Here is a 57,671-nt window from a genome sequence, read left to right as displayed (position 1 = left end):
GCTGGGAGGTCGTTCTCAATGATAAGCAAGAAGCTTAATCTGCAGAACGCCATCATCACACTGGTCGTCGGTTGGCTAGCGCTGTTTGTGCTTGTGCCCAACCTAATGATTATTGGTACCAGTTTTCTGACTCGTGATGAAGCGAATCTAATTGAACTCACTTTCACGTTCGACAACTACATTCGTCTGATGGATCCGCTCTATGCGAAGGTGCTTTGGCATTCTTTCTATATGGCAATCATTGCAACTCTCTTGTGTTTGGTGATTGGTTATCCTTTTGCCTATATCGTTGCGAAGATGCCTGAGAAATGGCGCCCTATCATGCTGTTTTTGGTCATAGTGCCTTTTTGGACCAACTCACTGATCCGAACCTATGGTCTTAAGATTGTGCTTGGGACACAAGGTGTGTTGAACAAATCACTCATGGCAATGGAAATCATCGATAAGCCTATTCGTTTGATGTACACAGAGACGGCGGTGATGATCGGCCTAGTCTATATCCTATTGCCATTTATGATTTTGCCGCTCTACTCTGCTATTGAGAAGCTCGATAATACCTACATTGAAGCGGCGAAGGATCTTGGAGCAAACAAGTTTCAGACCATCACCAAAGTCATTCTGCCGCTCACCATGCCAGGTATCATCGGCGGATGTTTACTAGTGCTTCTTCCTGCGTTAGGCATGTTCTACATTGCGGATCTACTCGGTGGGGCGAAAAACCTGCTTATTGGTAACGTGATTAAAAGTCAGGTGCTCAATGCCCGAGACTGGCCGTTTGGTGCTGCGACAAGTATCGCGCTCACTCTTGCCATGGCGATCATGCTCTATGCCTACTATCGAGCAGGTAAGTTATTGAACAAGAAAGTGGAGCTAGACTGATGGGACGTACAGTTAGATTTAGCTTTATGGCGTTGGTGTATGCGTTCTTGTATCTACCCATCATTGTATTAATCGTTAACTCGTTTAATGCCAATAAATTCGGCATGAAATGGGGAGGCTTTACCACCAAGTGGTACGAAACATTAGTGAACAATGACAGCTTAATGCAAGCCGCTTGGCACTCACTGAATGTCGCTATTTTTTCAGCGACAGCAGCAACTGTGATCGGTAGCCTAACGGCCGTTGCCCTATTCCGTTATACGTTTAAAGGAAAAGGTGCCGTCAATGGCATGTTATTCGTTGTGATGATGTCACCAGACATTGTTATGGCGATCTCTCTGCTCGCGCTGTTCTTGGTATTGGGTGCGCAACTGGGCTTTTTCACCCTGTTGATTGCACATATCACCTTCTGTTTACCTTTTGTTGTGGTTACGGTTTATAGCCGCTTAAATGGCTTTGATGTGAAAATGCTTGAAGCCGCCAAAGACCTTGGTGCTAGCGAATGGGTTATTCTCAAACAAATCATTCTGCCACTGGCGAAACCTGCCGTGGCCGCTGGTTGGTTGCTAAGTTTTACGCTTTCTCTGGACGATGTCATCATCAGCTCGTTCGTGACCGGGCCAACCTATGAGATATTGCCACTCAAGATCTACTCAATGGTTAAAGTGGGGATCTCTCCTGAGGTGAATGCGCTGGCCACAGTCATGCTGATTGTTTCACTCATCTTAGTCGTGATTTCTCAGTTACTGGCGAGAGAAAAAGTGAAATAGATTTGAATCTTCTTTCATGAAACAGAATGGCTTGATGCCATTCTGTTTTTCTATCGACCGCCGCTTATGCTCACGCGATGACTCAAGAGCATTCGGCAACGTTTGGTTTGGAGCTAACGTCAATGAAAAAATGGGCTACTTTTTTAGCTGGTAGTGCATGCGCGCTTTCACTGTTCTCTGGTTCAGTGCTCGCTGATGAAAACAAAGAATTGGTATTTATGAACTGGGGGCCATACATCAATAGCAGCCTTCTGGAACAATTTACCAAGGAAACCGGTATTAAGGTTATCTACTCGACTTATGAGTCAAATGAAACCTTGTATGCCAAGCTAAAGACACACAATCAAGGTTACGATTTGGTTGTACCTTCGACGTATTTCGTCGCCAAAATGCGCGATGAAGGTATGCTGCAAAAAATCGATAAATCTAAGCTAAGCAACTTCAATAATCTGGATAAAAACTATCTAGATAAACCTTATGACCCTAACAATGACTACTCTATCCCTCACGTTGTTGCGATTACTGGTCTAGCGGTCAACGCCGATATGTATGACCCGAACGATTTTCAGAGTTGGGCAGATTTATGGAATCCGGAGCTTGAAGGTCAGGTCATGATGATGGATGACACACGTGAAGTGTTCCATATTGCGCTACGCAAATTGGGTTATTCGGGCAATTCAACTGATGCGAAACAAATTGACGAAGCTTACACTGAGCTGCAAAAATTAATGCCTAACGTATTGGTGTTTAACTCTGATAATCCAGGGGCGCCTTATATGTCAGGTGAAGTCGGCGTAGGCATGCTGTGGAATGGCAGTGCGGCGGCAGCTCAAAGTGAAGGCATGAACCTTAAACTGGTATTCCCCAAAGAGGGAGGCATTGGTTGGGTGGATAACTTTGCAATTTCATCGGGTGCAGTAAACGTAGACGCAGCACATAAGATGATCGACTTCCTCCTAAGACCTGAAATAGCGGAGCAAATCTCTCGTGACACTGGGTACTTAACCGCCGTTGAAGCATCAAACGCAAAGTTTAAAGATGTTGCTCCACTCTTCCCTTCTCAAGAAGATCTAGACCGTGTCGAGTGGCAAGATGCCGTTGGTGATCTGACGGTGAAATATGAAGATTACTTCATGAAGCTGAAAGCGGGTCAATAAACATTCATTTTCTGCGAAATAGGCAGCATTCGCTGCCTATTTTCGTTATTGGCTGATATAATTCTTCCCCGTATGGTTTGTCGTCACGATAAACGTCCTTACTCACGGCTTTATCTCCAAACATCGTCAGGGCTGACGGTTAAATGATTCAGCAAAAACAAAACGGAAAAAGAATGAAAAGTAAATTCTATGCAAGCGCACTTTGCGCAGCGACTCTGATCGCTTCGCCTGCAATGGCTGCTGATCAAGAACTCTACTTCTACAACTGGTCTGAATACATTCCAAATGAAGTTCTTGAAGACTTTACAAAAGAAACTGGAATCAAGGTTATTTACTCTACCTACGAGTCAAATGAAAGCATGTACGCCAAGCTTAAGACTCAAGGATCGGGTTACGATTTAGTAGTACCGTCTACTTACTTCGTTTCTAAGATGCGTAAAGAAGGCATGTTGCAAGAAATCGACAAGAAAAAACTGTCGCACTTCGCTGATCTTGATGCCAACTTTCTGAACAAGCCTTTCGACCCGAACAACAATTATTCTATCCCTTATATCTGGGGTGCGACTGGTATTGGTATTAACTCCGACATGCTGGACAAGTCTTCCATCACCAAATGGGATGACTTCTGGGACAGCAAATGGGAAGGCCAGTTGATGCTAATGGATGACTCACGTGAAGTTTTCCATATCGCATTGACTAAACTGGGTTACTCACCCAATACAACCAACCCAGACGAAATTAAAGCAGCCTACGAAGAACTGAAGAAGCTGATGCCAAATGTATTGGTGTTCAACTCAGACTTCCCTGCAAACCCTTACTTAGCGGGTGAAGTATCTCTAGGCATGCTTTGGAACGGCTCTGCTTACATGGCACGTCAGGAAGGTGCATCGATCGACATTATCTGGCCAGAAAAAGGCACCGTCTTCTGGATGGATAGCTTAGCGATTCCTGCACAAGCAAAGAATGTAGATGCCGCTCATAAAATGATAGATTTCCTGCTGCGTCCAGAAAATGCAGCGAAAATCGCCCTCGAAATAGGCTACCCAACTCCTGTTGCGACAGCACATAAGCTGTTACCTAAAGAATTTGCAAATGATCCAAGCATCTTCCCGCCTCAAGAAGTGATGGACAGTGGAACCTGGCAAGACGAGGTTGGTGAAGCTAGCGTTCTTTACGACGAGTACTTCCAGAAGCTAAAAGTAGACAACTAAAACGTAAACTTGTTTTCAGTTATATACTTAATAAAGCGGCTCTGGCCGCTTTATTTGTTTTCTCACCGACCGAGGACGCTATGATTGTAAAGTACAAAAGATTCCTATCTGGCTTCTGCGTGCTGTCTGGGCTTGCGATACTGGTTACAACGATCAGCTATCAAACGAACCCTGAATCTTATAGCGATCTTCTATTTGAAGCGAATACGCTATTCGTTCTGCTTTTCATCTACTTTGTTTCGCGCGAATTATACCATAGCAACACCTTTATCAAACTGGGGCTGATACTCCTTATTGTCAATCAAGGCTACGATATCATCACGGAAATCCCTACTTTTGACCAATGGGCAGACAACAATGAATTCACTCATATCTTGATAGAAGATGGTGGAGTCCAGATTGCGTACCTGCTGATTGCTTTTGGTGTGACACAACTATTCCGCCAAATGAGAGAGCATGCGTATACCGATGATTTAACCGGGCTTTTTAACCGAAAGAAACTGTTCTCAATCGCTCGCAAGCAATTCGATTTAATCTACATCGATTTGGATGGATTGAAGCAAATTAATGACACCCATGGGCACGCCAGCGGTGATTTAACTATCATCCGTTTCGCACAAGCGGTCAATGCATCGGTAAATCCAACAGATCAAGCATTTCGCATCGGCGGGGATGAATTTGTGATTGTGGTCGGCCCGGGAGAAGGTGAAGCCTTTATCGATAGAATCAAACAAGATCTGATAGCAGAGCAAATCTTATTTAGCTATGGTATTGAGTCCTCTACCCCTGAAACCTTAAAAGAGAACCTGATAAAAACGGACAAAGCGATGTACGAAATGAAACACTCTCAGCGTAAAACTATTCAGAACGACTGAGTTACGCATGCCGAGCGTCCGGCCGTTGCAGCGAGAGTATTTCCTCAACCAATTTAGGTACTTCAAGACTGGCTTTACCATAGCGTTTCTCTTCAAATTCACTTTCAACCGCACTTGGCTCCAGGTTGATTTCAAGTGTATGCGCACCATGCATCTTGGCATCATGTACAAATCCTGCGGCAGGATAGACAACCCCTGAAGTACCAATTGAGATAAACAAATCGGCCTTTTCTAACGATTCGTAGATTTCACCCATTCGTAGAGGCATTTCTCCAAACCAAACGATGTGAGGCCGCATCTGGGAAGGGATCTGACAACAGTGGCATAGATCACCGGTTTTAATGTCTCCTTTCGCTTCGACTACCTGATTGGATTCGCTACATCGCGCTTTCAGTAGCTCTCCATGCATATGAATCACATTCACACTTCCACCACGCTCATGAAGGTTATCAATATTCTGGGTAATGATGGTGACTGTACCGTCGAGTTCTTTTTCAAGACGCCCCAAAGCTAAATGTGCGGGATTAGGATCGATCCCCTTTTCCTGAAGTTTCAACCGGCGCTGATTGTAAAAGCTCTGTACAAGGTCTGGATTACGATCAAACCCTTCAGGAGTAGCTACATCTTCAATGCGGTGATTTTCCCATAATCCGTCCTGAGCTCTAAAAGTCTGAATCCCTGACTCAGCCGAGATACCCGCGCCGGTAAGTATAACGATATTTCGATACGGAAATTTCATACGACATTCCTTTCTCTTATCTTTGTTGCTAGCTTAGCACTTAGCGCTTAGCATCAGAAGCGGTTGGAATTAGACCATGGTCGCACGCTTTCAAGTTCTACTGTATTTATGTGAAGTGAAACAGCAAAGCGAACCGAGAGCCAATTTGAACTGTGTTATTTGGTTTTCAATCGCCCTGAATACATCGTCTTTGATGCAAAAGGTGATATGAAATAACATTTATAGCCAGCTAACTTGAAAAACACCTCTTCAATGCTATTAGTTTTATATTCGCATTAACAATATTGTCATAATGTACATAATTCAAGCGAATATTTAACGTCATCAGGCTAAACGGAGGTGTCCATGAACGGCTCACCCAAATCAGAGCGATTTGCTTTTTCTTTTTCCATACGAGCTAAGTTAATCCTCATCAATTTGACTTTGCTGGTTAGCGTCGGCTTGTACGCCTACTATGAACAAGTCAGCTTTAATAGCTTCGAGTCCTTAGAACAGGCCGCCATGGATAATTTACAAAGCTCTGTTGACCTGCTTATGTTACGCCGTCACGAAAAAGACTTTATTGCGCGTAAAGAGATGAAATACCCGCAACATTTCGACGCAACGTTTGAAGAGCTATCCGCACGTTTAACGGCTCTCAACAGAATTTTAAAATCGCACAATCTTGATATGGAAGAGCGTACTTCCACTATTGTGTCGACTCTCAATCAATATCAAGTTCAGTTCCACCAATTGGTAAACCAAGTGAACACAATTGAGGGGATGAATGTCACATCCAATTTAATTACACAATTGGAGCGCTCAAGAAAAGCATTGAAAGTCGCCACAGCTGAAAAAGACAGTTTTGTTCTTGAAGTTGAACTGCTTGAGCTAATGGAAGCCGATTATCAATATCTCGCGAGCACCAATAAAGAAACCAGTGTGACCTTTCTAGCCGCGCTTGACAAATTCTCTGCCAGTGAGCATGTACCTCAGGGGCTTGAGCCTGTGTTTACTGAATACCGCCACAGTGCAGAAAGCATAGTCGAAGCCTACGAAGTACTAGGGTTGACCTCTAGAGAAGGGCTGCGCGGCGCACTAAGAGCTAACGTGCATACTACAGAGAAAGCCATCAATGGACTTCAAACGGAGATCAGCCAAGTCATTTCTCAAAAATCCTCGCAGATAAAAACTCAACTTTTCTTAATCGGAAGTGCGATAGTTGTTTTACTCTCTAGTATGTTGCTTCTAATAGGAAGAAGCATCCTAAGCCGCATTCAAGCCATCAATCTTCTTATGGAAAACATTGCCAGCGGGGATGGTGATCTTACGGTGCGTATGAATGCCAAAGGTGATGATGAATTAGCCCAGCTTGCCAACTCTTTTGATCGATTTATTTCTCAACTGCACGGCCATGTAAAAGAGTTGGCCGGTGTGATGTCTGTATTGAGTGAAAGTTCATGCAGTTCGGAACATGCCGCAGTAAAAAGCATGAACAACGCGGAGCAGCAAAAGGTACAGTCAGAGTCAGTGGCAACAGCCGTCAACCAATTAGTCATGACCAGCAATGAAATAACCGCCAATATTGAATCCGCAGCACAGAATGCAGAAAGTATGAAACATCAAGCTGATGGCGCGCTCAAAGTTACCCACTCTACTAGCGACAGTATTGAGGCTCTATCAACGAATATTGAAGATTCTCAAACCTTAATTGAAAATCTAGATGAACAAAGCAAAGAAATTCATCAGGTGATCGCAACGATTCAAGGGATTGCAGAACAAACCAACCTCCTTGCGTTGAATGCGGCAATAGAAGCCGCTCGCGCGGGTGAAAATGGCCGTGGCTTTGCAGTTGTTGCCGATGAAGTCAGACAACTTTCGCTAATGACAAATAATTCCACCCACCAAATAGAAACGACGATTCAGGGCCTGACATCTGGTATACAACAGACAGTGACGAAAATGTCTTCAAGTTTAGAACAAGCACGTCACACCAAGACCAGCACTAAGGAAGTGGTCAGCGCAATTGACGCTATGACACTGCGGATCAGCGAAATGTCCGACATGAATACACAAATCGCGACGGCTTCAGAAGAACAGTCCATGGTATCAGCGGAAATCGATCGCAACATTACCGAGATTGCACATTTGGCAGGTGATACCCACCAAGTAGTAGCGGGTTCTGTTCGTTGCAGCGAACAAGTCTCTGGTGTTAGCCATAAGCTGGAGCAAATTGTCGCTAACTTTAAGTACTAGTTGATTGTTCTCTATGGTCGCATCACTAGCGAATAAATGTGATACGACCTTTTGATATATACGGTGAGTGAACGACAAAAACCCTTGGGTTCAATTGGCTAGGAAGCGAATGTCGCATCGGTGCTGCACTACGCTCAGTTGCTCTGGTTCCAAAAATTCGGTTTGATCCTGCAAGGTATTGGACGTTTAATCTTAGCTACCTGTCAACCTGCGCAATATCTTGAGCTAATTGCGAAGCGAGCTCTTGGTCCAGCTTAGTTGTGGTTATCCGCAGCCCCATCGCTTTGCCGTCAATATCAAATTGGCCGCCTGGTCTCACCAGCCAACCACGTTTTGATAGCTCATACGCGCGCGCTTGAGGGTCACCATTGACGGGAACCCATAAGTTAACACCTTCAACAGGACCAGCAATTGATATTCCATGAACTTCAAGCGCTTCAATCAACCATTGGTTCCTTTGTCTACAGTCTTCACTCATCAATTGTAGCCGTTGCCCAACACTTTTTGACGTTAGTGCGCAGATAACGAGCGATTGAAGGATACGGCTGACCCAGTTCATGCCTACAGTCAATCGACTGTGAAGACGTTCTGTTGTCACTGGGTCAGCAGCGACAAAAGCAAGCCTTAGATCTGGGCCTAACCCTTTTGATACTGAGCGAAACACAGCCCAAAATACACCGTTGTCCGGCACCAAACTGTAATAGGGTTGCTGAGCAAGTAAGGCATAGTGATCATCAATTAACACCAGCACATTCGGAAACCGTTGTAGCACTCGGCGAATAGCTGCAGCTCTTTCTTCACTATAACAACACCCGGTAGGGTTATGGGCTCTCGGAGTAAACAATACGGCCCTAGCCCCTTTTTTTTAGCTTGGATTCAAGCTCATCGACGATCATGCCATGAGCGTCGATTTTAACACCTACTGGACGCATTCCAGCCAACTTGATAGCAGTCGAAGAACCCAGATAGCAGGGGTCTTCGACAACCACTTGATCACCGGGTAATAAATGGGCTGACATCAAGCGTTCCAATGAATCGACCGCCCCACTGGTGATCGATAAACCCATGTTGTCCGGGCACACGTCTATGAACCACTCTCGACCAAACGTCTCAATATCAGGCAAAATAGGCGCTTCACCATAGACAAACTGTCTCAGTTGCGCTTTTCCGGCTAATTGTTCAAGGTTGGGGAACCATTCCTTAAGGAGATTGCCGTCAGCAAGATCCATTAACTTCGTTTCTGTTATCCCGTCTTGCTGCTGTTGTGATTGCCTCGCTTTAACGCGCGTACCTAAACGGCCTTTAGTCTCTGCTAACCCTGATTTTACCAAGCGTTGATAGACACCAGCGACGGTATTTCTATTGACGCCGACATCTGCTGCAAGCTCCCTTACTGGAGGCAGCGAATCTCCCTCTTTTAACTCTCCTGACGCAATCAAAGACCGAACAGACTCAAATAATTCCTGCCCGGTTTGCCCATTTATCTTGACTTTCATGTTTGTCCTATGACAATGTTTATATTGAACTATGACAATTAGTTTTTATGGCTATGACTAAGATAACACTTGTGAGTGTTTATTTCATTATTGACGTCAAGTCCACCACCAATCAATTATCCAAAGGAATAAACTAATGATTTTTCAAGGAATAAGTGCCTTCCCTATTACCCCTATCTCAAACGAACAAGTCGATACCGAGGCGTACTATAAGATTCTTGGCCGCTTAGTTGACGCCAAGGTAGATTCTATATGTGCACTCGGATCGACTGGCTTATATCCATACTTAAACGCAAAAGAAAAACATGCGGCGATCTCAACAGCAGTCGAAATGGCAGGAAGTACTCCTGTCTTAGCGGGTATTGGAGCGCTGAGATTAAGAGATGTGCTCGCGAATGCTCAACAAGCAGAACAACTTGGTGTCAAAGGGCTTTTTGCTCGCGCCGCTTTCCTATCAACGTCTCTTTGATGAGGAAGTCTATGAGCTGTATCGGTGTGTGTCTGACAATGTTTCTGTGCCGATTTGTGTCTATGACAACCCTAGCGCGACTCACTTTACCTTTAGCGATCAGCTCCATGCCGAGATCGCCAAGCTTAAAATGGTGCAGTCAATAAAGTTCCCCGGAGCTCAGTTTAAAAACCAGGGGCAAGATAGAGTTCAGACCCTAAAAGAACTCGTACCTGAGAAGGTAACTATTGGTGTCAGTGGTGACGCTTTTGCTTCTATGGGCATACAAAGCGGATGTGATGTGTGGTATTCAGTCCTCGCTGGTCTGTTCCCTCGTACAGCTAAACACCTATTTGAGCAAGCAAAACAGAGTGACCCAGAACAAGCGAAACAACTGTCTTTGAAATATGAAAAGTTGTGGCAATTGTTCTCAGATAATCTTGGTGGTATGCGTGTAATGGTAAGTGCTGCTGAGCTTCTGGGCTATGCCGAATCTCCATGTTTACCTGCGCCTCTCACTGGATTAGACAGCGAATCCAAGCTCCAGCTGAAAAACCTTATCTCAGAACTAGACCTAGCTTAATGATGACCTTGGGAAATAGATATGGACAATGTTAGTACCTCGAATCGGAGTCATCAGGAGCATAGACGTTTATTGCTGTTGTACTTTAGTCTTGCTTGCTTTGCGAGAACAGCAACAGGTGCTGCCATTGTCGGCATATTGATCCTCTCATCTGAAAAAGGGATACCTAGCCATCAGATGGGGATACTTGCCGCTTGTCTGAGCGCCCCACATTTACTTGGCCCCATATGGGGACGTTGGTTGGATATTGCGACCGACTCGAGAAGACTGATCATCGTAGCCGCTTTTATCTATAGTGCTTTCATGGCCATAACGACATTCTGGTTCCAACATTTAACATTGCCTGTTCTGATATTATTTCTTATTGCTTGTGGCAGTTCTGCACCCTATTTGATGGGCGGGATCAGTGGGCTGCTGAACACTTTACTCAGTGCCAGCGATTCGATGAGAAGAAAAGCGCATGCTTGGGATGTCTGCAGCTACGCTGTAGGAGGAACTTTGGGTCCTATGCTAGTTGCAGGATTGACGGAAATCAGTGATACACAGTCAGCGATGATAACAATTGCTTTTTTTCCATTAATCAGTGCCCTGTTAATACTGAAGCTACCAAAGAGTGAACCGAATAACCTTAGCCCTGCTGCTGTGCCAAGCGTTGCTATGGTCGCACGGCAAATAATCACCAATGGGCCGCTAACTCGTACCATGTACCTAACCGTAGCGACCTCATTTTCACTTGCTGCACTGCCGGTCTGCGCAATTTCTCTCGTTGAAGATTGGGGACAAGATCAAAACAGCTCCGCTACCCTCATTTCTCTGTTCGGCATCGGCAATTTACTAGGCTCTGTTTGTTTAATTCGCTTTCCCATTCTCAAAGAACCACAACAACTTATGACGCTATCAGCCTTAGGAGTATCAGGTGGGCTATTTCTCGCTTCATTAGCTACTGTCTATGAGTTCGGTCTTAGCGCTTACTTCATATGCGGTGTCGCCAATGCACTTTTCTTTGCTGCAAGCCTGACAGCTAGGGTTGACTATTCACCGAGGGAAAGTTCTTCTCAAGTGTTCATGTGGATTGCAGCTCTAAAAATTGCGGCTGTTTCCGTCGGTAGTACTTTTTGCGGGCTTTATGGCTGATGAATCTCCTTATCGGTCAATATTGGCCAGCTTTTTTCATCTCATTGGGTTCGCGATTATGAGTGACATTCATAGGCGATTTATAAAACTTAAGCAGTAACTCATGTTACTTAGCAACGACAGTAGCGGATAAACACTCACCCTATCCTATTGAATTTATTAAAAATAATAGATTATCAAGTATAAATAAGATTAAATTAATAACCCCCTAAAAATTTATATATCAAATTACTCATCCAGAAATCAGCGGCTGTCGCAATTCAGCCCTGATACAAGAATATTTAAGAGATGACGTAATGGAAAACAAAAAAAAAGAAGTGGCTAACGCATCAAAAACTGGCTTGTTTAGCCTCTTGCTGTTGCTCAACTTGTTTTTAGTTGGTTGCCAAGGTGACGAGCATGAAGAGTCGAAGTCCGAACAAACTCAAGGATCAGCAACACTCAGATTACAACCTGCTCTGATCAATACCCCAGACAATCAGGGGTTTATCGACTTGAATACCTATATTTCTAGCGACTCAGCACTCTCTTATACTCTCGATGTAGTCGCTTTATCCGATTTATCACAAGTTTGCACTGTCAATAGTACCAACGACCATGGCTTCTATTTCGTTAAACAGCAAGATGTGTGCATTTATAAATACACAGTGACAGCCCAGAGTGGCAATGGCGAGATCATTCAAAAGCAAAATCAAGCTCGAGTACTGACCAGTACGTTAGAGGTGGTAGATTTGGCTCCTCTTAGTCGTGAGCTTGTCCGAGGCCAAAAAATAGAGGTAACCCTGCCCATGGAATCAGGGTTCACGTTGGACAGCATTGTCTCGGTACAAGGCGATATTCAAGCCACAACCCTGAACAATAGCAAAATCAACATTGATGCCTCTGCTGTCAATCAATCAGGTCTCGCCGTTATTGATTATAAGGTTAGAGCTACAGAAACTAGCGCTCTCTCGAATCAATTCAACCAAACCGTTAATACACCCGCAATTAGATTGGGACAAATCTATGTCACCGTACAAGATCCCGGCTATGTCAGTGTTAATGCAGGGAGCGGACACTTACCTAATGATGGCAAGAGGAAAGAGTATTTCTTAGATGAAGAGATCACTGTTGACGTCTCTTCGTTTGTGCAAGCTGGGACCTTTGATTATCAATTGTTTGAAGTGAAAAGCTCAACCGCCAATGTTGAGGTTGTGTCCGGAGAAAACCAAAACAAATCCTTCCGTTTTTCCGCATCAAGGCCAGGTCGTCACCATGTCTTTTACATGGTTTACGACAATACCACCTCAGGAGAGAGTGCTGGGGGATATTCAGGGAATATGCTGACTTTTGATGTCGCAATGCCCAGAGATTGGGAAAAGATCGTTTTGGACAATCATAGGATATACACCGCACCAGAAACATACGCTGAAGCGGAAGGCTATAACTTTTCGCTTTTTGGTCTATCCATCGGTAAATATTATGACACTTCGGTAGAAAAGGACATGCTCACCATGTCACTTCAAGATGCCTCCAAATACTGTGATTTTTTTGGTAGGGCACCTCGTCTAATCCACTTGCAAGAATTATTAAAAGGCAACTTAAATTTAGTAGAAAAAGCTGGTTGGCCAACCGACAAACCATACATTTATCTAGATATTAAAGACTTTAATTATTATGCGTTAGATATGAAAACAGGTCTAAAAACGGATGAAGTGAATGAAGTCTACTCCTCATGCGCACAAACCTTGCTGTTTGATTACGTAGGGTCAAGCGATGCGGTCGCCGATGGCAAAGATCAAGTGGTGTTGACCTTCAAAGTGGAGGAAACATATCCATTTGGACAAGAAAGACTGGCCAAGGGGGTACCTTTAACGGCCAGAGTAAAAAATGGCAACGCTCAATTTTATGGTGGGGAACTCGGCAAAACCAAGTATTCCAATCACAAGGGCGAGCTCTCTTTCTACTTCACCAGTCAGACGCCCGGTGAAAGTACCATCTCATTCGTTAATAGCAACCTAGGCGGGTGGCCGAAAGATATCGTGATCCGTTTCTCAGCACCTTAAAAAGAACAGTTTCGTTCGATGTGATGAAACATCAACTAGGGAGGAAAGTACACACCACACTGTCAACAAGCCAATGTTCATTAAGTCAACAACAAATATTCACTTTACAAGGAATGATTCATGAAAACTCAATTCAATAAGTCTTTAACGACAGTCAGTGCTATGGGAGTACTGTTGTCAATGTTTATCGCACCGAGTGCGACGGCTAATATTGCCGCCACATATCTGCAGTGGTCAGCCACCATTCCAAAAGCTTCTATAGACAGCACTTACGAGATCAAAAGTGCTGACGGTTACCCTGCTCTCACCAGCGGTTCACTTATGCTCAAATCACTGGGCAACGGGAGCTATGAAGTGGAAGGTTCCACAGAGCTTGCATTTAATGTGGTTAATAAAACCAACCAAGATGTCTCCAGCAGTTTTGATATCAAACTGGCGTTTATGCAGACGATCTTGGCAGGTGTGATGATTGGGGGCGCAGGCCCAGACATGAAACTGGTTCGCGTTTCCGATGGTGCAGAAATCACCTCTACCCCCGTAACGCACACCAGTGACTTGGTGCGAATGAGAATTGAGCCCGGCGCGAACAATACGTTTAGCGCTTCATCAGGCGAGTTGTTCAGCGTTCGTACCTATGTTGAAGTCAGCAATATAGTGTGAACCATGAAAGCCGTCATTTTTATGTTTACCGCTGCTTTGAGCACAGGTGTTCTATCTGCACCAACAATGGTTCAGTTTTCCCCCTATGTTAATGTGTTTAAAACCACGCTAAGCAGCGAGTTATCGCTTGTTATTCGACACAAAAATGTGCACTTGAAATACGATTTTCAGAATGAGACCTTCGAGTCTTTACGCACACTGATCACCATTACCGCACCACTTACTTCAAGCTATGACTTGTATCAGTTGGAGTTGTCTGTGTCGGATAATCATTGTTACAACCAAGCGGTGGATAAAAAGATAAATGTGACGGCGTCACTTGATGACGTACCTATTCCCCTTGGTTCGTCATCAAGGTTTTCCTTCAACACCACTAACAATCAAGAGAAGTGGCGCCCCCATAAACTGACATTAGCGTTTTCTAAAATTGCAAGAACCGACGTTGAATGGGAATGCCGAGGTTTTATTGGATTCACAGCGGAGTTAGTCGTATGAAGTCCAATCCGTTGGCCATAATACTCTTTTGCTGGTCGCTAATGGGGGCACCCTTTTGTATCGCTAACGAAGTTTACCCCTCAGGTTTTAGCGACTTTTTTATCGAGCGCAAAAAAAATGTAGCGGTCTCACTAGGGGATATTCGTCAAGCTCAAACCATTTCAGCTCTGGCAAGCTACGAGCAGATCAGAGTAGAGAAGGACGACGAAGGATATCGACAACTGCGTCAATTTCTAACCCGATATGACGTGAAAAGCCGCATTGTAGACGATATCTTGACCGACTTGACACAAGGTGTCGGAATTGACTCCGAGTGTCAAGGTCGCCTTGCGACTTGTACACTAGAAATGGCAGATCATGCCAAGTACGTATTTGATTATGACACATCGGTACTGCGAATCGTTCTTCCTATCGGCGCTTTGGATCGCACCATCTCTGAGCACGATTTTGCATCACCCTTTAGTGAAAATTATGGCCTCATTCACTGGATGAATCTTTACGCCAGTAGTGATTTCGAGGATCACCAATATGTGACACTTTCGAACTCACTGATTGGCGGTTTACCTCTGGGTTACATCAACATCGACACGCAATACAGCGAACAATACGATTTTGAACTCTATCAGGCGCTGTATACCGCGGAACTGGAAGGAAACCATCGACTTCAGGTGGGTAAAAACCGGTACAGTGTCAATTTTAACGCGACCGACTATTTAAGTAACCACGCTGAGTTAAGTGGGTTGTCAGTCTATCTAGCTTCCAGCCGAAATTTGTATAAAAGCAGCGTCAGTGACTATCAGCGTATCGACTTTTTTGCCCCGCAAGCTGGGCAACTTGAGGTTTATCGAGGCGAGCAATTGCTGTTTAACAAAATCATCAACCAAGGCGCACAGCACATCAGTTACGCCGAACTCCCGAAAGGTACCTATCAACTAACGCTCACCCTTAAGGTCTCTGGCAATGAGATCTTGAAAGAAACAAGACAGGTTGTAAATAACAATACCTATTTCATTAACCCAGGAGAGTGGGACTATGCTGTAGGGCTAGGACGCTGGGATGAGGAGTCAACCCTGTCAAACCGTGACTACTATCGGGCTCTTATGACCTACCGCTTGGACGATAGGTGGTTTTTGAGTAGTGGTCTGACAGGCACTTCAAGCGAGCAATATTATCAGGCTGGTGCACAATACTACTGGGGAGACCAAGGTACACTCGATTATGCTTTAGGCGCTTTTTCACAGGGTGGTAATTTCCAGTATGGGCGTTTCTCTCTCTCGCCGCTGTTTATTGACTACCAGCAATTGGATTTGCCATCTGGTGCAAGCGAATTGAGCCAAGCCTTGTACGGTTCTTACTCATACCGTGACATTGGGCTTGGCGTGTCTGGCGCATTCTTGGGGGGCAATGGTTACCTTCGAATTGGTTGGTATGAAAGTGAAAGGGAAGCCAGTCGCGTCAGTGTCGACACTCAGCAACAGTTGATCTATGGCGGTTGGTCACGCTCTGCATTTGGTGGTGTCTTTGATATTTCTGCGCAGTATTCGGCACAACCCGGCTTTGACGATAACTATTCCATTATGATCTCTTGGTCGATGCCTTTGGACGATCGTTACTCGGTATCTTCGACCATACAAGTCAACGACGACGGGGATATTCAAAACCAAAACCAACTCCGATTATCTCAAAGTGGCGACAATTGGTCGAGTTACGGAGCATTTGGGGTCACTAACAATGACACTGATCAAATGAGTATTGATCTCACCGGCTCTGCATCAGGCAAGAGTCGCTGGGCAAAAGGAAGCAGCTACTTTTACCTCAATGACAAAGGAGACAAAACCCTGTCCTTAGGGATGTCGGGGACTCAGGCATGGGGCCAACAAGGGGTAATGTTTTCGCCTGAAAAAGGCCAAGCCTTTCTGCACGTGGCTAAATCGGTCACAGAGGTTGAGACTGAACCCATGCCTCTTAAGTCATACATCAGCTATTCAGATCGCTTAGCTAAGCGCTTTTCGTTGGTTGACCAACAGGTAATTCCATTAACCGATTACCAGACAATACAACTCAAAGTGGATGACTCTGGATTCCCCATAGTGTTGGATGAAAGCGAGTTTGAGACATTCGTTTATCCAGGTTCGGTGCTCTACTTTTCTCCTAGCGTTACCTACTTGGACAGCTCACTACTGATTCTCGACAACTTAGAAGGCAAAGCGATATTGGATGCCCAATGTCTAGGTAGTGGTTGCATCAATATTGAGCCCGTAGCCAGTGATGGTGTATTTCGGGTAAGCCACCTAAAAGGCCAGCCTTTCAACGTAGTTTCTAAACAGGGACTCTGTGTATTCGACAAGGCGCCAAACGATCATGCAGCGAAAGGGTATTGCTTGCCGGGGTTAGAATGGCTTGGTAAGAAGGAAACCGTCACCCCCAAAACACGCTGGACAACTTAACCCTCCTTAATAGCCGCATTGGAGAATGGCTGTTCGTCGGCAAGTTCTCTAGACAACAAGGGCTGGCGTTACTCAATCGGTTAAAACATCAACCTGATGTATTTGAGTACAAGATGGTTGGAGCATCGCTCTATCTATACGTTAAAAACCCTCAACAGCTAAGCCAAGCTCAAAAAGAGACCTTAGCAGAATACCCGCTCTTTGTTCTAGACAAAGAGTATTCATTGGATCTGAGCACATTGAACTCAGGGTTACCATATCAAGAAAAAGAGAAAAGAGATGAAAATAGTTAAGCATCTATGGCTCATCTGCAGTGTCATGTTGAGTTTTCAGGCATTCAGTATGCAAATCAATTCTATGTTTTTGGTTGCTGAAAAAGACGGTAGTGGGATCTATACCATCAAGAATACTAGTGAATATCGCATATTCGTGAATACGTCGATTTCCGCTCTAGACATCATTGATGGAGAGATTAAGTACACTTCTTACACCCGAGATAACCTCAGTGACTGGCGCATTAACTTAAGACCTACGCGGGCGATCATTGATCCAGGATTTGAAAAAGATTTTCGCGTCACTCGGCAGTGTCAAGAACCTTGTCAATCGACTCAAGATGAAGTGTTTAAGATCTCTTTTACTCCCGCGCCCTATTTTGAAGACAATGAGCAACAGACAAAAAATATTCAGATGGTGATAGGATTTGGCTCCATCTACCTTATTCCTGGCAAACCCGACGGGGTTGACTTTGGCGTCAAATATGATGGAAGACGCCTTGAGATGAACAACAGACACAGCACCTTTGTCAACACAACCGTCTCCGCTTGCCCAACCAAGGAGATCACACCAGCGTGCTCACAGAAATTCCAAGTTCTCGCGGGCCGAAAAATTGGAGTCAATCTGGCTGATTTTCTGGCCAATAAACCGCTGGAGATTACGGTCACCACCGTCAACGGCAAACATACTAATACCTATTCACTATCACCAGGAGAGACGATTCAATGAGCAAGTTAGCCGGATTATTGCTCATGCTACTTGTGAGCCTGCCCATCGCGGCACAAGTGCAAGTCAAGGGGCGTCTCAAAGGGGATCAATTCCAATGGTTCAGTGCCGTCGAGGTGACACAACACGGTGGTAGTTTGAAACCCGGCCATGCTAACCTCGCGCCAGCGATCGCCTCAACACTAGAGTGGAAACCCGGCTCTATAACGCAAGCCCCGAAGACCTTGCAACTGACGAGCACAAGCAATAGTGCAATAATACCAATATCTGTTGTCGGGATTGAGTATCAGGTCACTACACAAGCTCCGACACGACAAGATCAGATCACAGGCTCGTGCAGTAAAGATTGGTTCGATGGTCAAGTGATCCGGTTATGGGGAGAGAACTGTCATGCATCAACAGTATTCAAAATGAGTCAAAGCATAAACCCATTTTCATCGGTTCGACCCTTGTTTACCCTTGATGTGGAAAGCATAAAAAGTGCATTGGCTGGTAAACCCAGCGGTGAGTATAAAGGGTTATTGACCTACCACTACAATTTTCAATGGCTTAACCGCTCTGATGTTTGGGTTTTAACCAATGATACTCAAAACGTTATGTTCGTAGTTGACCATCAGGCACCAGAGATCAATAAAATAACGGTGTCCAATCACGATCAACTGCAAACCCGCTACGATATAGTAAATGGATCACCAAACCTTTCAGGAGAAACTCGTTATCAAGTGCTGGTAGAAGGACAGATATTGACAAACTTGCAGTTAAAACTACAGACGCGAGGGCGCCAATATCAACTCGAGGGGCCAAATAACAGCGCCATTCCTTACTCCATCGCCTGCCCTGAATGCAAGGTAACTGAATTAGTCAAAGATGGTCAACTGCTTCAATCCGAAACGCGTATCGCAGGTAGCCAAGCAACCACACAGATCCCTTTCACTATCCGAGTGTTCTTTGATAATACCGACTTGAAGAAATTAGAACGAGGACGATACAGCGATGTCTTTTCGTTGTTAGTTTCTCCTGAGCTTTAATAATCAAGCTCTGACAGCAATGTAACCTTAATATGGTGCACTTCCCTAGTAGTTGCTGTAGAGGGGATTAAAACGAAATTTGGTACTGATATTGTGTTGGATAATAACGATAGCAATTACCTAGATACACTGGCCCTGTTGCCAGAAATGGACAACAATTTTCGGACATGACTTTAAGTGGTTGAACTGTTTCGATTATTCCTGTACTTGGTTGCCATTATTGATTGGTATATATCTTGTCGGTTATTTAACAATATAGATACGAGTTTTTGTATTGAAGCTCTTGAGCAGGCACTTAAGCTGATATCTTCAACTCAGATCAAGGCAGCCATTTTAACTGCACAGGGTTCACACAAAAACGCACTGCCTATGGCGTATGGAGCAACACGGATGGAAGAGGTCGCTGGATCGATAACGTTTTTATCGAACGATGCTGGAGAAGTGTGAAATATGAGGAGGTTTAATTGAAAGCATACACGACACATCGTGAAGCTGAGTTTTAAATCGGCAGCTACATAGTGTTTTATAATGAAGAGCTTAAACATCAAGGGCTCAACGACATAACTCCTGATGAAGCCGACTTCGGCAGAAAGATACGCAGCGTGAGTTGGTTCAGCCGCTTTAAGACATTAGCTTATGTGTCCATCCATTGGGGTCCACTTCTCTAGCCAGACCCCAGCAAAAATTTTTAGCATGTATAATAATTACACCAAATGCTTTTGCACATGGCGTATTCTAAATTTTAAAAAGTCATATATATCGCCTATTTTGCCATGATTTTGTATGGCCCCACCTGTCGCGATAAGAGACATTTCATTAAGAACTCTTTCAATCCTTTTGTAGTTAAATAACTTTATTCTACTTCTTAAGAAATCACGAGCACAATCATCATTAATACAAGCGTAATTGGAGTAAAACGACTTGGCATTCCTTTTCCCTAACGTTGTATTAGCACCAGCTCCTGTGATTCCTCTTATTTTGTGACCAGCCCTCAGTAGCAAACCGTTTGCTTTGCCTGGGGAAAAACGCAACGAGTTAGCCATTATTTTCAAACTTGAGATGTCACCTGAGTTTATATATTCAATGATATTATTCAATGGAAAGCTTGATTCAAAATGATTTTTTTTCTCTTCCCATTTAGACACAATATAGTCATGATCTATTTTACCAAAAACTGTTCTTCCATTTATGGTGCAAAGTCCAATATTTTTGATATGTAGATCATCCTCTACAAGTAAATAGGATAAAAGCACTATGGATAAAAGCCCCATTTCCTTAGGATACTCACATGAGTTAAGTATTTTTTTTACTTCTTTAAAATTAGGTAAAGCTTCTGAGCAAATTCCTATAATATTGTTGTCACCGTCAACCATACATAACGATTTTGATGCTCTATAGCCAATAATTTCTCGCCAAATCTCAGAGTACAGAACTTCCGCTAGTGCATTGGAACGTTCATGCTCAGAAATTTTTTTCCCAAAATAGAGTTTATGAGAGAGGTTATGCTTATACATCACGACAGCATGCGCTGAAGCACTAGCCGTTCCAGATGGCGTTAAATGCTCAACGGGTATAGTAAAGCTATTATCGCGGTTATCACTTGGCAGAAGAACCTTGTTGAGAGATTCAAGCTTATTGTTATATGAACTCTTATATGCATTGCTAACATGGCTCCGTAACGAAGATGAGCTTGATTCTTTACCGCCTCCACTTAGAAGTTTCCGATCATTACGGCAAGAACCGACTCTACTTAATTTATTAGCCAACTTTATTAAATCTGCATCGTTAATGGATTTCTTTATATATGAATCAATGAGTTTCGATAGTTCTTCAATTTCATCGCAAGCTAATATATAGGAACTTAAAATTGTAGCCCTTGATATTTTCTTTTTCCTTGAAATGACAGCCTTTCTTTTCTTGATTGTCATCATATAGTAATTAATAGATTTAATTAGATTTTGTTTGGTATAATTAAGTTTGGCTGACATAAATAACCCTTAAAAATAAACCATTTAAGTACGAAAATTAGCACTAGCCCCTTCAATAGTGACAATCAAATCAATATAGTCCAATGTGGCTTTTTTTCAAGTCGATAGTTCTTTATGTCTAGGCATCCGATACTGATGGTTGAAGAACGACTATCTCGTCAATAATTGAATCTAGATCTCATTTTTATTTTTAAGGCATTGTATCCATTGAACCGAGTTTGGCTCTTTGTTTATACACCCATTTATGTTCCAAGTAACAAGGACTATCACCTTTTCTGGATCCCCCACTCCTCAATCATCAAAGCAAGTTCTGTTCATCCATCTATACAGCGTACGACAAAGCATCATTTTGGCATTAAGTACACGAGTTATTACACTTTCATCAGAGCACGATTTTGCTCTATACAACGGTGATGTATCGAGAATAACTCACCGTATTAGGCTTAAGGCTCACTGGCATTGAGTGCTAGTGGACATCACTTGCAGTGCTGCAATGATTAAGAGAGAAAGTTTACGAGCAGTCGTTCTTCCATGGACTCGCTGTCAGCTCGTAAGTTCACCATGATGGTGCTTGCAAGTATAACAGTTGGCTGGAGAACATTATGAAAACACAACTTGGTACCTTGTTGTTACTGTTTAGTGCGCAAGGGTTCTCACACTCTATTCTACCTGCGATTGACACAGGAAACCTTAACCTCTCCACATTGAAAAAACACAATATTCCGACCTTAATGACAGATCAAGGCTTCGTTTACAGGCCTATAAAGCAACCTTTTTCCATCTCTGATTACTTCGAGAAGAGCTCAAAATGGCTAGTGCTAGAAGAGGAGCTCAATCATTGGAGCGGGGCAATGGGGGTAGATCCTCGAGTGATATTGGTAACGCTGGCAGCATCTCATGATATGCCACTCGCTGACATACTATCTGAGTCCGAGTTAGAACATGTTAGGAGCGAAATTAAACATGTTGCAAACCGTCTCTCTCAACTTTTCTATCACGCAAAGCAACAACCAGAAGCACTAGATAGTGCAGCGACCTTTGCCATTGTGTCATCACTCAAGGATATCCAACAATGGTCTCATTGGCAGACATTGTATTCACAGCGATTTGGAGCCCCGAAGGCAGAGGAAGAAACAAGCTTTGCTTCTCCTCCAGAAATGCAGTGGCCATGGAGGGCTGGATACAACTGGATACCCAATGGCCCACATTCACATACAGGCTCAGGCTATCCGCTCTCGTCAGTTGACCTTTCATATGACTGGCCACGATGGGGAGAACCAACTTATAGTGTCACCGCTGCGCATGAAGGCTACGTTTCCGTGTTTTCTCGTTGCCAACTGAGGGTAACGGCACCAAATGGATGGGCAACAAACTATTACCACATGGACGGGATACAGGTTCAAGATGGGGCTTGGGTGTCCAAAAACCAAAAAATCGGAACCTACGCTAATCAGCGAAACATTGCTTTATGTCAAGGGGGTTCTTCAACAGGGCCACACCTGCACTTTTCGTTGTTGTATAACGGACGTTTTGAGTCACTACAAAATGTTGCATTTGGGCCATACACAATAGACGTAGGCCGCTACAGCTACGATAGCCATTGCAACTACACGTGGATGCTAGATGCGAGAACCAATTCAAAACAATGCTTTTGGTATCGGGTAGATAATCCTTAATATTATACAGCTATCTCTCGATTTCTTTTCGGGAGATAGCTCTAGGTTCATTGAGGCAATAGAGATGTTCAGCTTGCGAGATAATCTTCAAAGAAGTCAATCAGACAACGTACTGTTGGCGACAAATGCTTTCGGGAAGAATACAAGGCATACACCATCATCTGTTGTGGTTTCCATTCTGGAAGTATTTGAACTAGTTTACCACTCGATAAATATTCATCTGCCAAATATCTTGGCTGAACCGCTAAGCCGGCACCACTTAATGCCGCGTGCAATAATACCGTCGCCTCATTCGCTGTCAGCTTACAATGCACCTCTACCGCTTTGTGTTCATCACCTTTAGTCAAGTGCCACACATGCCGCTGGAAATTTTTGTACCCTAAGCACTGAAATCGCGATAAGTCTTCCGGTTTACTCACCTGAACGTTTGCAACATAACTCGGAGAGGCAACAATCACAGAGTCACATACCGCTATCGGCTTACCAATTAAAGAGGGATCTGGGTTAGAAGCAATTCTGACCGCCAAATCGATTTGACTGTCTGCCATGTCTGTCACTGAATCTTGGAGATCGATATCAATACTGACCTTGGGATGTAACTGCATAAACGCAGTAACCGCAGGTATGAGCTGCGAAAAGCCAAACGACATACTGGTCGCCACTCTTACCGTTCCTGTTAGTTCGTCACCAGTATCCGTTGTCGCTGTGAGCTTATCGGCCTGCTCCAACCATTGCTCGACCTGCTTGAGACAAGACTCCCCTGCCGTGGTAAGAGACACTTTGCGGGTCGTCCTATGCAGCAGTCGCACACTCAGCCAATCTTCCATGGCTTCGACATATCGAGTGACCATTGGCCTCGACATATCAAGCCTATCGGCTGTGGCAGTAAAACTGCCCGACTGTGCGACATCGACAAATACTTTAGCAGCGGTAAGTCTATCCATCTATATGTTCGATTTAAGAAACAATGTTGTTAACTTTGAGGTATTTTTCCGGTCAGGTCAATTTCCTATCATCCTCTTGTTCCAACACACAGCCCAGTTAATGGAGAGAATGATGAAAAGACTTACCCTACTTGCTACTTCGATGCTGATCGCGACGAATACTTTGGCAACTGAACAATCAAACCTCACTTTTGATGTTTACAACGCTGACCAAAACAGTTTCCACGTTAATTCAACACTCATTATCGGCGAGAATGAGGTTATGGTTATCGACACTGGATTCACTAAAGCAGATGCACTTCGTATTGCAGCAAAAGTGCTGGATACAGGTAAAACACTGAAAACCATCTTTGTTAGTCAGGCAGATCCTGATTACTATTTTGGTGCAGAAGTACTGCATAGCTTGTTCCCAGAAGCGCAAATCATTACAACGCCTGCTGTAAGAAAAGTTATCGAGGAAAAACTGCCGACCAAGCTTAAGGTATGGGCACCGCGCATGGGCGATAACGCTCCAGTAACACCCTATATTCCAACAGCATACACCGCTTCCAGTTTAACCATTGACGGCCATACCATTGAAATTCATGGTACTGATGGTGATATTGCCCACCGACCTTATCTTTGGATTCCTTCGCAAAAAGCCGTGCTGGGTAACGTTTCAATATATGGCACGAATCTCCATTTGTGGATGGCAGATGCTCAAAGCGATGAAAGCCAAGCGCTTTGGTCCAAACAATTGAAAGAGATTCAGTCACTGAAACCAGAAGTCGTTGTCCCAGGGCATATGATCTCCGGTACAAAACTTGACGCGAGTTCTATTCAATATTCTCAGCAATATCTGCAGGATTTTAAGCAGGCGAAGAGAACAACCAAAAACAGTGAGCAACTGATTGAGAGAATGAGCACTAAATATGGTGAAGCAGCGTTGCCTGTTGCCCTGAGTATTGGAGCGAAAGTCCATAAGGGAGAAATGGAGTGGTAAGAAAGAATGTGTGGTTGGTGCTTCAGCACCGCCACATCAACGGAGATAATTGAAACTCAGCCATATTTCAACCTCTCTCGTACTCTATCGATATGATTACGCTTTAGCGAGCAGACGCCGTTTTCAATGTCTTAACTAGTAAATCATGTAAATAGTCTACAGCTCTGGAGCCTTTGGACGCTTTACTACGATAAACTGCGACTTCCATTGGTTCCAATGGGCCCAATCCATGTTCCAGCCCCAATACCTCGAGGTGCTCTGGCACACTACACTGAGTAAACACCGCTACGGCCAGCCCACTCTCAACCGCTGCAATCTGTCCAGCGACACTTGAACTGTTGTAAACCACTTTATAAGGCCTGCCATGTTGAGCCAACGAGTTGATAGCGCTGCGCCTGGCTAGACTTGAGCTTTCATAAACGGCAATAGGCAAAGTCTCTCTGCGCCAAATTTCAAATTGTGGTGCCCCAACCCAAACCATCGGCTCCTGAAAAAGCAGAGTTCCTCTACTGGCGTTATCTCTTGAAACTAACGTCAAGTCTAGGTCATTGCTCTCAACTCTTGGGATCAGCGAAGTGGACTGCTCACAATCGAGTTCGATTTCAACGCCCGCAAAGCGAGAAGCAAAGTTTCTTAATATCGGTGTTAAATACTCTGCGGCATAGTCTTCGGGTACTCCTAATTTCACCTGACCGACTAACTCATTACCATGAAACGCAGCCTGTGCTTCTGAGTGCAAATCCAGTATACGCCTAGCATAGCCCAATAAAACCTGACCTTCTTCAGTGAGATCTATGTTACGGCTGCCCCTGACGATTAGCCTCCTGCCTGTTGCATTTTCCAATTTTTTCAAATGCATGCTAACAGCCGATTGTGAACGGTGGACACTTGCCGTGGCATTCGATAAAGAGCCTGCGTCTACGATGGCTACAAAACTCTTTAACCAGTCAATTTGCAGATCTTGATTATTCATTATTCGATTTTCGAATGGGTAGTTTCTGAATTATGCGCTTTTCGATTCCATCATTCCAGTTTACTGTTTGATTCACTTTGCATCACTCATAAAAATGGCTAACTCTATGCTCGAAAAAGAATTAAAACTAGAGTATCAATCAGTACAACAAGGCTTTGTCAGCTTACTGCCGATCTCAATATTCGTTGTGGTCTTTGGCACTGCATTTGGGCTTGCGGCCGTTCAGGTCGGGCTGAGCGAATCGTCTGCTTTGTGGATGAGCACGCTGGTTTTTGCTGGCGCATCTCAGTTTGGCGCGTTAGATCTGTGGGGAACGCATGTCCCTATTTTTCCTTTAGCTATCACGATATTTGCCATCAATGCCCGTCACCTTCTTATCGGCGCCACACTGTATCCTCATATTAAAACCATGAAGGCTTTACCACGTTACGGCGTGATGTTACTGGCTTCAGATGCCAACTGGGCGATGTCGATGAAGGCGTTTGCCAGCAACGAGCACTCAAAAGGGCTAGGCATTTTGTTTGGAGGCGGTCTAGCAATATGGATATTCTGGATTATCGGCACTTGGGTCGGTGTTTATTTTGGTAACGCGATTCAAAACCCATCCGCTTATGGCATTGATATGGTGATGGGGTGTTTTCTGCTCACCATGGTGCTCGAAGGTACCAAAGAGAAGGGAACTTACATTATCTGGACGTCTGCTGCCTTCTCTTCTATCGCCGCGTATTTGTATTTGCCAGAGAACGCTCACGTGATTGTTGGTGCCTTAACCGGTGGCATTGCTGGTGTGCTTGTAGGAGAAAAGAAAAATGAACATTGAGACAACGGATCTTGGCACATTGGCGATCATAACGGTAATGACTATCGTCACCATTATTACTCGCTGGGGTGGCATCTATGTGATGTCTTACATTCCCATCAGCCAGCGCGTTCAGCAGTTTATCGCCGCTATGTCAGGCTCAGTGCTAGTCGCGATTATAGCGCCACTGTTTATTACCGGAGACATGGGCGCTAAGGTCTCCTTGCTAGTGACGGCTATTGGCACATTGGCCTTTAAACGACCTCTTACATCCATCACTCTTGGTATCTTGCTGGCAGCTTTGACTAGATCTTTTTAACGGGAATGGGTAGAGAAAGAGCCTTATTTAAGGCTCTTTTAAATTCGAGTTAAGTTGTCGCGGTTTTCAGGTTTCTAAACCACTTTTTAATCGGTTGAGCAATCCAGTATCGTGAAATGAAAAGCCCTATCTGAAACAGAATATACTCACGCCGGCAGTAAAGCATACAGACATAATCAAACTTCTCAGTTGGGCCTTCAAACAAAATATTGGGATAAATGTACTTTTGCCTTTCAGCGACTTTAGGATTACGGGCACCTGACATGAAATAACGCTTCTTCATACGGTACGCATCCCAGCTGGCATATATAAAGACAAAACCGCGCTCAAAATCAGAAAGCTCTCGCTCAACCCAAAGTCCCCCACCTTCAACAATATTGTCCGTGGCATATTGAAGGGAATGCTTTTCCATGTGTTTCGGTAAATCTGCGACATAAACCAAAGGATGGTCGCAGTTGACCGTATACCCTGCACACATCTGCCCTTTTGAGTCGTAAAACGCTCTGACACACGTTCGGCTCTTAAGTTGATCTATATTGCTCGTATTGCCTGATATGGATTGGTAGTGCTTGGCAAACTCCAGAAAGTCACTATCTCTGGAAAGGCGTTTGCTCGATAAGATCATGCTTTACTGTCCTCTGAAAATTTGTAGTAGGCCGCCATCTGATAACGGCCCGGAGAAACAATGTCATCCGGATCAAACGCTGCTTTAATACGACTGCGCAGTTCTAATGCGTCTGGCTCCAGCTCTGACTCACTATTGAATGGCATTTCATCAACGGCACGTCGATAACACGGCCACTGGTAGCGTCGATATAAAGCGCGCAATTTACGTACTAACTCTGTCGCTCTGCTCACTTCATCTGGATTACCGGAGTCGTAGTAAATACTGATAATAGCCTGGCACATGTAAGCATTGACTGCGGTTAGCGTGACACCAAATTCAAACCCTGCTTTGTCAAAAGCTTGTTGTGACAAACGCATACATTTTTCAACCTCTTCGCCAACCATCGGCAACGTTGGTGCAACCCAAAAAAACCGGCCCCATCTTCCACAGGATTCATTTTTGTCGGAATGTTACTACGATAGCGCCAATAGCAACCCTTGAGTGCCAAGTCTTTAGGGTTCCCCTCTAGCATATCCATCATCTCAGTAAACTCATTGAGACTATTCTGCAAGCGCTGGTACACGGGCAAGCGTCCAAGCAAGCGACTGGCACTGATTGCTATTTGGTTGATTTGTTTCAGCTTTGCCAAGCTAACTACATTGACTTTAGCAATGGGTTTAAGTAGTGCTTTTACCCGCGCGGCTTTTGCTTTTGCTACTGCCGTGGTGCCTGGTATAACAAAAGCACCCGACCAAGAAGATAAATTGTATTGATTACACAGCGATTCAATATCTTCTTGGTTCGCACCATCATTCGTGCTCCATTTGGTAAAATCGAATCGTTCCATCATAGTGAGCATTCGGTAGGTGTTACCTAAGTGAGGCAAACCATCAATGCTGCCTTCTGATTTCAGGCGGCGCATGATATCGATATACGCAGGTAAGTCACTTGCGCTTTTCAGGCGCACTAAACAACGCAAGCTCGCTTCTGGCCTTAGCATCAGTTCGAACTTCATTTTGCTGATCACGGCAATATTGTTCTGAGTGAACAACTCGTGAAGATTGGCAGCAAGGCCAGCTCGACCACAATATCGCGCGCTCTGGTTTAGCTTCATCACCTTGCCATTGGCTAAGATTAATTCGCTGATCATGAAGTGCTGGCTTCGGTTGCCAACAGGGCCGTGACCAAACCCTCTCTCCAATATATTCCCCATCAGGCTGGTATCTGGCCCTGCTCCCGTGCAATCCAGCATCCATGGCGTATGTTTAAGATATGCGGACACTTGGCCTTGTGTTGCCCCCGGCTCGACCTCAATCACTCCAAGCTCTTCATCAAAGCTCAGTATTCGATTCATTCCACTAAGATCAAGCAAAGTACAACCATCACTGGCAGGCGTTTTGTAACCATAGCCCCAGTTGTTGCCTTTACCAACGGGATAAACAGGCCGTTTTTTTAAGTACGCCTGTTCAATAACTTGCTGCAACTCCATGCCATTTTGAGGCTGAAGAATTTGCGGGACGATGCGCGAATGATGGCCAAGGCCACTGCGCAATTCGATTGGCTGATGCAAATCAACCTGTTCCACAACAGATGACACGTGTAGCTCCTTTACTGGTGAATAATACGGCTATCAAGGCGTTACTTGATAGCTTTGTCTGCTGTTTCAATTAGGGGCAGGATTATCTCAGCAGCTCAAATATCAAACAATACACATATCTGCGGGGTGAATGCATTCAGCAAAAACAAGTAGATAACAACATTAACATTGACCAAGTAAATACATAAAAACACGAAAGTACAGACAATTTATGAAATGGGAATTCATGAGGGGGAAAAGAATGTGCTCATATATTCAATGAGCACATTGAGGCTATCGGTGATGCTGGTACAACTCATCCAATGCGACAGATAATCCGTCTTCTTTAACAATACGTATATGTTCACGAGCCAAATCACGTGCATTGGTGACGCCACATGAGTGAGCGATCAGGCCAATACCGTAGTGGATGTATTTGTTGTAATTCGATACACGCTCCATTTTGTCTTCTACGTTCAACCCTTGCTGGAGACGAACGTCATGAGTGGTGATACCTGTCGGACACGTGTCTTTATTGCATTGCAAGGCTTGAATACAACCCAGTGCCAGCATGTGGCCCCGTGCAGAAACAACAAAGTCGGCACCTAGTGCTATTGCCCACGCCACCTTCGAAGGCGTGATGAGCTTGCCAGAAGCCACCACTTTAATTCTCGGAATTAGACCACGCTCATTAAGTAAATTGACTACTAGAGGAAGGCTTTCTTTCAACGGCAGCCCGACGTAATCCATCAACGGTTGAGGCGCGGCTCCGGTGCCGCCGTCGGCGCTATCAATTGTAATGAAATCGGGCGCACTGTCATGGCCTCTCTGATCAATTTCATCAAGAAGCTCGTTGAACCATACTAGTGAGCCAATGACACTCTTAAAGCCAACGGGCTTCCCCGTCACTTCTCGAATACGATGGATCATATCCAGTAAATCGCCCACATTACGGATATCTTTATGCCCATTCGGGCTGATAGAGTCGTGCCCCTGAGGGATACCGCGAATTTGAGCAATTTCAGCAGTAACTTTGCGCCCTGGCAGCATGCCGCCTTTGCCTGGTTTCGCTCCCTGGCTGATTTTTATCTCAAACATTCTGACGTTTTCATGTGCGGCCAGCTCTCGCAGTTTGTCATCAGAAAGATGGCCTTCTTCGTCTCGAACACCGTACTTAGCTGTCCCGATTTGGAACACAATGTCGCAGTCGCCTTCCAGGTGATACGAGCTTAACCCGCCCTCGCCCGTATTCATCCAGCATCCGGCGATCTTTGCGCCTTTAGACAAGGCTCGAACTGCGGGTTTTGATAAGGCACCGAAACTCATTCCAGAAATATTGAAGATCGATGACGTGGTATAAGGCGTTCGACAACCTTTACCGATAGTGACCGCGGCTGGGGATACCGCGTCTTCCTCCAAAGTGGGAAACGCACAATTCATAAACATGATGGTGCCCGTAGCATCCAGATTACGAGTCGAACCGAACGCTATCGTGCGATCAACATTTTTCGCTGCTTTGTATACCCAGCTCCGCTCTGCACGATTGAAAGGCATCTCCTCTCTATCCATCGCAAAGAAATATTGCCTGAAGAACTCTCCCTGTTTCTCAAACAGGTAGCGAAAGCGTCCGATGACAGGATAATTATGTCGAATGGCATGCTTGTGTTGGCGTTTGTCTGCAACGTACATGTACAGAACACTGATAACACCAAAACCAATCGCGATAATGAAAAGCCCTGAAAATAGATCGATCCCTATGACAAAAAAATTCACCCATTTTATGCTCCATTAGTCTTTGTATTTTCTATTTGTATAGACCGTCTTCATCAATATAGTTGACGATCTGGAGCCATTTTAATTTTTTCAATCAATAAGAACGTATTGCATCGTCAACAAGCTTTCAAACAACAAACTGACCATTGTATAAACGCCCTCGTCCAACCCCTTAACCCACATCAAACTTTCTACCTAATTGACGTCCCCTTTACAATTAAAATGTAAGCTCAGTTAACGTATTGTTTTTACGAGCTAAGTCCATCGCAGTGTTTTATATGTCGTCAATGTTTATCAGCCTTAACAAGGTCACCGCCGACTCTAAACTGAAACGAATACGTCATATGTCAAACGAGCAATGGTCACTAGATGATCGTATCAAACCAGATGTTTACCATCTTCAGATACTCACCTATTAAAGGATTACTATGAAACTAACAGGAAAAAAAAGCGTTCATTACCGGAGCAACATCAGGCATCGGCTTAGCTATTGCGCGTCGTTTCTTTGATGAAGGCGCGACAATTGCTATTAACGGACGAAATGCGGAAAAGCTGGAAACCATTAATAGGGAGTACTTTGCGAACAAAGCCCTCGAAGTCGTCGCAGACATTTCCAAAGTGGAAGAGATCGCATCAGCGTGCACATTGCTTGAAAGAGAATTTTCTCAACTGGATATAGTAGTCGTTAACGCAGGAGCCTATCAACTCAAGCCTTTTACTGAAACCACGGAACAAGACTTCGACAACATGTTTGCACTCAACGTTAAAGGCGCTTTCTTTACTATGCAATATTCAGCACCGTTATTGAGAGAAGGTGCATCGGTTATTTCAATTTCTTCTGTTGGCGCGCTCCATGCCAATTGGAATCAAGCGCCTTACAACGCTTCAAAAGCCGCTATCTCATCATTGACCAAAAGTTTCGCATGTGGACTTGCTCATAAAAAGATCCGTGCCAATACCATTTCGCCAGGTGTCACTGAAACTGAAATTTGGGACAAAGTTGATTACCGAGAGCAGGTTAACCAAGTTGCCAAAGACGGAATTCCTCTCGGAAGAAAAGGCTCCGTCGAAGAAGTCGCAAGCGCTGCGCTTTTTCTCGCCAGTGATGACTCTGCTTTTATGACAACCAGCGATCTGATGATGGACGGAGGCGTCACCTACATCAATGATCCAAAAGATTGGGGTCATAAGCAGTAAGCCAGTGACTCGACTTAAAAGGAGCCGTTGATGAGGCTCCTTTTCAATTTTGAAATCATAATTTAGTTTTTTTCCATTTTTGAAAATTAAACTTTACCCCCATTATTTCATCGCTCAATTCAATACTATCGCGATTAAATACACGCCTACACCCAAGCCAGTTCATGTCTAGGAGAATACTATGTCTAAAGCGATCTTAATCATCGATTTAATCAACGATATTGTTCATCCCGAGGGAAAGATACCAAGCTGTGCGCAACACGCGAGCCAAATGAATGTGATTGCTAATACCAATCATGCATTGAACATTGCTCGGGAAAACAACTGGTTAGTAGTTCACATTAAGGTAGGCTTTGATGTGAACTATGCAGCGCTGCCCAAGTCTTCTCCAGTTTTCGGTAAAGCGGAACAGTATCAAGCATTACAACTAGGCAGTTTTGGTACCGAATTTCACCGCGATGTCGACTTTCGAGAAAATGAATTGATCGTCGTAAAACCAAGGATTAGTGCATTTTACAACACATCATTAGAGGCCACTCTGCGCGCCAACCAAGTTACACAGCTTTATCTTACAGGTGTAAGTACTGAATGGGCGATTCAGTCCACAGCCAGAGAGGGTCATGACCGTGACTATAAAATCACTATCTTGGAAGACTGTTGTGCCGCCTCTTCACATCAGGCTCACCTAGCTTCCTTGACGATGCTTAGCCGCATAGCGACGCTAGCAAAAGTCGACGACTTAAGCCGCGAAGAAAAGTAATGACTTGTTCAAACTGCACAAAAAGGGAGCCAATTGAAGCTCCCCCTTTATTATCTGAAATGGATTAAACAGACTCGGAAAGCCTGAGTGACAAAACCTCATCAAAAAACTGATCGCCTAGTTCGCGTTTTATCCCCAATAAATCGCTATTGATTCTCGAATCGTATGTGGCAAACATGCTCATTAGTTTTTTACACATATTTGCCAAACGGAGATCTTCTGTCAACGTCGCAATCAAACCATCCTCAGCGTAATCTTCTGGGCAATTGACGTGCATGTCATCCAAGACTCCAAAATGAGTGCGTTTGACTCCTAGTTCCTTCATCAACTGTGTACAAGAGGATTCACCGCGATATTTAAGCGTTTTCAAACAAGGTGACAAGGTAACAACAAACACCGCATCCGATGAAGGTTCGCCATAAACCTTCCTGAACGCTTCATAAGCATTACGCTCTGCGTGCTTCCAATTTTGTCCATCTCTTGTGCTTGTCGCAAACACTTTGTTGTCACCATCGACTAAACAGCTTGCAACAATACCCACATCCCTTTCGTACCATCTGTCAATCAGGTAACCTATTGTTTCTAATAATAACCTATCCAGATTTTCAGCCAGCATTGTTTATACTCTTACCGTTGTTTTAATTATGTGACTGTATCAGAACGAACTTAGCATTAGGGCATAAATCAGCATCATTATGTGACATCTGTTACATATAAATGGCAACTTGCTTTCAAGCACCTGTTTTTATGCAAATAATTGCGCTACTGAAAGATAGATAGGTTTAGGTTTTAGAAACATGGAACAAGCTCGAGACTCTCGAATTGACTTAGCGCTTTATGACCTGATCGAACAGAAAAAAAATAGAGATGGCAAATTTACAAGACAAGACCTCGCTAATGCTATTGGCGTTAATCCCTCAATATTAACTCGGATTGCTCACGCCGACCCAATGAAAAGGCAAACTAACCCCCAGCTACACACGCTGCAGAAGATTGTCGAATTTTTTCAACTCGATGGGTTTGATATTACTTTAAATGACCTCATTCAGCAGGAAACGCAAAGGGTTGTCTTCTCCGAAAACACTCATCGCCAGCTCCCTACTAACGAAATAACGATACCACTCTTTAAGCTTTATAGTGACCTGAACAGGATTGGCAAAATTACCACTGATGTTGAGGTGAATGACAGCGTATTGGTCGGTTTCAAATCCGATGAATTCATTCCTCCTTTCTTTAAAAAGGGGACGGTTTTCGTCGCTAACAGAGAATCTCTGCCTGAAGTCGATAATCTTGTTGTAGTAAAGTCAGGGTCATCTGGTTGCTTCCAGTTAAGAAAAGTTGCCCAAGATGAAGCCAATATGAAAATCTATCTTATCGATGTACGAAACCCTCATCTCAAATACGAATTCTCAGTGGCATCTTTTATCGGAGTAGTTCATCAAGTCAACGCAAAAATCTAATAAGTACATCTGCATGTCAATACTCACAAATTTTCTATCCTCTATCGATGGAAAAATTAATAGCTATCTTGGTTTGAGTAAACCAATTTATGTCCCACTGTATACTGAAATTATCGATGATGAAGTATTTCTATACAGTAGAATAAAAAACAAAAGGCATATTATCAAAGAAAATATTAAGGACGTCATTATAGAAGAAAACTATTCCTTGGAAGACCAAAGAAAAATCATTTCTGCTGTAAGTAATCTTATGTTTGCAGGCTTACATTGTAAAAAACACGACGACGTAGTAAAAATGGAATATCACAATGAGTGACACTTTAAATATTAATAGAAGCATTATTAACAAACCAATTGTTTCAAATTATCTCTGGTTTCTTGTAATGAGTTACTCGATTGTCATCATCCTTTCGAATTGGTTCGCAGGGCGATTGATCAGTCTGTCAGGTGATTTCTCTACCGGTGCTGGTGCGCTGATCTTCCCACTCGCCTTTCTTTTGTCAGATATCATTACCGAGGTTTACGGTTACAAATGGGCTAGGGTTGCAGTTTGGTGTGGTTTTCTCTTTAACACTATCTTTTTAGTATTGGGACAGATCGTTATCCTTCTGCCCAGTCCGGACTATGCGATACAAAGCAATGAAATGTTTGACTCTGTTTTGCAAACCAGTGGAAGAATTGTCATTGCATCAATACTAGCTTACCTCATAGCCGAACCCGTTAACTCTTATATCATGGCTAAGACAAAAGTCTGGTTCAATGGTAAATATATGGGTGTTCGCTTTATTTTATCTACTACTGTTGCGTCGTTTATCGATAGTAACATTATGGGAACTGTCGCATTTTATGGAAAAATGCCTCTTTACGAACTATTTATCTTTAATGTCACACTTTGTTTTGTCAAAGTATTCATTGAGCTAATCATAACACCTTTATCCACTTCATTTACTAGAAGGCTTAAAGATATTGAAGGCTCAGACATTTATGATATTGATACAAACTTTAATATTTTTAGTTTTGACACCAAATATTCAGAAAAGTCGAACAAATTTAAAAAATAATGATAACGGTCACCTGATATAGTAAGGAGATTCACAGTAGTTAAAAATTTGAGACTGATAATTGTCCTCATACCGACAACATAACTAAAGCATCCATGCAATTATGATCAATCGATAGGCTCCTCCGGCTACTGCCTACTCTGTTGATCTGACGCTTACTTACCGAGAGGAAGTTATGATGAATGACATTGACGAGCTAAAACGCTGGGTTGAGATTGTTCAAAGGTCAGCAATCCCCGCTCAAGGCGAAGAGTTAACCGCTGATGAGCGAGCTGCCTTGGCGCAAAGCTGCCGAGTGCTAGCGCAAACCGCTCAGCTCATCGCTGAGAAAATAGCCGCTTAACCAGAGAATAGTTTTGTCGCGCTAAGACTAGGCAATAAAAAAGCTCCACAGTCTGTTTTGGAGCTTTTTGCTTTTATGCATCCAGAAATTGACGACATCATAGATGATATGACGGCCAATTTTGGCTATGAATACCTTATAGCCCCACATCAATGAGGCTTTGATTCATCTCCAAGCGTTAACCATCAATGCCTTTCGACTTTAGGAATTCCGAGTAAGTACCACGAAAATCGTTAATCTTGCCATCTTTGATTTCCAAAATTCGCGTTGCCAAAGAATCAACAAACACTCGATCATGCGAAACGAAAAACAAGGTACCCTTGTATTGCTCAAGCGCTGAGTTCAACGACTCAATGGATTCCATATCCATGTGGTTAGTTGGTTCATCCATTAACAGCATATTGGGTTTATGCATCATAATTTTTCCAAGAAGCATTCGGCCCTGTTCGCCACCAGACAGCACCTGAACAGACTTTTTGATGTCGTCTTGAGAGAACAGCATGCGCCCTAGGAAACTACGAACAACCTGCTCGTCTTCACCTTCTTGCCGCCACTGTCCCATCCAATCCATCAGATTCATATCTTCGGCAAAATCTTCTGCATGATCCTGAGCGTAATAACCGATGTTGGAGTTTTCAGACCATTTGAACTCACCACAACGTGGTTGAAGAGCACCCACTAGTGTATTGAGAAGCGTCGTTTTACCTACGCCGTTCTCACCGATAATTGCAACACGCTCACCAACTTCGAAAATTGCGTTGAAATCTGAAAATAGATCGTCTTCAAAACCTTGCGAGAGGTTTTCTACAATTAGAGCATTCCGGAATAGCTCTTTTGATTGCTCGAAACGAATAAACGGGTTTTGGCGGCTTGATGCTTTCACTTCTTCTAACTGAATCTTGTCGATCTGCTTAGCACGAGAAGTCGCCTGTTTGGCTTTAGAGGCATTTGCAGAGAAGCGTGCAACGAAAGTTTGTAGCTCAGCAATTTGCGCTTTCTTCTTCGCATTGTCAGACAACAGACGCTCACGCACCTGAGAGGCAGCGGTCATGTACTCGTCATAGTTACCTGGATAAACACGCAATTCACCGTAGTCTAGGTCAGCCATATGAGTACATACTGAGTTTAAGAAGTGACGGTCGTGCGAGATGATAATCATGGTGCAGTTACGCTGGTTCAGCGTTTCTTCCAACCAACGGATAGTATCCATATCCAAGTTGTTGGTGGGTTCGTCAAGAAGCATAATATGCGGGTCTGCAAACAGCACCTGCGCAAGAAGCACACGCAGTTTCCAGCCTGGTGCCACTTCGCTCATCAAACCGTAGTGCTGTTCTTCTGGAATACCAACGGCCAAAAGAAGTTCACCTGCTTTGGCGTCGGCCATGTAACCGTCCATCTCAGCAAATTCAACTTCAAGCTCAGCAACTTTGATTCCGTCTTCTTCGCTCATCTCTGGTAGAGAATAGATACGGTCACGCTCTTGCTTTACCTTCCACAGTTCTTTGTAGCCCATGATAACGGTATCGATAACCGTAAACTCTTCATAAGCGAACTGATCCTGATTCAGCTTAGCAACACGCTCGTTTGGATCGTAACTCACGTTACCTCCAGTCGGGTCTAACTCACCGCTCAGAATCTTCATGAAAGTCGACTTACCACAACCGTTAGCACCAATCAGGCCGTAACGATTTCCTTCGCCAAATTTCACTGAAATATTTTCGAACAGTGGTTTCGCACCAAATTGCTGCGTGATGTTATTTGTACTTATGATGAGAGTATCCCCCTACAATTTCTCTATATATTTCATTGAGATAGAGAAATTATTATTGAAACAGATAAGAATTTGCGCAAAGTATAGCAGTTTGGAACTGTGAACTACATCAATTGTTCAAATCCATTTCCTTTTCAAGACACTTTTTGCCACCGTTGATGGTGTTTCAAAAATACAAGCGCCCTTTCGAGAGCGCTTTCGTATGTCGTTTAAATTGCTTGCCAGCTGCTGAGCTCGACACAGCGTCCGCGATACAAGACTTCACTTTCTGGATCACGATTTTTAGTCACCAATAACTCAGAACTGTTTTTCAGTGCCTGCCATTCTGTAGGCGACATATAACGAATATCATTCACGTTCTGCAAACTATCGATCAGTTGAAGCTCACCACTCTCGGAGTCTCTCATCCACACCATAGCCCTATCCATCGGAACGTCATCCATACTTAGATTACGCTGCATACGTAGACTCGATTGGCCGGGTTTGTCGCCCTGATATGCCACCAGCGCAAAGTGGTTTCTCTGGGTCTCTGAAGACATCATGGCTAAATAACTCACCGGACGAACCTGAGCAATTTCAATGGGTAAAGAGGGTTGTAATAAAATCGGTCGCAGCCCAATACCCGCTAACAGTGAAAGCGCCATACCTGTCGGTAGCCACCACCAACGTATACGCCTTGCACCTCGACGAGAATGAAATGTTCGGCCAGATATATTTTTCCACACTCTTTTTGGTGGACGTTTTAAGTCATGTTCAGAAGATTCAAACTCTGTGCAAGGATTCAGACCAGATAAATGCTGTTGCCACAGCTCTACATACTCCCACCACGTCGTGTCTGCTTTCATCAGGGCCTCCAACCTGCGTCTTACCCGCGGCGTTTGCGTACCTAACACATATTCACTGGCTAGCCTATCTCTTAGTTCAGAGTTCTGGTAACGGCGGGTCGTTAATCGGTCAGACATCGTTTCAGCTCCTGTAGCCCACGGCGAATCCAAGACTTTACTGTGCCAAGTGGCGTTTTAATGTGTTGGACGATCTCCTGATGGCTCATCCCGTGTTTATAGGCCAGTACTATCGCATTCCTTTTCTCTTCGCTGAGAGATTGTAAACAACGTTCAAGTCCAGTTTCTGCAGTCGATAAGACTTGCCGTTCAGCTTGCTCCAATGATTTTTCCAGTGGCTCTTCTCTCCGCCTGTTGCGTTTCCTGACTTCATCAATAGCAAGGTTCCTCATACTTTGACACAGCCAAGCCCATGGATAATCTAGTGGGTATCGGTTGTCGCTATACCAGAGTTTAACGAAGCCTTCCTGAAGCAATTCCGCCGCGACTTGTTCGTCTTTAACGACACTACAAATCAGGCTGAAAAGCTTTGTGCTGGTTAACTGATAGAGCGCTTCGAAAGCCTCCCGGTCTCGAAGCGCTACTTTGGCAAGCAGTAAACCTATTTGATGTTTATCTGTACTCACACTTTCCTCATTGGGTAACAAGATGCCAAACGTTTTTCACACCATCGCCACTGGTGTCACCCGGATTCTGGTCCTTAAACCAACGATAAAGCGGTTTACCCTCAAATGTCCATTGATATGAGTTATCACTTCGCTGCGTAACCCCGAATCCTCCGGTCAACTTAAGGCTTTCGATACCTTTTTCGGTCAGCTCGGAATCCACGTAGGCGGGCGGCCATTTCACTTCACAATCCCCATAACAAACAGATTGATTGGTCCTGTCTTTATCGAAGGTATAGAGTGTTTGATTGCCACCATCGACCAAGAAACGACGTGTGCCATCATTAAACAACTTAATGGTCACATCATCGGCACGAGCAAGTGGCCATACCCCTTTCACGCCAGCGCCAGTGATATCACCCGGCTGGTTATCATTAGCCCACCGATACAATGGTTTTCCCTCTAAAGCCCATTGTTTGGCGCCATCTGCACGAACTATCTGGCTAAAACCTGTTTGCCCTGCAAACTGCATACTATTGCGCCCTTCAGCCAACAGTGGTGGCCATAACGCCTCGCAATCTCCTTTACATACCGATTCCCCGATTGGGTCCTTAGCAAAAGTGTAAAGAGATTTACCTGTGTCATCCACGTATACCTCGCCGAAGCCAGTATCGACTGTCGGTACGGACGCCATGGCGTAACTGGTTGGAATGAACATTAGTGTTGTAACGAATAGTGCTTTCATTTTGGTTGTCCTTATTATCGAGTCCAGCCTTCACGGGAAAAAAAAATCACTCCCTTCACTGCTGTTAACAAAATTGATGAAGTCTTGGGTTTTCGAGTCAGCCCCTTTCGCTTTAGCCAACGTGAGATCACGATAGATACGTCGCTCAGGCTCAATTTCAACGTAGTCAACCTTATCGCTGTGATTCAGTGGCCAATGAATCCATGTAATCCAAGCGTCTGCATTTTGCTGTTGAAACGCTTTAAAACTCGCGCCACTGCCTTTGGCATAAGCAATAATCTTGCTACGAAAATTTTTCACATCAGCGAGCGACCCTGTTCTACCGACAACATCTTCCCAGACCCCCGTGCCAGAGGTGTTGTACACACCTAACCCCTCAGTGACGACAATCCGAGCAGGCTTGTCTAGCAAATCTTTAATCCCAGTAATATTTTTGGGATTTCCTTTTGGAACAGCAATAACGGCACGTCGAAGATACACAGGCTCAACATCTTGGTGAGTAATGAATGGATAGGTTTCAACAAAGGCACTCATCGACTGTTCGGAGGAACCAAAAATTAAATCTGCATTCTTTTGTGCATCCAGAGTCCACTTTGACTCAGGGCCAGCAATCACATTGACCTGTACACCACTTTTCTTAGTGTACGCCTCCGCCGCTTGGCGTAATGCAGTGTCCGGGCCACCTGGCCCATAAACATGGATCACACCATCTTGAGGTTGATGAATGATGCTTGGGTCAAGTTTGGGCGAAGCTAATGCTGATGTTGTTGCGATCAGCATAGCCAAGCTGGTCAAAGTCAAGTGACGCTTCATGTCTTCTCCTTAAATAAATGACAGTTTCAGACAAGAGACGCACAGAGGTGCAATTTGGATGCAGCAAAAAACAAAATATTTTCAAAGCCTGATAATGAAGCAAGCTGTTTCGATACATTTTACAACACGGTTTATCAACATGTTGCCTATGGCAATAGGCCCTACTTAGAATCAGCTAAAATTAAGCGAGCTCAAGTTATTGTTACGCGACACATGGTAGGCTTTACAGACACACTAGCGGATGAATATGTTTCTGTACTTTCTTGCAATGAGACGCAGCGCGTTGCGAGCGCTAGGAGCCAGATAATCTATCCATCATTTACACGTTATAAAAGATACAAGGCAAGAGAACACTTATGCTTCTTCCAACGCAAACAAGTTGGGTAATATTAGCTGGCGGTCAGGCCAGACGTATGGGCGGAAAAGACAAAGGCCTTATTGCACTCGACAATAAGCCTCTGATTCAACATGTCTATGAACGACTGTCCGCACAAGTTTCTGACATCATGATCAACGCAAACCGCAATCAGGATACCTATTCGGCGTATGGTGTCGTCGTTGGCGATAAAATCAAAGATTTCCCCGGTCCTATGGGCGGTATTCATGCTGGACTAGCTTCGGCAGCTCAAGACTGGGTTGGGTTTGTTCCCTGCGACAGCCCACAAATCAGCATGGACTTAGTCGCTCGTTTTTGCTCTGCCGTAAAAGAAGATTCTGACATTTTGGTCGCCCATGATGGTCACTACCAGCAGCCCGTCTTCACGCTCTACCATAAACGTGTCTTTGCAAAACTGACCGCGTTTCTTGCGCGTGGCGATAGAAAAATCAGCCTTCTTTATAAAGAATGCAACACACACTATGTGGACTTTAGCGATGCGACGGATTGTTTCGTTAACCTAAACACCCCTGAAGAACTGGCACAATTTGGAACCATACATTCATGAAACACTCGCTCCCTATCCCAATTCTGGGGTTTGCTGCATATTCTGGAACGGGTAAAACCACGCTGTTGGAAGCGTTGTTGCCAAGATTAACTCAGGCAGGATTACGCATTGGTATGCTAAAGCACGCACACCACAATTTTGATGTAGATAAAGAAGGTAAAGACAGCTTCCGGTTACGTAAAGCTGGCGCGTCTCAGATGCTCGTTTCGTCTCGTCATCGGCACGCTTTAATGACGGAAACACCCGAAGCTGAATCTGAATTTGATTACCTACTCAGCCGCTTCGATGCGGATAAGTTAGACGTCATCTTGGTTGAAGGGTGCAAGAACATCGCTTTTCCAAAAATCGAGCTGCACAGAGAAGAAGTGGGCAAACCTTGGCTGCACCCTAACGACAGTAACATCATCGCTATCGTTGCTGACATGCATGTTGAAGATGTGTCCCTGCCTCAGATGAATATTAACGATCTTGATGCTATCGCACGTTTTGTTTGCGACTACGTCAAGCCCAATAAATTAGAGCAAGCCACCAAAACTTCAGGTTGTTGCGATACGTTGTCTCCTGCATTTCTTTCCGTTAGCGAAGGGCAAGACAAAATCCTCTCTGCAGTTCAATCCCTGAAAGACGTGGAAACATGCGCTATTGAGCATAGCTACGGACGCGTGTTGTTCGGTCAAGGCAAAAGACTAGAGTCACCTCAAATGGGGATGTTCGCCTCTTTGGGTGTTGCAGAGTGTCCTGTTTTTCGCCGCCTGAAGGTCGCGGTGTTCTCTATAGGTGATGAAGTGCAGACGCTGGATACCAAGCAAGCTCCGAATTCTATTTATGACTCCAACCGCTTTACCCTACTTGGCCTGTTAGAAAAATTGGGCTGTGAGATCCTTGATCTTGGTATTCTCGAAAACAATCAACAGAGCATAACAGAAGCCCTGCAAGCCACCTCGGTTCAAGCAGATGCCATTATCACGTCAGGTGGTGTTTCTGTCGGTGATGCCGACTTCATCAAACTCGCTTTAGATAAATTGGGCAGTATTGAATTTTGGCGCATCAATATAAGGCCAAGTCGACCGCTTACCTTTGGTCAGGTAAACAATAAACCCTTCTTCGGCTTACCGAGTCATCCCTTAGCTGTGATGGTGTCGTTCATCAACTTTATTGAGCCAGCACTACGTAAAATGCAAGGAGAGCAAGGTTGGCAACCATTGAAATTCAAAGCTGTCGCACTTGAAGACCTACATTCTTGCCAAGGCCGTACCGAATTCAGCCTTGGCGTTTATGACATCGATCCACAAGGTCAATTGATCGTCAGAAGCACAGGGAAACAAGGATCTGACATTTTGCGCTCAATGAGTGAGGCCAATTGTTTAATTGAAGTTTCGCCAGCGATCGATACAGTAAAAGTCGGAGAAAGCGTGACAATCATTCCTCTTCAAGGCAGAATCTAGCGCAATCAAAGGCCAGCTCAGTCGGCCTCATTTATCTTAAGAGAAATACATATGGCTCGCACAATCCTGTATACCTATAAGGGTGAAGACAAAACGCTGACTTTTTCGTATCAGCAACATCGTAATATTCATGAAGCAGTGGCTGAAGCAGAAGGTATCGATATTTCCGAGTTCCTTAAGATGGAACAGCAGATTGAAGCGGTGTCAGATACTAAGGCAATGCGCAATTACCGCGACAACCACTTTAGAAAGTTAGGATTTGAAAAAATCACTCTCAAGCAAAAAGAAAACCGTGGTGTCGGTAAAAAGAACAACTAGTTGTAAACAGGAGCCTAGCGCTCCTGTTTTGCTTTAATTGATTTGTAATTTTTGAACCATCTGGATAAGTTCCCAACTCTCTCCATCAAACTCTCGAACACCATGCTCTCTCTTCACTTCAACAAAACCTAGTGAGTGATAACAGCGAATAGCAGAATGATTGTGGCTAAATACGCACAATGTAATTTCGCTATACCCTTGGTTTCTAGCTTCTCCAATCAACGCTCGCAACATGGTTTTCGCTACGCCCTGCCCTCTAAATTGCGGAGCAACGAAGACCCGGCAGATTCGAGCAACATCATTCGAATGACGATACAGCTCGACGAAGCCAGCCACTTGGCCCTGATGAGCGTACAGAAATGGCTTGACCTCAGCTTGTGAGCAATGGGCGTCGATGCTTTCAACCGTTAATGGATACTGATACGCAGGCCCACCCCACAGATAGTTAAGCTCAGCGGAATCGATCCAGTCGATTAGTTGCTTATAGTGTTGTTGTTGAAAGGCGAGCAAAGTCATTGTGATTACCATAAAAAAGAGCCTGCCTAAGCAAGCTCTCAAATTTATGCAATCAAATCAAGATTATTTGATGTTGAGGAAGGCAGCCCCACGCACACCACCAGAATCGCCATGTTTTGCTTTGATAATCTTCGGACACTTAGCAACAGATAGCAGATACTTAGGCACACGCTTTGGCATCTCTTCGTAAATGAGTTCGAAATTAGACAACCCACCACCTAGTGCAACAACATGTGGGTCATTAGCGGTGAAGATATTAGCAAAGCAAATTGCCAAGAGCTCCATAAAGCGCTCAACATGCTCTGCTGCTTTAGTTTCGCCTTCCTTATATGCATTGATGATATCTATTGCTTGCTTCGCTTCGCCGTAATAGTGCTCGTATATTAACTCGAAACCACGGCCCGATAAGTAGCTGTCCAAGCAGCCTTTTTACCACAGCCACAACCTAGTAGTGGCGCGTTATCTCCTAGGTGGAACCAAGCATCAATCGGTAAACGCATATGTCCAAGCTCACCCGCCACGTGGTTACGACCGGAAAATACTTTGCCGTCGTAAATCAATCCACCACCAAAGCCAGTGCCAAGAATCAGCCCCATCACTGAAGGCTCATCTTTAAGCGCTTCATCCCACGCTTCAGAAAGAGCAAAGCAGTTGGCATCGTTCTCAATTTTAACGCTACGGCCTATTTTGGCTTCAAGATCGGCGCGAAGTGGCTTACCTTTGGCCGCAGGCACATTGACCGTGAGAACGGTAGCATCATCGGCATCTTCCATTCCAGGTAGACCTAGACCGATCTTTCCTTCGCAACCAAACTGTTTGTCATACTTATTCACCAGTTCAGCAATCGTGCTCACTAATAAAGAATAGTCTTCCGTTGGCGTTGGTACGCGCTCTGTGGCAACACGCTCTAATTGTTCATTAAACGCACCAAATTCAATCTTAGTGCCTCCAACGTCAAAGCCGTAGTACATCGTATCTCTCCCAGAAACAAATATAAAAAAGTCAAAATCGGTTCATTATCCACATTGGTACGCCTACAATCCGTGACGTGGAACGAATTTAACCACTACCTAGACTTAACTGTGCAGACTATCGCCAACAAACCGATTATTTTCAGACTTAATTCTCGTTTTTCACCTTCTGAAGATAATGTTGCAGCAGTGGTCGGTCGAAATTTGGCTTAATTCTGGTCTTACTTAACAGGTAGCTTTCTTTAAATACGTCAAACCACAGTTTAAGCGTTTGCCCCGTCTGTTCTTCACCTAACTGTTCAAGTACCAATGTGGCGACTTCCGCCGTAGCTAGGTGTTGTTCATTGTCGGAACGTCTCATGACGTACTGAGAAATGGATTGTGGCGACACTGACAAAACAGGAAGCGCATTCAGATATGGTGACTTTCGAAAAATGCGCCTAGCTTCCCTCCAGCTCCCATCTAGAAAGATGAGTAATGGTTTTTTACCACCACACTGCTGACGAGGATGTTCTCCAAGCAAGCGAGACTTATCTTCAACGTACTCATCAGGAAACACCACGATGGGCTGATAATCTTCATGATTGAGCAACGACAGCATCGCCTGATCCGGCTCTGTGCGACTCCATTGATAGACATAACCTTCTTTTACCGTATCAAGGATAAGCCGCCCAGTGTTGCTTGGCTTGAAGACTTCGTTTTCAGACACGAGCAGCATCACCGCCACTGAGCTGGAGACATCTGGCTGATATGCACAGATACAAAAGTGTTCAGCGACCTGACAGTACTGACAACGCTGAACTTTACAGCCCCTTGCATTGAACGGTTTAGTCGAGCGCTTTAGGCGATGTTGATAAAGACGGTGAAAAGCGTGGATTCTCATGTCTGTTGATGGATAATGATAAAGGGTGCAGAGTTTACCTTGAGACAAATCCGTTGCAAGTGCCATGTGGGAGAAAAACGTCGTATGCAGAATCCAGATCTTATTCGCTTAAGCTTTTTTCTGTCAGTGCTCATACTGTGTGGATTGTGGGAATGGTTAACTCCACGCAAGAAGCTGACTCAGAATAAACTTTATCGCTGGTTGAACAACCTTGGCTTAGTCGCGTTTAACTCGGTCTTTCTCGGCATCTTTATGCCAGTACTCGCCTTTGAGGCAGCAAACGTTGCGCTCAAACAGCAATGGGGCTTACTCAATCACCTCGATTTCCCCTTATTCGCGCAAGTCATCATGTGTGTCATCTTTCTCGATCTGGCGATTTACCTCCAACATCTAGTCTTTCATAAAGTCTCTTGGCTATGGCGATTGCACAGAATGCATCATGCGGATCAGGATATCGATGTCACGACAGGCAGCCGCTTCCATCCCTTTGAGATCGTGTTATCAATGTGGATTAAAATTGGACTTGTGGTCGCACTGGGTGTTTCTCCTCTCGCAATCATCGTGTTTGAAATCATTCTCAATGCAAGTGCGATGTTTAATCACAGTAACGCCAAGTTGCCATTCAAGGTGGATGATTTTCTACGCAAAGTCATTGTCACACCAGACATGCATCGCGTGCACCACTCAGTAATACCGCGAGAAACCCATTCTAACTTTGGTTTTTTTCTCTCTATCTGGGATCGCTGGTTCGGTACTTACATCGATCAACCTGAGCGTGGACACAATGAGGTAAAGATTGGCATTCCACTTTTCCAGACGCCAAACGAACAAAGGCTGGATAAGATGTTAACCCAGCCCTTTCGAGAGAAATAAGTTACTGATTCAATGACTATTGTGGCAAGTCGTACTTATGAAGCATAGCTTGTTGATGACCTGCAATTTCTGCAACTTGTTCTGAATTTTCAACCATTGACTCAAGTTGAAGTTTGGTTTGCTCTCCTTGATCCGATACATGAGCGATGGACTGGCTTACATCCGCTGTTGCCCTCTCCTGTTCTTCTGTCGCTACAGTAATTTGCTCCACTCGAAGACGTATCTGATTAACCGCTTTCTCAATGTTTTCAAAGGTACTTTTTACTTGTTCACTGGATTCAAGAGCGAACGTCATTTCCCCACGGCTAGCTGAAACTGCACTGCGCGATTTCTCGGCAGCAGCAACCAATTCACTCATGCGGTCGCGGATGTTTGACGTCTGTTGCGATGTATCGCTGGCCAGTTTACGTACTTCATCAGCAACCACGGCAAACCCTCTTCCTTGCTCTCCTGCTCGTGCAGCTTCAATAGCAGCATTGAGCGCCAATAAATTGGTATTCTCTGCAATGCCGGAAATCATATCGACCATTTCACGAATCTGTTTCACTCGATTGTCCAACTCAACCATGGAGTGTTCATTCATGTTAAGTGTGTCTTCTAACGATTGAAGCCTGGCTTGATTCTGCTCGATAACTTTCACCCCATTTCCAGAATACTCTGCCGCTTGTTGGGATTCAGTGTATGATTCATTGGTCACGGTCGCGATTTCTTTTATCGACGCTTCAAGTTGCGTGACCGTCTCAACCATGTTTGTGAGGGATTCATTCTGACGTGCCAAGCTCAGATTGGATTGCTCTGCTGCATCATGACTAATTTCCGCTGTTTGATATAACGTCTCGCAGTTTCTCGTCACCGTCGAGATAGAACCACGGGTTGACTCGATAACCTGATTGAGTTTACGCGCCACTTCTTTCATTTCAAATGGTCCGAGCAACGTAACCGTGTTGGTAAAGTCATGCTCAGTTAGCCTATTAAGACTACCAGTGATGTTTGTTAAACCTCGATTAATCCAAGTTTTTAGAGAAAACCAAGAGACAACAATAATCGCGACCAACACCAGACTACTAATAATCAGTAGCGTATTGATAGAATATATTGTGTTACTCACGACACGTTTACTCTCATCAATTAGCGCTTCTGCTGTCTGGGAAATATTGTTAAGCAATTGAATGGTATCATTGGCCAAAATCGCCGCTTGGGAAAGCTGTACGCTCTGATTTTGTGCCAGCTCTAATTTTTTCAAAATTTGCTTGAGCACCCCTGACTCAGAAAACCCATCTTGGACCATATCGTATGGGGCAATTAAACTCGCAAATTCTTTAACCTCAGGGTGCCATTCTGAAAAGTCATCGAACGCTAAATTGATCCCAGCAATACGATTACGCATTTCCTTGTACTCTTGCATGGCTTTATCTTGATCCGTTTGCATCATCAAAACTAGAAATGTGCTCTCCATAGAGCTAGCGCTGGCAATAAATCGATTCGCAGCATCTGAAGATTCTGGGTTATCAACGGCAAGAAAGGAACTGATTCGATTCATTTCAGGCCCGATCGAGCTCAAGCCATAACGAAATTCTGTCATTTGTGAATCTATACTGCCCTGCATTGTCAGCAGCGACTGCTGGGTTGAAAGTATTCTATTGGTTAAATCCGATAACGCTTCAATATTCCCTCTAAGTGCAAGTTCTTGCTGTTGCGATATGGCCTGATTGAATTGCGAAGAAATCACAAAAACCTGTTCGACTAACATCAACGTTTCATCCGCACTGTTAACGGTTTGTTGCTTGATTCTATTCAGGCTCTCAATATCACTAACTTGAGAGCCGTAGCCGAGTTGTTTAACTTGTTCCAGAATGGCTTGTGTGAGCTTTGCATTGGTCATTGCAAGAGGAAGGGCTTGATCTGAAAGCGTATCAAATTGAGCACCAACTCTCTCAATTCCTTTAATACTGGTGACAGATAAACCAATGACCAGTATGGTTATCGTTAAGAATACTGCACTGATCGTTTGAATGAGCGAGAGTGAGAAACGCGTCTTTTGCTTGGACATAATTTTGAACCAACATCATACAAAAGTTTAATCAGCGTGCGATTTTATTTAGAAAATATTACAGATAAATGTCACCAAGGGGTTAAATAGACACCATGAATAGAGTTACGCCGCAATTTTCAATCGCTTTGTTCGTTCTCCTCTTAGCTGGATGCTCCAGTTCCCCTTCCTCAACAGACTTCAATACCTTAGATAGTGCTAAGCATATCTCATCGTATGAAAAAGGTGTGCAACAAGGGCTTCTTGAGGTCTATAGGGATTGGAAGGGCGTCCCCTATCGTCTAGGGGGCAACAATTACAACGGTATTGATTGTTCTGCTTTCGTTCAAGTAGCTTACAGAGAAGTACTGAACATTGATTTACCCCGCACCACCTTGGCACAGGTAAGTATCGGAAACGAGATGAGTTATGAGCAAGTTCAAGTGGGAGATCTAGCCTTTTTCAAAACATCAAGAAAGGTTCGTCATGTGGGCGTGTATATAGGTAACAAGCAATTTATACATGCTTCAACATCACAAGGTGTGATAATTTCCAGGCTGGACAATCCTTATTGGGCTTCTAAATTCTGGCATTTCAGACGGGTTGCCACGCCGCCTGTGGTGAATTGAAATCAGTCGTATTTAGCGACTGCGGAATCAAATAGATTTTTAACCAGTGCGATGTACTCATCAAGGAATGTAATCTGATCATTAGTTGCGGGTTTAGCCCAAACACCCGCTAACACTTCCCCTAAATCTTCTACTACTGAGTCGGCTTCCTTCAACAATTGGAAGCGAACACTAGAGTGCAGTTCTGGATTCTGCTCAAAAATGGCCATGATGTTACTCGCTACCATATCGGTAACAACATCTTCGACACTTTCAGCACCTGTGTCCCCATCGTCAGATGAAAAGACATCAAGATTAAAAGCCAGATGCTCAATGAGTGCTAGGTAGCCATCGGTTTCAACAACCACTGTCGTTCTCCATTAATTATTCTATTTTCGAGTCACTATCTAATACTAAGCCATATCAATGAGTTTTCACAACTCAAGTCGACTCGATGCTCATTAAAATTCAAAAGTTGTTTATACCTTAGTTGAAGAGTTTGGTTTAATTTCCAACTGATTGCTTTGAACTAGGATCAACTTTTATCAGTACTAAACTATTTTACTAGTTTACAGGTTCTCGTTGGACATGACAAAGCTCACAAATTAACAAGCTCAATCCTGTCTCCTGCTAAATGATTGAATTTTTGTAGTCTGATTCAGAAATACCTCATTTCTTATTCTACAATGTCAGTACTCAGCGGCAAAAACGGATCTGGATATGTGGCACGCCATAGCCGAGCAATTGTCTGAAGCATTAATGTTCTCGTTCGATATTGTCGAGAAAAATCGCTTAACTGGCGGTGACATCAGTGATTGCTACATGATAAGCGATGGAGAGCAACGCTATTTTGTGAAAGTCAATCTACGAGGCTTTTACTCTCAATTTGAAATAGAAGCAGAAAACATCCGAATCTTACGAGAAAGCTCTACCATTTTCGTCCCAGAACATATTCATACCGGCAAGAGTAAAGAACACGCCTTCCTGATTCTGAATTACCTCCCAACCAAACCACTCGACGACAGCCGTGACAGTTATAAATTTGGCCAGCAGCTTGCAATGCTCCATCAGTGGGGGAGCAGAAAGAATATGGGTTTGACCAAGATAACTTTATTGGTTCAACTATCCAGCCCAACAAATGGGGACGCAAGTGGGGACGTTTTTTTGCCGAGCAACGCATTGGATGGCAACTTCAGCTAATGAAAGAAAAAGGGATCACACTTGTCGATATCAATGACTTTAGTCATTTAGTGAAGGACAGATTAGGTAACCACAACCCTCGCCCATCTTTACTGCACGGAGACCTCTGGCATGGTAACGTGGCCAAGTCCGTGTTTGGCCCTATTTGCTACGATCCAGCCTGTTATTGGGGAGATAGAGAGTGCGACATTGCCATGACCGAACTTTTCGGTGGTTTTCAACCAGAGTTCTATCAAGGCTATGAGAGCATTTTTCCCTTAGACTTGGCTTATAGCGAACGTAAAGACATCTATAACCTTTATCACCTACTCAATCACTACAATCAGTTTGGTGGGCATTATTTAGACCAATGCGAGCGCTTAATTAACAAAATACTTACCTACTAAATTAGCATGTTAAACAATGGGTCAAGTGCAAATCACCAGCAAATCATCAATCCACATACAAGCACCTAGCTCGGTGTTTTATTAGCCATCTCAAACTTTTCACTTAATTTACGCCTATAACTAACTTAGCGACTTAAGCTTAAATTGTCGAAGCTAACAGTAGCAGTTTGAACACACTCAAAGCAGGACTTTGGAATGTACCTAAATGACGCTCAGGTATGCAAGGCTTTGGCATTGATCTCATCAAAGGCGTAAGGAAGAGAGCTATGCGAAAATACACAGAGAAAAGAGTGACCTGCCCCCATTGTGGTCACGCCATTGGTATCACGTTAGATGCAACCAATGGTAGCCAGAATTTTTACGACGACTGCCCTGCTTGTTGCAACGCTATTCATCTGAGTATGATGGTTAACGAGCAATTGGACGAAATCGAACTCTCAATTGATGCCGACGATGAACAAATTTTTTAGAAAGCGCCACAAGGCGCTTTTCTGTTTATTAATGCTCACGTTGATCTTTGGCCGCTAGCACACGTTCAACTGAATTGACTATAGCCTGAGTCTGGGGATCGATTTCAACGTTTACCTTGTCACCTTGCTTACGCTGACCAAACAATGTTCTTTGTAAAGTTTCCGGGATCAAATGAACGGAGAAGCGATTTCCTTCAACGTCACCAATCGTGAGCGAACAACCATCTAGACCAATAAAGCCTTTCACCAATACGTACCTCATCATGTCCTCAGGTAACTCAAGCCACACCGTCCTGTTGTTCGGTGTGTCGATTACTTCAACGATTTCACTCACCATGGAAATATGGCCAGACATAGTATGACCGCCAATCTCGTCACCAAATTTGGCAGCGCGCTCAATGTTAACCGAATGACCAACCTCCAACTCACCCAGATTGGTTAGCTTCAAAGTAGACTGTATCAGATCGAATGATACGAGTTCTCCATCGATTTTTGTTACGGTCAGACAACAACCGTTGTGCGCCACTGAAGCCCCTATAGATAACCCATGGCCCATTGATGAATTCAATCGAATGACATGAGTTTGAAACGACTCTTTCTTCTCAATAGCGATGACTTCCGCCATTCCCTGAACAATTCCAGTAAACATTGCAAATTCCAACAGTTTTTCGTGGAGGTTAGTGTGACATTTAATTATCATTTAGCACAACACCACCATGTATAAATTATCGATAACAATGGTGTTCACCCCTTTGATTTTCGTGTCGATTCCATTATTTGATTCTGCAGAAGTCAAAGCATCTTTGCTTTCATTGGAGTTTTTACGTGCATCGTTATAAACAAGAAGCGAATAAGCTGATCAAATTGGCTACGCCAGTGCTGATTGCTTCCGTCGCGCAGACAGGCATGAGCTTCGTCGATACCGTCATGGCAGGTGGAGTCAGTGCGACCGATATGGCTGCAGTTTCCATTGCATCAAGTATCTGGCTTCCTTCAATACTATTTGGTGTTGGCCTACTCATGGCCTTGGTCCCAGTAGTCGCTCAACTCAATGGCTCAGGCCGACAGGTTAAGATTCCATTTGAGATCCAACAAGGTGCCGCAATGGCATTGCTCATCTCTATACCCATTGTTGGCGTGCTTTTTCAGACTCAAAATATAATGGGTTTGATGAATGTAGAGCAATTAATGGCTGAAAAAACCAACGGATACATGCATGCTGTAATATACGCTGTGCCCGCCTTTTTGCTTTTCCAAACCTTGCGCAGCTTTACTGATGGTATGTCACTCACCAAGCCCGCAATGGTCATTGGCTTCATTGGGCTACTGTTCAATATCCCGCTGAACTGGATTTTTGTTTACGGTAAATTTGGTGCTCCTGCACTGGGCGGCGTGGGTTGTGGTGTCGCAACAGCCATCGTGTATTGGCTCATGTTGTTTATGTTGCTGTTTTATGTCGTGACATCCAAACGTGTTGCCCATATCAACCTGTTCGGCCAATTCCACAAGCCTCAACTAAAACCCCTTGTTCGTTTATTCAAGCTAGGTTTTCCAGTTGCAGCCGCGTTATTCTTTGAAGTGACCCTATTTGCTGTCGTTGCACTCTTGGTTGCGCCACTTGGATCGCTGATCGTCGCAGCGCACCAGGTTGCGATTAACTTTTCATCGTTAGTCTTTATGCTGCCGATGAGCATTGGTGCAGCGACCAGCATTCGTGTTGGCCACAGCCTTGGAGAGAACAATGTAGAAGGTGCGGCAATCGCCTCTCGCGTAGGTGTCATTGTCGCGGTGTTACTCGCCTTATCAACGGCACTATTGACGGTTATGCTCAGAGAGCAAGTAGCATTACTTTACACTGACAATCGTGCCGTTATAGAGATTGCTTTGCAGTTGCTGCTATTTGCTGCCATCTATCAAGTCACAGATGCGGTACAAGTCGTCGCGGCCGGTGCCTTGAGGGGATACAAAGACATGGCTGCAATATTCAACCGTACTTTTGTCGCCTATTGGATTCTAGGCCTCCCGATTGGCTACATTTTAGGAATGACGGATTGGATTGTTGAACCTATGGGTGCTCATGGCTTCTGGATAGGTTTCATTATCGGTCTTTCATCAGCGGCAATAATGCTTGGTCTAAGACTGCGTTGGATGCACAGACAGCCTGATGATATCCAATTAGAATTTTCCTCAAAATAACCAAAAAGGTCAGCTATGCTGACCTTTTTTGCATTTATTTCGTAAACTAATAACAACCCTTGACTGTTTCACTATTTATCACTCCTATGCGTATCTTTGTTGTTTTAGCATCACTGTGTTTCCTTTCTGCTTGTGATTTTATCAAGAGTCCGATGGACGCCAGTTTAGACACTTATTTAAGCCGCATCGCCAATGTCCAAGATAGACCAGCATTGACAATGCCGGATAACGTCAATGTGTTCCTGCCGACGAAAAGAGAGCTGCATATTACCATCCCCAGCATTAGCATAGGTCTTCTCGACAGTTATGAGCTTAGAAAATGCGGTTTATTCAATCTTGTTGCAGAAAAAAATTCAGTATTAGGCAAAGTTCAGGACCAGTTTCGAAATTTCGATTACCAAGTCCAAGTGAGTTACGGTATCGAGCGTTGCTTAATGAGCCCTAACATTTCCTCTGCGCTTAAAACACAATTAGCTTCAATCCAACAACAGAAGCTCAAACAATTACCAGCGCATTTTACCAACCTAGTGTTTTCAAGTGATGCGATGCGCCACCAACTGGAAGCGACGGAATGGTTATCTGTTGAGCAAGGTAGAGGCAGCACTCCGGTCATTCAAGCATTCAATCATATCGATTCTGGATTTTCAGGCAGTGAAACGCTGGATTACACAAGCACTTTAAAAGCACTTACGCCCTATCAGGAAGTACTAGAAAAAAATGCCGTTTTAGGCCCACTTAGCTATTCAATGCTAAATGCCGCAAATAAGCTAAACGTCATAACTCAACAACTGAAAGGTCATGATGAGACCATCCTATGCGGTCAAGGAAGAAATACGACTAAATTTCGCTACCTCAGAAACGTGTTTAATGAGTTTTTCATTGGCGAAATACAGCCATACCTCGCCAAAGTCGATAGCATTTACAATGAACTCAACCCTTTAATAGACTTTGTCGATAAAAGCCACGAAAACTATCAATACCCGATCAAACAATACCACCAAGCTTTCAGAGCAGCGACAAAAGAACATATCGAGTATTGGCAAAACTTGTTCAAACGTTGCGGAGCCTCTCCTACTCGCTAATATACTCCGGCCTTTCTCTCATATAACGCGCGAATTTAGGCACACCGTTTTGTGTGTAGCCATTGTATCTAAATGTGATGATTGAACCGAGTTTAGGCGGGTTTCGGCGCTGTTCATCAGTAAAGCCTGTACCTATATAAAATTCTATACCCGAATCCAACTGGACAAGTAGCGCTCCCATCTGACCGCTGTACTTTCCTTTACCGACTTTGTAACCAACCACCAAGCCTTCTGCATCTTGGTGCTTCTTCATCTTCAGTAGATCACTACTACGACCAGCCTGATAACGACTGGTGATCTTCCTTAACATCAACCCTTCGCCTTTTTTCTCGCTGACATTGTCTGGGATCATGAAACAGTTCCTGTTCAGAGCGAATCGGCGAATGCTCAATAAACTTAATATGTGGTGCGGCTATGTCTTCCACCAAATCACGAAGATTGTCATACCGCTTTCGATAGTCACCGATGGCTTGTGGCATATCAAACAGCATGAAATCAATCTGCTTCCAAGATGACTCAACGAGTTCTTTATCTAAAACTGTTTGTTGGACAATATGGAACTTTCCTCTCCCCGCCCATAACTCCCCTTCAACGGCATAACTCGGTAGAGGTTTAATGAACCAATCAGGCGCATGTATGACTTTACCAGTGCGTGTCGTTAATTGACCGCCATTCCAAATAGCACGGATACCATCGAGCTTTTCACTTTTCCAGTAATCCTCAATATTCATGTCGCTATTATAAGGGTTGGCCTGTACCAAAGGCATGGCACTCAATGATTGACTGTCTGACCAAGCAGTAAAAGATGTAGCGACCACAATAGCAATAGCGATACTGGTTAACTTAATTTGCATCCCCGAACTCCAGCTGTTTCCTAGCGAAGTGATTTTCAGCCCTCTTGGCTTAAGTTCAATCAATAGCCAGTGACAATTCGAGTAACCTCAAACGTTTCTTACTCCTAGAGATGTATCAGTTACAGTGAACCTCAACTACTTTTTAGTTATAGGCATGATTCTCAGTCTGAGAAAAGTCGTTTCTCAAATTGAGAAATATAGGGAGTAAAAACATAAGGTCATGATTTTTATTCAGTTTTTCTTGGCACGTAAAGTGCCTTATCTAAGGAAACTATCTGAGGAGATATCGTCATGGAACTACGTAAAATTGAACTAACTAATGAAATCCTTACCCTTCAAATTGATGGCAACTTAGATGCTGACGGCAGTCGACACGCTCAAAAACATATTGATGAAATTATCGCTGACCAACACGGAGAAGTCGAAATCGATTTCCGCAATGTCCGCTTTCTGGATTCGTCAGGTGTTGGCGCCCTAGTGTACCTCTACAAACGCTTAGTAGAACGAGAGCGTCTAATGCGCATCGAGAATGTCACTGGTCAACCACTGGAGATAATCAACCTACTACGTATCAACAAAGCAATCCCTGTGAACTCTCGCACTCACTAAAACAATAAACGAGATTTCACTTACTAACAAAGGAAGTTGGCATGGTAAATTACATCAAACACATAGCCCTGATAGTGCCTATAGTTAGCGTAATTGGCTGTAGCAGTTACCCCGAAGAGGGACGCGGGGGACTTGCAGAACAGTACATTCAGTCTAGCTTCACCCCTGTCATGCCCGACGAACCGTTAGGCCCTGAACACGGACTGCGCTTCGATTGGCAATTGGCAAAACTCCATCTTGATGCACTCATCCGTGAAGGTGCTCGCTGGTGCTTCCCAGCAGCTGTCGTTCAGGCACTTGAAAAACAGAGCCGAATCGCCAGAGAGCTTGAAGGGGGATTGTTGTTGGATGCAGCCAACGACATCGTCATCCAACGCAAACGTCTAGACGAACTCGAGAGACAACTTGATTATGTAACGTCACAAGCTAAGTGTGTCCCGCCACATGATGAATTTTCTTTCCAACAACAATTGGCAGTCATTGACAAGCTCTACAACCTGCTGAATGTAGATAACCAATTTGCATTCAACTCAACAGAAGTGAACCCAAAATACATGGGGAACCTTGCCCAAGCAGCCAACATTTTGCGAGAGCATAAGTCACTAAACCTTACCGTTACTGGCCATGCAGACTCGGTCGGAGATGAGCTTCAGAACCAAAAGTTAGCAATGGGTAGAGCAAAACAAGTGAAACGCTACCTAACTATTTTTGGTTTGGAACCAAGAAGGATCGAGGCTAAATCTCTTGGCGAATCTTTACCTCTTTTTGAAGGGGAATCCGACGGAGTTCGACTCACCAATCGAAGGGTCAGCATTGAAGTTGTGGAAACCAACGAGCTAGCAGAGAACAAGCTAAATGGAGGTTATTATCATGTGGATTAAACTCATATTAATTACCCTAGCCTGCTTATTTTCTGTTTCTGCTAACGCTGAGTTAGAACGCGTTCAAATCGGCGACATGATTCAGGTTAATCTGCCGGGCGAAGAAACGTTAAACAAGGGCTTCCAAGTCGATAAACGCGGTAGAATCAACTTACCTGAAGTTGGCGCTCTGTACGTGGCAGGATACACAGAAAACCAACTTCAACAGTCAGTACTAAACGCCCTTAGTAAAGTATATCGAGATCTGTCTACTGCATCGGTTTACATTTCAGAACAGCAAGTGCTTATCTCTATTCAGGGATACGTAAACTCTCCCGGTGAATACACTTTATCAAAAAGTGCTGATGTTCAAATGGCTATCCATGCCGCTGGTGGTTTACGCTCGGGTGCACAGTTAAACAACTTGCTTCTTAAGCGTGGAAAGGAAAAATTTCCTTTCAATTACAAAAGCTTTTTGGACACAGGCGATGAGACTCTGCTGCCTAAGCTTAAATCTTTGGACACCATATTTGTCCCAGCTTCACCTCTGGTGGGCAACATTGAGCAGCAATTTGATGCCAGTAAGCTAGCCAATTCTGGTGATAGCGGAGACAACAGAACCGCGATTAAGGTATTCGGTGAAGTCAACGCACCGGGTTCCTTCACCTTCAAAAATACGGCAGATTTAGTCGATATTCTCATGCGTGCTGGTGGCGTAACCCGATACGCTTCCGTTGAGCAGATCCGTGTCATCAGCAATAACAAGCCTCAAATTTTTAACCTGAAAGAGTATCTCGACAGTGGTGACACGTCACTTCTTCCTGTCCTTCAACCGGGTACTACTATTTTCGTCCCTAAACAGGAAGAAGAAATCCGTGCGGGTTCAAACGTTATCTACATCATGGGTGAAGTAAAGAGCCCAGGCGCTTACGAAGGTAAAAAAGGCGCTTCGTTTATGGATATTCTGGCCAACGCGGGCGGCCCAACCCGTT

The 57,671-nt window shown here is 44.1% G+C and carries 50 protein-coding genes and 9 pseudogenes (2 of these 59 only partly in view); 38 read left to right on the top strand and 21 right to left on the bottom strand.

Features of this window, described 5'->3' with window-relative positions:
- The 6 genes from potA to KW548_10085 all read left to right on the top strand — a co-directional run.
- A protein-coding gene (gene potA / locus KW548_10110) for a spermidine/putrescine ABC transporter ATP-binding protein PotA (GenBank protein QXX08032.1) crosses the window boundary here: on the top strand, nucleotides 1–38 show its final stretch. It extends 1,096 nt beyond the left edge of the window; the window shows 38 of its 1,134 coding nt (coding positions 1,097–1,134); its start codon lies off the left edge, out of view; the stop codon is at nucleotides 36–38.
- Nucleotides 19–879 carry a spermidine/putrescine ABC transporter permease PotB gene (potB, locus tag KW548_10105; GenBank protein QXX05576.1) on the top strand — a complete coding sequence of 287 codons (861 nt, stop codon included), beginning with the start codon at nucleotides 19–21 and terminating at the stop codon, nucleotides 877–879. The genes potA and potB overlap by 20 nt, the downstream gene beginning before the upstream one ends.
- Complete coding sequence (gene potC / locus KW548_10100) at nucleotides 879–1,649, top strand: spermidine/putrescine ABC transporter permease PotC (GenBank protein ID QXX05575.1); 771 nt, start codon at nucleotides 879–881, stop codon at nucleotides 1,647–1,649. The genes potB and potC overlap by 1 nt, the downstream gene beginning before the upstream one ends.
- A gap of 122 nt (nucleotides 1,650–1,771) precedes the next feature.
- The gene (locus tag KW548_10095) at nucleotides 1,772–2,806 is read left to right on the top strand and encodes an extracellular solute-binding protein (protein QXX05574.1); all 1,035 of its coding nucleotides are present in this window, start codon (nucleotides 1,772–1,774) and stop codon (nucleotides 2,804–2,806) included.
- A 173-nt stretch (nucleotides 2,807–2,979) separates the two neighbouring features.
- Nucleotides 2,980–4,017, top strand: a complete 1,038-nt coding sequence (locus KW548_10090; GenBank protein ID QXX05573.1) for an extracellular solute-binding protein — start codon at nucleotides 2,980–2,982, stop codon at nucleotides 4,015–4,017.
- Between the two features lie 80 nt (nucleotides 4,018–4,097).
- Entirely contained in the window at nucleotides 4,098–4,892 is a 795-nt protein-coding gene (locus KW548_10085) for a GGDEF domain-containing protein (protein QXX05572.1), read from the top strand.
- Between the two features lies 1 nt (nucleotide 4,893).
- Here KW548_10085 and cobB read toward each other — a convergent pair whose 3' ends face one another.
- Nucleotides 4,894–5,631: an NAD-dependent protein deacylase gene (gene cobB, locus KW548_10080; GenBank protein QXX05571.1), complete on the bottom strand. Its 738-nt coding sequence runs from the start codon at nucleotides 5,629–5,631 to the stop codon at nucleotides 4,894–4,896.
- A gap of 345 nt (nucleotides 5,632–5,976) precedes the next feature.
- On the opposite strand from cobB, the gene KW548_10075 reads away from it, so the two are divergent.
- Complete coding sequence (locus KW548_10075) at nucleotides 5,977–7,866, top strand: methyl-accepting chemotaxis protein (protein QXX05570.1); 1,890 nt, start codon at nucleotides 5,977–5,979, stop codon at nucleotides 7,864–7,866.
- A 196-nt stretch (nucleotides 7,867–8,062) separates the two neighbouring features.
- Here KW548_10075 and KW548_10070 read toward each other — a convergent pair.
- Nucleotides 8,063–9,362: pseudogene (locus tag KW548_10070) on the bottom strand (aminotransferase class I/II-fold pyridoxal phosphate-dependent enzyme).
- Nucleotides 9,363–9,498: 136 nt separating this feature from the next.
- On the opposite strand from KW548_10070, the pseudogene KW548_10065 reads away from it, so the two are divergent.
- The 10 genes and pseudogenes from KW548_10065 (at nucleotide 9,499) to KW548_10020 (ending at nucleotide 19,648) form a co-directional block, all read left to right on the top strand.
- Nucleotides 9,499–10,393 (top strand): annotated as a pseudogene (locus KW548_10065) (dihydrodipicolinate synthase family protein).
- 21 nt (nucleotides 10,394–10,414) lie between these two features.
- On the top strand, nucleotides 10,415–11,527 hold the full coding sequence (locus KW548_10060; protein ID QXX05569.1) for an MFS transporter: 1,113 nt from the start codon (nucleotides 10,415–10,417) through the stop codon (nucleotides 11,525–11,527).
- Nucleotides 11,528–11,823: 296 nt separating this feature from the next.
- A complete protein-coding gene (locus tag KW548_10055) occupies nucleotides 11,824–13,572 on the top strand; it encodes a hypothetical protein (protein ID QXX05568.1) in 1,749 nt (582 codons plus the stop codon).
- A 120-nt stretch (nucleotides 13,573–13,692) separates the two neighbouring features.
- On the top strand, nucleotides 13,693–14,232 hold the full coding sequence (locus tag KW548_10050; protein ID QXX05567.1) for a hypothetical protein: 540 nt from the start codon (nucleotides 13,693–13,695) through the stop codon (nucleotides 14,230–14,232).
- A gap of 3 nt (nucleotides 14,233–14,235) precedes the next feature.
- Nucleotides 14,236–14,727, top strand: a complete 492-nt coding sequence (locus tag KW548_10045) for a hypothetical protein (GenBank protein QXX05566.1) — start codon at nucleotides 14,236–14,238, stop codon at nucleotides 14,725–14,727.
- Nucleotides 14,724–17,174, top strand: a complete 2,451-nt coding sequence (locus KW548_10040) for a TcfC E-set like domain-containing protein (GenBank protein ID QXX05565.1) — start codon at nucleotides 14,724–14,726, stop codon at nucleotides 17,172–17,174. Before KW548_10045 ends, KW548_10040 begins: the two co-directional genes overlap by 4 nt.
- A 113-nt stretch (nucleotides 17,175–17,287) precedes the next feature.
- Nucleotides 17,288–17,467 (top strand): hypothetical protein, encoded by a 180-nt coding sequence (locus KW548_10035; protein QXX05564.1) that lies wholly within the window; start codon nucleotides 17,288–17,290, stop codon nucleotides 17,465–17,467.
- Nucleotides 17,454–18,176, top strand: coding sequence for a hypothetical protein (locus tag KW548_10030; GenBank protein ID QXX05563.1), 723 nt, complete (start codon nucleotides 17,454–17,456; stop codon nucleotides 18,174–18,176). Before KW548_10035 ends, KW548_10030 begins: the two co-directional genes overlap by 14 nt.
- Nucleotides 18,173–19,201, top strand: a complete 1,029-nt coding sequence (locus KW548_10025) for a hypothetical protein (GenBank protein ID QXX05562.1) — start codon at nucleotides 18,173–18,175, stop codon at nucleotides 19,199–19,201. Before KW548_10030 ends, KW548_10025 begins: the two co-directional genes overlap by 4 nt.
- A 177-nt stretch (nucleotides 19,202–19,378) precedes the next feature.
- Nucleotides 19,379–19,648 (top strand): hypothetical protein, encoded by a 270-nt coding sequence (locus tag KW548_10020; GenBank protein QXX05561.1) that lies wholly within the window; start codon nucleotides 19,379–19,381, stop codon nucleotides 19,646–19,648.
- Between the two features lie 257 nt (nucleotides 19,649–19,905).
- Here the strand turns inward: KW548_10020 and KW548_10015 are convergent, their stop codons facing one another.
- Complete coding sequence (locus KW548_10015; GenBank protein ID QXX05560.1) at nucleotides 19,906–21,189, bottom strand: hypothetical protein; 1,284 nt, start codon at nucleotides 21,187–21,189, stop codon at nucleotides 19,906–19,908.
- Between the two features lie 602 nt (nucleotides 21,190–21,791).
- Between KW548_10015 and KW548_10010 the strand changes: the two genes are divergently transcribed.
- Entirely contained in the window at nucleotides 21,792–22,865 is a 1,074-nt protein-coding gene (locus tag KW548_10010) for a M23 family metallopeptidase (protein ID QXX05559.1), read from the top strand.
- 68 nt (nucleotides 22,866–22,933) lie between these two features.
- On the opposite strand, the gene KW548_10005 is transcribed toward KW548_10010, so the two are convergent.
- Nucleotides 22,934–23,809 carry a LysR family transcriptional regulator gene (locus KW548_10005; GenBank protein QXX05558.1) on the bottom strand — a complete coding sequence of 292 codons (876 nt, stop codon included), beginning with the start codon at nucleotides 23,807–23,809 and terminating at the stop codon, nucleotides 22,934–22,936.
- A 112-nt stretch (nucleotides 23,810–23,921) separates the two neighbouring features.
- Here KW548_10005 and KW548_10000 point away from each other — a divergent pair, with 112 nt between their 5' ends.
- Nucleotides 23,922–24,791, top strand: coding sequence for an MBL fold metallo-hydrolase (locus KW548_10000; GenBank protein ID QXX08031.1), 870 nt, complete (start codon nucleotides 23,922–23,924; stop codon nucleotides 24,789–24,791).
- A 103-nt stretch (nucleotides 24,792–24,894) separates the two neighbouring features.
- Here the strand turns inward: KW548_10000 and KW548_09995 are convergent, their stop codons facing one another.
- On the bottom strand, nucleotides 24,895–25,764 hold the full coding sequence (locus KW548_09995) for a LysR family transcriptional regulator (GenBank protein QXX05557.1): 870 nt from the start codon (nucleotides 25,762–25,764) through the stop codon (nucleotides 24,895–24,897).
- A gap of 106 nt (nucleotides 25,765–25,870) precedes the next feature.
- Here KW548_09995 and KW548_09990 point away from each other — a divergent pair, with 106 nt between their 5' ends.
- Entirely contained in the window at nucleotides 25,871–26,584 is a 714-nt protein-coding gene (locus KW548_09990; GenBank protein QXX05556.1) for an AzlC family ABC transporter permease, read from the top strand.
- Nucleotides 26,574–26,882 (top strand): AzlD domain-containing protein, encoded by a 309-nt coding sequence (locus KW548_09985; GenBank protein QXX05555.1) that lies wholly within the window; start codon nucleotides 26,574–26,576, stop codon nucleotides 26,880–26,882. Before KW548_09990 ends, KW548_09985 begins: the two co-directional genes overlap by 11 nt.
- 49 nt (nucleotides 26,883–26,931) lie before the next feature.
- Here KW548_09985 and KW548_09980 read toward each other — a convergent pair whose 3' ends face one another.
- From KW548_09980 to KW548_09970, 3 genes and pseudogenes are all read right to left on the bottom strand, one after another.
- On the bottom strand, nucleotides 26,932–27,507 hold the full coding sequence (locus KW548_09980; GenBank protein QXX05554.1) for a hypothetical protein: 576 nt from the start codon (nucleotides 27,505–27,507) through the stop codon (nucleotides 26,932–26,934).
- Nucleotides 27,504–29,086, bottom strand: a pseudogene (locus KW548_09975) (FAD-binding oxidoreductase). Before KW548_09975 ends, KW548_09980 begins: the two are co-directional and overlap by 4 nt.
- A 273-nt stretch (nucleotides 29,087–29,359) precedes the next feature.
- Nucleotides 29,360–30,838: an FMN-binding glutamate synthase family protein gene (locus KW548_09970; protein QXX05553.1), complete on the bottom strand. Its 1,479-nt coding sequence runs from the start codon at nucleotides 30,836–30,838 to the stop codon at nucleotides 29,360–29,362.
- A gap of 428 nt (nucleotides 30,839–31,266) precedes the next feature.
- Here KW548_09970 and KW548_09965 point away from each other — a divergent pair.
- A pseudogene (locus KW548_09965) lies at nucleotides 31,267–32,035 on the top strand (SDR family oxidoreductase).
- A gap of 181 nt (nucleotides 32,036–32,216) precedes the next feature.
- The gene (locus KW548_09960; GenBank protein ID QXX05552.1) at nucleotides 32,217–32,795 is read left to right on the top strand and encodes a cysteine hydrolase; all 579 of its coding nucleotides are present in this window, start codon (nucleotides 32,217–32,219) and stop codon (nucleotides 32,793–32,795) included.
- 64 nt (nucleotides 32,796–32,859) lie between these two features.
- Here the strand turns inward: KW548_09960 and KW548_09955 are convergent, their stop codons facing one another.
- On the bottom strand, nucleotides 32,860–33,411 hold the full coding sequence (locus KW548_09955; GenBank protein QXX05551.1) for a hypothetical protein: 552 nt from the start codon (nucleotides 33,409–33,411) through the stop codon (nucleotides 32,860–32,862).
- Nucleotides 33,412–33,592: 181 nt separating this feature from the next.
- Between KW548_09955 and KW548_09950 the strand changes: the two genes are divergently transcribed.
- From KW548_09950 to KW548_09940, 3 genes are all read left to right on the top strand, one after another.
- A complete protein-coding gene (locus tag KW548_09950) occupies nucleotides 33,593–34,255 on the top strand; it encodes a hypothetical protein (GenBank protein QXX05550.1) in 663 nt (220 codons plus the stop codon).
- A 308-nt stretch (nucleotides 34,256–34,563) separates the two neighbouring features.
- Nucleotides 34,564–35,316, top strand: a complete 753-nt coding sequence (locus KW548_09945) for a queuosine precursor transporter (GenBank protein ID QXX05549.1) — start codon at nucleotides 34,564–34,566, stop codon at nucleotides 35,314–35,316.
- 175 nt (nucleotides 35,317–35,491) lie between these two features.
- Nucleotides 35,492–35,659: a hypothetical protein gene (locus KW548_09940; protein ID QXX08096.1), complete on the top strand. Its 168-nt coding sequence runs from the start codon at nucleotides 35,492–35,494 to the stop codon at nucleotides 35,657–35,659.
- A gap of 178 nt (nucleotides 35,660–35,837) precedes the next feature.
- On the opposite strand, the gene KW548_09935 is transcribed toward KW548_09940, so the two are convergent.
- The 5 genes and pseudogenes from KW548_09935 to KW548_09915 form a co-directional block, all read right to left on the bottom strand.
- A complete protein-coding gene (locus KW548_09935) occupies nucleotides 35,838–37,430 on the bottom strand; it encodes an ABC-F family ATPase (GenBank protein ID QXX08030.1) in 1,593 nt (530 codons plus the stop codon).
- Nucleotides 37,431–37,639: 209 nt separating this feature from the next.
- On the bottom strand, nucleotides 37,640–38,392 hold the full coding sequence (locus tag KW548_09930; protein QXX05548.1) for a hypothetical protein: 753 nt from the start codon (nucleotides 38,390–38,392) through the stop codon (nucleotides 37,640–37,642).
- Nucleotides 38,377–38,898: a sigma-70 family RNA polymerase sigma factor gene (locus KW548_09925; protein QXX05547.1), complete on the bottom strand. Its 522-nt coding sequence runs from the start codon at nucleotides 38,896–38,898 to the stop codon at nucleotides 38,377–38,379. The genes KW548_09930 and KW548_09925 overlap by 16 nt, the downstream gene beginning before the upstream one ends.
- 7 nt (nucleotides 38,899–38,905) lie before the next feature.
- A complete protein-coding gene (locus KW548_09920) occupies nucleotides 38,906–39,622 on the bottom strand; it encodes a hypothetical protein (GenBank protein QXX05546.1) in 717 nt (238 codons plus the stop codon).
- A gap of 14 nt (nucleotides 39,623–39,636) precedes the next feature.
- Nucleotides 39,637–40,435, bottom strand: a pseudogene (locus KW548_09915) (substrate-binding domain-containing protein).
- A gap of 356 nt (nucleotides 40,436–40,791) precedes the next feature.
- Between KW548_09915 and mobA the strand changes: the two are divergent.
- Genes mobA through KW548_09900 form a run of 3 tightly spaced genes read left to right on the top strand, consistent with a single transcriptional unit; the run spans nucleotide 40,792 to nucleotide 43,142 of the window.
- Entirely contained in the window at nucleotides 40,792–41,379 is a 588-nt protein-coding gene (gene mobA, locus KW548_09910; protein QXX05545.1) for a molybdenum cofactor guanylyltransferase MobA, read from the top strand.
- Nucleotides 41,376–42,824 carry a molybdopterin-guanine dinucleotide biosynthesis protein B gene (mobB, locus tag KW548_09905; GenBank protein QXX05544.1) on the top strand — a complete coding sequence of 483 codons (1,449 nt, stop codon included), beginning with the start codon at nucleotides 41,376–41,378 and terminating at the stop codon, nucleotides 42,822–42,824. Before mobA ends, mobB begins: the two co-directional genes overlap by 4 nt.
- A 51-nt stretch (nucleotides 42,825–42,875) precedes the next feature.
- Nucleotides 42,876–43,142, top strand: coding sequence for a DUF2960 domain-containing protein (locus KW548_09900; protein QXX05543.1), 267 nt, complete (start codon nucleotides 42,876–42,878; stop codon nucleotides 43,140–43,142).
- Between the two features lie 33 nt (nucleotides 43,143–43,175).
- Here the strand turns inward: KW548_09900 and KW548_09895 are convergent, their stop codons facing one another.
- The 3 genes and pseudogenes from KW548_09895 to KW548_09885 all read right to left on the bottom strand — a co-directional run bounded on the left by KW548_09895 (nucleotide 43,176) and on the right by KW548_09885 (nucleotide 45,512).
- Nucleotides 43,176–43,658 carry a GNAT family N-acetyltransferase gene (locus KW548_09895; protein QXX05542.1) on the bottom strand — a complete coding sequence of 161 codons (483 nt, stop codon included), beginning with the start codon at nucleotides 43,656–43,658 and terminating at the stop codon, nucleotides 43,176–43,178.
- A 63-nt stretch (nucleotides 43,659–43,721) separates the two neighbouring features.
- Nucleotides 43,722–44,629: pseudogene (gene nagK / locus KW548_09890) on the bottom strand (N-acetylglucosamine kinase).
- Nucleotides 44,630–44,777: 148 nt separating this feature from the next.
- Nucleotides 44,778–45,512: a DTW domain-containing protein gene (locus KW548_09885; GenBank protein ID QXX08029.1), complete on the bottom strand. Its 735-nt coding sequence runs from the start codon at nucleotides 45,510–45,512 to the stop codon at nucleotides 44,778–44,780.
- Between the two features lie 84 nt (nucleotides 45,513–45,596).
- Between KW548_09885 and KW548_09880 the strand changes: the two genes are divergently transcribed.
- Nucleotides 45,597–46,385: a sterol desaturase family protein gene (locus tag KW548_09880; protein QXX05541.1), complete on the top strand. Its 789-nt coding sequence runs from the start codon at nucleotides 45,597–45,599 to the stop codon at nucleotides 46,383–46,385.
- Nucleotides 46,386–46,401: 16 nt separating this feature from the next.
- On the opposite strand, the gene KW548_09875 is transcribed toward KW548_09880, so the two are convergent.
- On the bottom strand, nucleotides 46,402–48,435 hold the full coding sequence (locus KW548_09875) for a methyl-accepting chemotaxis protein (GenBank protein ID QXX05540.1): 2,034 nt from the start codon (nucleotides 48,433–48,435) through the stop codon (nucleotides 46,402–46,404).
- A 95-nt stretch (nucleotides 48,436–48,530) separates the two neighbouring features.
- On the opposite strand from KW548_09875, the gene KW548_09870 reads away from it, so the two are divergent.
- Nucleotides 48,531–49,043: a C40 family peptidase gene (locus KW548_09870; GenBank protein QXX05539.1), complete on the top strand. Its 513-nt coding sequence runs from the start codon at nucleotides 48,531–48,533 to the stop codon at nucleotides 49,041–49,043.
- Nucleotides 49,044–49,045: 2 nt separating this feature from the next.
- On the opposite strand, the gene KW548_09865 is transcribed toward KW548_09870, so the two are convergent.
- Complete coding sequence (locus tag KW548_09865; GenBank protein ID QXX05538.1) at nucleotides 49,046–49,390, bottom strand: DUF3802 family protein; 345 nt, start codon at nucleotides 49,388–49,390, stop codon at nucleotides 49,046–49,048.
- Nucleotides 49,391–49,742: 352 nt separating this feature from the next.
- On the opposite strand from KW548_09865, the pseudogene KW548_09860 reads away from it, so the two are divergent.
- Nucleotides 49,743–50,608: pseudogene (locus KW548_09860) on the top strand (fructosamine kinase family protein).
- Nucleotides 50,609–50,874: 266 nt separating this feature from the next.
- On the top strand, nucleotides 50,875–51,078 hold the full coding sequence (locus tag KW548_09855) for a CPXCG motif-containing cysteine-rich protein (GenBank protein QXX05537.1): 204 nt from the start codon (nucleotides 50,875–50,877) through the stop codon (nucleotides 51,076–51,078).
- Nucleotides 51,079–51,106: 28 nt separating this feature from the next.
- On the opposite strand, the gene KW548_09850 is transcribed toward KW548_09855, so the two are convergent.
- Nucleotides 51,107–51,727 carry a riboflavin synthase subunit alpha gene (locus KW548_09850; GenBank protein ID QXX05536.1) on the bottom strand — a complete coding sequence of 207 codons (621 nt, stop codon included), beginning with the start codon at nucleotides 51,725–51,727 and terminating at the stop codon, nucleotides 51,107–51,109.
- A gap of 176 nt (nucleotides 51,728–51,903) precedes the next feature.
- Here KW548_09850 and KW548_09845 point away from each other — a divergent pair, with 176 nt between their 5' ends.
- Together KW548_09845 and KW548_09840 are read left to right on the top strand one after the other, a co-directional pair.
- Nucleotides 51,904–53,274 (top strand): MATE family efflux transporter, encoded by a 1,371-nt coding sequence (locus tag KW548_09845; protein ID QXX05535.1) that lies wholly within the window; start codon nucleotides 51,904–51,906, stop codon nucleotides 53,272–53,274.
- A 152-nt stretch (nucleotides 53,275–53,426) separates the two neighbouring features.
- Nucleotides 53,427–54,356 (top strand): DUF3080 domain-containing protein, encoded by a 930-nt coding sequence (locus KW548_09840; GenBank protein QXX05534.1) that lies wholly within the window; start codon nucleotides 53,427–53,429, stop codon nucleotides 54,354–54,356.
- On the opposite strand, the pseudogene KW548_09835 reads toward KW548_09840, so the two are convergent.
- A pseudogene (locus KW548_09835) lies at nucleotides 54,346–55,210 on the bottom strand (DNA ligase). The gene KW548_09840 and the pseudogene KW548_09835 sit on opposite strands and share 11 nt — an antisense overlap.
- 291 nt (nucleotides 55,211–55,501) lie before the next feature.
- Here KW548_09835 and KW548_09830 point away from each other — a divergent pair.
- The 3 genes and pseudogenes from KW548_09830 to KW548_09820 all read left to right on the top strand — a co-directional run.
- Nucleotides 55,502–55,819, top strand: coding sequence for an STAS domain-containing protein (locus KW548_09830; GenBank protein ID QXX05533.1), 318 nt, complete (start codon nucleotides 55,502–55,504; stop codon nucleotides 55,817–55,819).
- 41 nt (nucleotides 55,820–55,860) lie between these two features.
- Nucleotides 55,861–56,700, top strand: coding sequence for an OmpA family protein (locus tag KW548_09825; GenBank protein ID QXX05532.1), 840 nt, complete (start codon nucleotides 55,861–55,863; stop codon nucleotides 56,698–56,700).
- Nucleotides 56,675–57,671 (top strand): annotated as a pseudogene (locus tag KW548_09820) (SLBB domain-containing protein); it runs 1,110 nt beyond the window's last position. The gene KW548_09825 and the pseudogene KW548_09820 overlap by 26 nt, the downstream one beginning before the upstream one ends.

The organism is Vibrio neptunius, from assembly GCA_019339365.1.
Classification (GTDB): domain Bacteria; phylum Pseudomonadota; class Gammaproteobacteria; order Enterobacterales; family Vibrionaceae; genus Vibrio; species Vibrio neptunius.
The sequence above is the reverse complement of the archived record's forward strand: the minus strand, read 5'-3'. Positions and strand labels throughout refer to the sequence as shown.

Bases quoted from the DNA above. Each gene is read 5' to 3' on its own strand.
- potB (QXX05576.1), top strand. From the start codon at position 19: ATGATAAGCAAGAAGCTTAATCTGCAGAACGCCATCATCACACTGGTC.
- potC (QXX05575.1), top strand. From the start codon at position 879: ATGGGACGTACAGTTAGATTTAGCTTTATGGCGTTGGTGTATGCGTTC.
- KW548_10095 (QXX05574.1), top strand. From the start codon at position 1,772: ATGAAAAAATGGGCTACTTTTTTAGCTGGTAGTGCATGCGCGCTTTCA.
- KW548_10090 (QXX05573.1), top strand. From the start codon at position 2,980: ATGAAAAGTAAATTCTATGCAAGCGCACTTTGCGCAGCGACTCTGATC.
- KW548_10085 (QXX05572.1), top strand. From the start codon at position 4,098: ATGATTGTAAAGTACAAAAGATTCCTATCTGGCTTCTGCGTGCTGTCT.
- cobB (QXX05571.1), bottom strand. From the start codon at position 5,631: ATGAAATTTCCGTATCGAAATATCGTTATACTTACCGGCGCGGGTATC.
- KW548_10075 (QXX05570.1), top strand. From the start codon at position 5,977: ATGAACGGCTCACCCAAATCAGAGCGATTTGCTTTTTCTTTTTCCATA.
- KW548_10060 (QXX05569.1), top strand. From the start codon at position 10,415: ATGGACAATGTTAGTACCTCGAATCGGAGTCATCAGGAGCATAGACGT.
- KW548_10055 (QXX05568.1), top strand. From the start codon at position 11,824: ATGGAAAACAAAAAAAAAGAAGTGGCTAACGCATCAAAAACTGGCTTG.
- KW548_10050 (QXX05567.1), top strand. From the start codon at position 13,693: ATGAAAACTCAATTCAATAAGTCTTTAACGACAGTCAGTGCTATGGGA.
- KW548_10045 (QXX05566.1), top strand. From the start codon at position 14,236: ATGAAAGCCGTCATTTTTATGTTTACCGCTGCTTTGAGCACAGGTGTT.
- KW548_10040 (QXX05565.1), top strand. From the start codon at position 14,724: ATGAAGTCCAATCCGTTGGCCATAATACTCTTTTGCTGGTCGCTAATG.
- KW548_10035 (QXX05564.1), top strand. From the start codon at position 17,288: ATGGTTGGAGCATCGCTCTATCTATACGTTAAAAACCCTCAACAGCTA.
- KW548_10030 (QXX05563.1), top strand. From the start codon at position 17,454: ATGAAAATAGTTAAGCATCTATGGCTCATCTGCAGTGTCATGTTGAGT.
- KW548_10025 (QXX05562.1), top strand. From the start codon at position 18,173: ATGAGCAAGTTAGCCGGATTATTGCTCATGCTACTTGTGAGCCTGCCC.
- KW548_10015 (QXX05560.1), bottom strand. From the start codon at position 21,189: ATGTCAGCCAAACTTAATTATACCAAACAAAATCTAATTAAATCTATT.
- KW548_10010 (QXX05559.1), top strand. From the start codon at position 21,792: ATGAAAACACAACTTGGTACCTTGTTGTTACTGTTTAGTGCGCAAGGG.
- KW548_10005 (QXX05558.1), bottom strand. From the start codon at position 23,809: ATGGATAGACTTACCGCTGCTAAAGTATTTGTCGATGTCGCACAGTCG.
- KW548_10000 (QXX08031.1), top strand. From the start codon at position 23,922: ATGAAAAGACTTACCCTACTTGCTACTTCGATGCTGATCGCGACGAAT.
- KW548_09995 (QXX05557.1), bottom strand. From the start codon at position 25,764: ATGAATAATCAAGATCTGCAAATTGACTGGTTAAAGAGTTTTGTAGCC.
- KW548_09990 (QXX05556.1), top strand. From the start codon at position 25,871: ATGCTCGAAAAAGAATTAAAACTAGAGTATCAATCAGTACAACAAGGC.
- KW548_09985 (QXX05555.1), top strand. From the start codon at position 26,574: ATGAACATTGAGACAACGGATCTTGGCACATTGGCGATCATAACGGTA.
- KW548_09980 (QXX05554.1), bottom strand. From the start codon at position 27,507: ATGATCTTATCGAGCAAACGCCTTTCCAGAGATAGTGACTTTCTGGAG.
- KW548_09960 (QXX05552.1), top strand. From the start codon at position 32,217: ATGTCTAAAGCGATCTTAATCATCGATTTAATCAACGATATTGTTCAT.
- KW548_09955 (QXX05551.1), bottom strand. From the start codon at position 33,411: ATGCTGGCTGAAAATCTGGATAGGTTATTATTAGAAACAATAGGTTAC.
- KW548_09950 (QXX05550.1), top strand. From the start codon at position 33,593: ATGGAACAAGCTCGAGACTCTCGAATTGACTTAGCGCTTTATGACCTG.
- KW548_09945 (QXX05549.1), top strand. From the start codon at position 34,564: ATGAGTGACACTTTAAATATTAATAGAAGCATTATTAACAAACCAATT.
- KW548_09940 (QXX08096.1), top strand. From the start codon at position 35,492: ATGATGAATGACATTGACGAGCTAAAACGCTGGGTTGAGATTGTTCAA.
- KW548_09930 (QXX05548.1), bottom strand. From the start codon at position 38,392: ATGTCTGACCGATTAACGACCCGCCGTTACCAGAACTCTGAACTAAGA.
- KW548_09920 (QXX05546.1), bottom strand. From the start codon at position 39,622: ATGAAAGCACTATTCGTTACAACACTAATGTTCATTCCAACCAGTTAC.
- mobA (QXX05545.1), top strand. From the start codon at position 40,792: ATGCTTCTTCCAACGCAAACAAGTTGGGTAATATTAGCTGGCGGTCAG.
- mobB (QXX05544.1), top strand. From the start codon at position 41,376: ATGAAACACTCGCTCCCTATCCCAATTCTGGGGTTTGCTGCATATTCT.
- KW548_09900 (QXX05543.1), top strand. From the start codon at position 42,876: ATGGCTCGCACAATCCTGTATACCTATAAGGGTGAAGACAAAACGCTG.
- KW548_09895 (QXX05542.1), bottom strand. From the start codon at position 43,658: ATGACTTTGCTCGCCTTTCAACAACAACACTATAAGCAACTAATCGAC.
- KW548_09885 (QXX08029.1), bottom strand. From the start codon at position 45,512: ATGAGAATCCACGCTTTTCACCGTCTTTATCAACATCGCCTAAAGCGC.
- KW548_09880 (QXX05541.1), top strand. From the start codon at position 45,597: ATGCAGAATCCAGATCTTATTCGCTTAAGCTTTTTTCTGTCAGTGCTC.
- KW548_09875 (QXX05540.1), bottom strand. From the start codon at position 48,435: ATGTCCAAGCAAAAGACGCGTTTCTCACTCTCGCTCATTCAAACGATC.
- KW548_09870 (QXX05539.1), top strand. From the start codon at position 48,531: ATGAATAGAGTTACGCCGCAATTTTCAATCGCTTTGTTCGTTCTCCTC.
- KW548_09855 (QXX05537.1), top strand. From the start codon at position 50,875: ATGCGAAAATACACAGAGAAAAGAGTGACCTGCCCCCATTGTGGTCAC.
- KW548_09850 (QXX05536.1), bottom strand. From the start codon at position 51,727: ATGTTTACTGGAATTGTTCAGGGAATGGCGGAAGTCATCGCTATTGAG.
- KW548_09840 (QXX05534.1), top strand. From the start codon at position 53,427: ATGGACGCCAGTTTAGACACTTATTTAAGCCGCATCGCCAATGTCCAA.
- KW548_09830 (QXX05533.1), top strand. From the start codon at position 55,502: ATGGAACTACGTAAAATTGAACTAACTAATGAAATCCTTACCCTTCAA.
- KW548_09825 (QXX05532.1), top strand. From the start codon at position 55,861: ATGGTAAATTACATCAAACACATAGCCCTGATAGTGCCTATAGTTAGC.